The sequence below is a fragment of the Coprococcus sp. OM04-5BH genome (genome assembly GCF_003482105.1).
Lineage (GTDB): Bacteria > Bacillota > Clostridia > Lachnospirales > Lachnospiraceae > Coprococcus.
Map to the genome: position 1 here is coordinate 57,672 of NZ_QULM01000005.1, position 57,671 is coordinate 115,342.

General features: G+C 42.1%; 49 protein-coding genes, 7 tRNA genes and 1 other RNA gene (2 of these 57 cut by a window edge). 13 read left to right on the forward strand and 44 right to left on the reverse strand.

The genetic code is table 11. The features are described 5' to 3' along the window. From DXB54_RS09585 to DXB54_RS09620, 8 genes are all read right to left on the reverse strand, one after another. Window positions 1–378: the start of a magnesium transporter CorA family protein gene (locus tag DXB54_RS09585; RefSeq protein ID WP_021937466.1), read on the reverse strand. 570 nt of this gene lie to the left of the window's left edge; only the first 378 of its 948 coding nucleotides appear in the window; the start codon lies at window positions 376–378; the stop codon falls past the left edge of the window. 175 nt (window positions 379–553) lie between these two features. Beyond that, window positions 554–1,810 carry a type II toxin-antitoxin system HipA family toxin gene (locus DXB54_RS09590; RefSeq protein WP_118695058.1) on the reverse strand — a complete coding sequence of 419 codons (1,257 nt, stop codon included), beginning with the start codon at window positions 1,808–1,810 and terminating at the stop codon, window positions 554–556. Then, complete coding sequence (locus DXB54_RS09595; protein ID WP_118695059.1) at window positions 1,810–2,130, reverse strand: helix-turn-helix domain-containing protein; 321 nt, start codon at window positions 2,128–2,130, stop codon at window positions 1,810–1,812. Before DXB54_RS09595 ends, DXB54_RS09590 begins: the two co-directional genes overlap by 1 nt. A 327-nt stretch (window positions 2,131–2,457) precedes the next feature. Beyond that, window positions 2,458–3,999 (reverse strand): sodium:solute symporter family protein, encoded by a 1,542-nt coding sequence (locus DXB54_RS09600; protein WP_118695060.1) that lies wholly within the window; start codon window positions 3,997–3,999, stop codon window positions 2,458–2,460. A gap of 423 nt (window positions 4,000–4,422) precedes the next feature. After that, complete coding sequence (locus tag DXB54_RS09605) at window positions 4,423–4,593, reverse strand: hypothetical protein (RefSeq protein WP_021937464.1); 171 nt, start codon at window positions 4,591–4,593, stop codon at window positions 4,423–4,425. Between the two features lie 116 nt (window positions 4,594–4,709). Further along, the gene (locus tag DXB54_RS09610; RefSeq protein ID WP_021937463.1) at window positions 4,710–5,672 is read right to left on the reverse strand and encodes a calcium/sodium antiporter; all 963 of its coding nucleotides are present in this window, start codon (window positions 5,670–5,672) and stop codon (window positions 4,710–4,712) included. Between the two features lie 146 nt (window positions 5,673–5,818). Then, entirely contained in the window at window positions 5,819–6,340 is a 522-nt protein-coding gene (locus DXB54_RS09615; RefSeq protein WP_199708753.1) for a shikimate kinase, read from the reverse strand. 175 nt (window positions 6,341–6,515) lie between these two features. Beyond that, entirely contained in the window at window positions 6,516–7,463 is a 948-nt protein-coding gene (locus tag DXB54_RS09620) for an AEC family transporter (RefSeq protein WP_118695061.1), read from the reverse strand. Window positions 7,464–7,944: 481 nt separating this feature from the next. On the opposite strand from DXB54_RS09620, the gene DXB54_RS09625 reads away from it, so the two are divergent. From DXB54_RS09625 to DXB54_RS09655, 7 genes are all read left to right on the forward strand, one after another. Further along, window positions 7,945–8,019: transfer RNA gene (locus DXB54_RS09625), tRNA-Pro, on the forward strand. 28 nt (window positions 8,020–8,047) lie between these two features. Further along, window positions 8,048–8,118 (forward strand) — tRNA-Gly (locus tag DXB54_RS09630). A 46-nt stretch (window positions 8,119–8,164) separates the two neighbouring features. Beyond that, window positions 8,165–8,238, forward strand: a tRNA-Arg gene (locus DXB54_RS09635). 51 nt (window positions 8,239–8,289) lie between these two features. Continuing rightward, window positions 8,290–8,363: transfer RNA gene (locus DXB54_RS09640), tRNA-His, on the forward strand. A 32-nt stretch (window positions 8,364–8,395) separates the two neighbouring features. After that, window positions 8,396–8,467 (forward strand) — tRNA-Gln (locus DXB54_RS09645). Between the two features lie 15 nt (window positions 8,468–8,482). Then, window positions 8,483–8,555, forward strand: a tRNA-Lys gene (locus DXB54_RS09650). A 127-nt stretch (window positions 8,556–8,682) separates the two neighbouring features. Continuing rightward, a tRNA-Leu gene (locus DXB54_RS09655) sits at window positions 8,683–8,764 on the forward strand. A gap of 566 nt (window positions 8,765–9,330) precedes the next feature. Here DXB54_RS09655 and DXB54_RS09660 read toward each other — a convergent pair. The 11 genes from DXB54_RS09660 to DXB54_RS09705 all read right to left on the reverse strand — a co-directional run bounded on the left by DXB54_RS09660 (window position 9,331) and on the right by DXB54_RS09705 (window position 22,369). Then, the gene (locus tag DXB54_RS09660) at window positions 9,331–9,909 is read right to left on the reverse strand and encodes a hypothetical protein (RefSeq protein WP_118695062.1); all 579 of its coding nucleotides are present in this window, start codon (window positions 9,907–9,909) and stop codon (window positions 9,331–9,333) included. A gap of 728 nt (window positions 9,910–10,637) precedes the next feature. Next, window positions 10,638–10,913: a hypothetical protein gene (locus tag DXB54_RS12000; protein ID WP_021938789.1), complete on the reverse strand. Its 276-nt coding sequence runs from the start codon at window positions 10,911–10,913 to the stop codon at window positions 10,638–10,640. 148 nt (window positions 10,914–11,061) lie between these two features. Next, entirely contained in the window at window positions 11,062–13,407 is a 2,346-nt protein-coding gene (locus DXB54_RS09665) for an ATP-dependent helicase (protein ID WP_118695063.1), read from the reverse strand. Between the two features lie 305 nt (window positions 13,408–13,712). Continuing rightward, a complete protein-coding gene (locus DXB54_RS09670; RefSeq protein WP_021938787.1) occupies window positions 13,713–14,699 on the reverse strand; it encodes an SPFH domain-containing protein in 987 nt (328 codons plus the stop codon). Window positions 14,700–14,818: 119 nt separating this feature from the next. Continuing rightward, entirely contained in the window at window positions 14,819–15,499 is a 681-nt protein-coding gene (locus DXB54_RS09675) for a PspA/IM30 family protein (RefSeq protein ID WP_021938786.1), read from the reverse strand. A 230-nt stretch (window positions 15,500–15,729) separates the two neighbouring features. Then, complete coding sequence (locus DXB54_RS09680; protein ID WP_243104790.1) at window positions 15,730–17,016, reverse strand: hypothetical protein; 1,287 nt, start codon at window positions 17,014–17,016, stop codon at window positions 15,730–15,732. A gap of 97 nt (window positions 17,017–17,113) precedes the next feature. Further along, a complete protein-coding gene (locus DXB54_RS09685) occupies window positions 17,114–17,518 on the reverse strand; it encodes a PaaI family thioesterase (RefSeq protein WP_021938784.1) in 405 nt (134 codons plus the stop codon). A 4-nt stretch (window positions 17,519–17,522) separates the two neighbouring features. Next, a complete protein-coding gene (locus tag DXB54_RS09690) occupies window positions 17,523–18,206 on the reverse strand; it encodes a gamma-glutamyl-gamma-aminobutyrate hydrolase family protein (RefSeq protein WP_021938783.1) in 684 nt (227 codons plus the stop codon). Between the two features lie 48 nt (window positions 18,207–18,254). After that, a complete protein-coding gene (locus DXB54_RS09695) occupies window positions 18,255–20,612 on the reverse strand; it encodes a PEP-utilizing enzyme (RefSeq protein ID WP_118695064.1) in 2,358 nt (785 codons plus the stop codon). Between the two features lie 210 nt (window positions 20,613–20,822). Further along, window positions 20,823–21,365, reverse strand: coding sequence for a nitroreductase family protein (locus tag DXB54_RS09700; protein WP_118695065.1), 543 nt, complete (start codon window positions 21,363–21,365; stop codon window positions 20,823–20,825). A 290-nt stretch (window positions 21,366–21,655) separates the two neighbouring features. After that, a complete protein-coding gene (locus DXB54_RS09705) occupies window positions 21,656–22,369 on the reverse strand; it encodes a hypothetical protein (protein WP_021938780.1) in 714 nt (237 codons plus the stop codon). Window positions 22,370–22,564: 195 nt separating this feature from the next. On the opposite strand from DXB54_RS09705, the gene rnpB reads away from it, so the two are divergent. Then, an RNA gene (gene rnpB, locus DXB54_RS09710) (RNase P RNA component class A) lies at window positions 22,565–22,911 on the forward strand. A gap of 118 nt (window positions 22,912–23,029) precedes the next feature. Here rnpB and DXB54_RS09715 read toward each other — a convergent pair. The 10 genes from DXB54_RS09715 to DXB54_RS09760 form a co-directional block, all read right to left on the reverse strand. Then, window positions 23,030–24,019 (reverse strand): uridine kinase family protein, encoded by a 990-nt coding sequence (locus tag DXB54_RS09715; RefSeq protein WP_118695066.1) that lies wholly within the window; start codon window positions 24,017–24,019, stop codon window positions 23,030–23,032. A gap of 72 nt (window positions 24,020–24,091) precedes the next feature. Continuing rightward, the gene (locus tag DXB54_RS09720) at window positions 24,092–24,826 is read right to left on the reverse strand and encodes a class I SAM-dependent methyltransferase (protein WP_118695067.1); all 735 of its coding nucleotides are present in this window, start codon (window positions 24,824–24,826) and stop codon (window positions 24,092–24,094) included. Window positions 24,827–24,853: 27 nt separating this feature from the next. Next, on the reverse strand, window positions 24,854–25,984 hold the full coding sequence (gene rpoD, locus DXB54_RS09725; protein ID WP_021938777.1) for an RNA polymerase sigma factor RpoD: 1,131 nt from the start codon (window positions 25,982–25,984) through the stop codon (window positions 24,854–24,856). A 71-nt stretch (window positions 25,985–26,055) separates the two neighbouring features. Further along, window positions 26,056–27,864, reverse strand: coding sequence for a DNA primase (dnaG, locus tag DXB54_RS09730; RefSeq protein ID WP_118695068.1), 1,809 nt, complete (start codon window positions 27,862–27,864; stop codon window positions 26,056–26,058). Further along, complete coding sequence (locus DXB54_RS09735; RefSeq protein ID WP_118695069.1) at window positions 27,864–28,874, reverse strand: deoxyguanosinetriphosphate triphosphohydrolase; 1,011 nt, start codon at window positions 28,872–28,874, stop codon at window positions 27,864–27,866. Before DXB54_RS09735 ends, dnaG begins: the two co-directional genes overlap by 1 nt. A 633-nt stretch (window positions 28,875–29,507) precedes the next feature. Next, complete coding sequence (locus DXB54_RS09740; RefSeq protein WP_118695070.1) at window positions 29,508–30,596, reverse strand: peptidylprolyl isomerase; 1,089 nt, start codon at window positions 30,594–30,596, stop codon at window positions 29,508–29,510. 465 nt (window positions 30,597–31,061) lie between these two features. After that, window positions 31,062–31,943, reverse strand: coding sequence for a carbohydrate ABC transporter permease (locus tag DXB54_RS09745; RefSeq protein WP_021938773.1), 882 nt, complete (start codon window positions 31,941–31,943; stop codon window positions 31,062–31,064). Window positions 31,944–31,955: 12 nt separating this feature from the next. Continuing rightward, window positions 31,956–32,927, reverse strand: coding sequence for a carbohydrate ABC transporter permease (locus DXB54_RS09750; protein WP_021938772.1), 972 nt, complete (start codon window positions 32,925–32,927; stop codon window positions 31,956–31,958). A 212-nt stretch (window positions 32,928–33,139) separates the two neighbouring features. Then, a complete protein-coding gene (locus tag DXB54_RS09755) occupies window positions 33,140–34,540 on the reverse strand; it encodes a hypothetical protein (RefSeq protein ID WP_147361029.1) in 1,401 nt (466 codons plus the stop codon). A 447-nt stretch (window positions 34,541–34,987) separates the two neighbouring features. Beyond that, a complete protein-coding gene (locus tag DXB54_RS09760) occupies window positions 34,988–36,052 on the reverse strand; it encodes an alpha/beta fold hydrolase (protein ID WP_118695072.1) in 1,065 nt (354 codons plus the stop codon). A 173-nt stretch (window positions 36,053–36,225) separates the two neighbouring features. On the opposite strand from DXB54_RS09760, the gene DXB54_RS09765 reads away from it, so the two are divergent. Then, the gene (locus DXB54_RS09765; protein WP_118695073.1) at window positions 36,226–37,230 is read left to right on the forward strand and encodes a hypothetical protein; all 1,005 of its coding nucleotides are present in this window, start codon (window positions 36,226–36,228) and stop codon (window positions 37,228–37,230) included. Window positions 37,231–37,337: 107 nt separating this feature from the next. On the opposite strand, the gene trpS is transcribed toward DXB54_RS09765, so the two are convergent. Together trpS and DXB54_RS09775 are read right to left on the reverse strand one after the other, a co-directional pair. Further along, on the reverse strand, window positions 37,338–38,348 hold the full coding sequence (trpS, locus tag DXB54_RS09770; protein WP_118695074.1) for a tryptophan--tRNA ligase: 1,011 nt from the start codon (window positions 38,346–38,348) through the stop codon (window positions 37,338–37,340). A gap of 22 nt (window positions 38,349–38,370) precedes the next feature. Continuing rightward, window positions 38,371–39,996 carry an ABC-F family ATP-binding cassette domain-containing protein gene (locus DXB54_RS09775; protein ID WP_021938767.1) on the reverse strand — a complete coding sequence of 542 codons (1,626 nt, stop codon included), beginning with the start codon at window positions 39,994–39,996 and terminating at the stop codon, window positions 38,371–38,373. Window positions 39,997–40,161: 165 nt separating this feature from the next. On the opposite strand from DXB54_RS09775, the gene DXB54_RS09780 reads away from it, so the two are divergent. The 3 genes from DXB54_RS09780 (at window position 40,162) to DXB54_RS09790 (ending at window position 43,040) form a co-directional block, all read left to right on the forward strand. After that, window positions 40,162–40,341, forward strand: a complete 180-nt coding sequence (locus DXB54_RS09780; RefSeq protein ID WP_021938766.1) for a hypothetical protein — start codon at window positions 40,162–40,164, stop codon at window positions 40,339–40,341. 406 nt (window positions 40,342–40,747) lie between these two features. After that, window positions 40,748–42,034, forward strand: a complete 1,287-nt coding sequence (locus DXB54_RS09785; RefSeq protein ID WP_118695075.1) for an HlyC/CorC family transporter — start codon at window positions 40,748–40,750, stop codon at window positions 42,032–42,034. A gap of 160 nt (window positions 42,035–42,194) precedes the next feature. Further along, complete coding sequence (locus DXB54_RS09790) at window positions 42,195–43,040, forward strand: DUF1836 domain-containing protein (protein WP_118695076.1); 846 nt, start codon at window positions 42,195–42,197, stop codon at window positions 43,038–43,040. Window positions 43,041–43,198: 158 nt separating this feature from the next. On the opposite strand, the gene DXB54_RS09795 is transcribed toward DXB54_RS09790, so the two are convergent. The 11 genes from DXB54_RS09795 to DXB54_RS09845 form a co-directional block, all read right to left on the reverse strand. Further along, window positions 43,199–44,572: a DUF3810 family protein gene (locus tag DXB54_RS09795; protein ID WP_118695077.1), complete on the reverse strand. Its 1,374-nt coding sequence runs from the start codon at window positions 44,570–44,572 to the stop codon at window positions 43,199–43,201. An 86-nt stretch (window positions 44,573–44,658) separates the two neighbouring features. Further along, window positions 44,659–44,964: a YerC/YecD family TrpR-related protein gene (locus tag DXB54_RS09800; protein ID WP_021938762.1), complete on the reverse strand. Its 306-nt coding sequence runs from the start codon at window positions 44,962–44,964 to the stop codon at window positions 44,659–44,661. 351 nt (window positions 44,965–45,315) lie between these two features. Continuing rightward, window positions 45,316–46,872 (reverse strand): alpha-amylase, encoded by a 1,557-nt coding sequence (locus DXB54_RS09805; protein WP_118695078.1) that lies wholly within the window; start codon window positions 46,870–46,872, stop codon window positions 45,316–45,318. Window positions 46,873–46,990: 118 nt separating this feature from the next. Continuing rightward, window positions 46,991–48,208 (reverse strand): LL-diaminopimelate aminotransferase, encoded by a 1,218-nt coding sequence (locus DXB54_RS09810; protein WP_118695079.1) that lies wholly within the window; start codon window positions 48,206–48,208, stop codon window positions 46,991–46,993. Between the two features lie 85 nt (window positions 48,209–48,293). Continuing rightward, complete coding sequence (locus tag DXB54_RS09815) at window positions 48,294–48,842, reverse strand: ANTAR domain-containing response regulator (RefSeq protein WP_021938759.1); 549 nt, start codon at window positions 48,840–48,842, stop codon at window positions 48,294–48,296. 54 nt (window positions 48,843–48,896) lie between these two features. Then, complete coding sequence (locus DXB54_RS09820; protein ID WP_021938758.1) at window positions 48,897–50,228, reverse strand: glutamine synthetase family protein; 1,332 nt, start codon at window positions 50,226–50,228, stop codon at window positions 48,897–48,899. Window positions 50,229–50,511: 283 nt separating this feature from the next. Further along, window positions 50,512–50,775: a 30S ribosomal protein S18 gene (gene rpsR / locus DXB54_RS09825; RefSeq protein WP_021938757.1), complete on the reverse strand. Its 264-nt coding sequence runs from the start codon at window positions 50,773–50,775 to the stop codon at window positions 50,512–50,514. Window positions 50,776–50,826: 51 nt separating this feature from the next. Next, complete coding sequence (locus DXB54_RS09830) at window positions 50,827–51,273, reverse strand: single-stranded DNA-binding protein (RefSeq protein WP_118695080.1); 447 nt, start codon at window positions 51,271–51,273, stop codon at window positions 50,827–50,829. Window positions 51,274–51,288: 15 nt separating this feature from the next. Continuing rightward, window positions 51,289–51,579, reverse strand: a complete 291-nt coding sequence (rpsF, locus tag DXB54_RS09835) for a 30S ribosomal protein S6 (protein WP_021938755.1) — start codon at window positions 51,577–51,579, stop codon at window positions 51,289–51,291. A gap of 146 nt (window positions 51,580–51,725) precedes the next feature. Beyond that, window positions 51,726–51,908, reverse strand: a complete 183-nt coding sequence (locus tag DXB54_RS09840; protein WP_118695081.1) for a DUF951 domain-containing protein — start codon at window positions 51,906–51,908, stop codon at window positions 51,726–51,728. Window positions 51,909–51,926: 18 nt separating this feature from the next. Continuing rightward, complete coding sequence (locus DXB54_RS09845) at window positions 51,927–53,420, reverse strand: AAA family ATPase (RefSeq protein ID WP_118695082.1); 1,494 nt, start codon at window positions 53,418–53,420, stop codon at window positions 51,927–51,929. 467 nt (window positions 53,421–53,887) lie between these two features. Between DXB54_RS09845 and DXB54_RS09850 the strand changes: the two genes are divergently transcribed. Beyond that, window positions 53,888–55,165, forward strand: a complete 1,278-nt coding sequence (locus DXB54_RS09850) for an ATP-binding protein (protein WP_021938752.1) — start codon at window positions 53,888–53,890, stop codon at window positions 55,163–55,165. Between the two features lie 100 nt (window positions 55,166–55,265). Here DXB54_RS09850 and DXB54_RS09855 read toward each other — a convergent pair whose 3' ends face one another. Continuing rightward, window positions 55,266–56,816, reverse strand: coding sequence for an ATP-binding cassette domain-containing protein (locus DXB54_RS09855; RefSeq protein WP_158578230.1), 1,551 nt, complete (start codon window positions 56,814–56,816; stop codon window positions 55,266–55,268). A gap of 124 nt (window positions 56,817–56,940) precedes the next feature. Further along, window positions 56,941–57,671, reverse strand: partial view of an MqnA/MqnD/SBP family protein gene (locus DXB54_RS09860; protein ID WP_118695084.1) — the 3' portion only. Its footprint extends 373 nt past the window's final position; only the last 731 of its 1,104 coding nucleotides appear in the window; the start codon falls outside the window, past its right edge — the gene reads right to left on this strand; it ends in the stop codon at window positions 56,941–56,943.

The window sequence follows — 57,671 nt, forward strand, 5'->3', positions numbered from 1 at the left end:
CCGCTTCTTTGTACTGATATCTCTGACTTTTCTCTCTACAAATGCTTCCAGAACCGGAGTTTCTTCTGCACACACAGTGACTATGTACTGATCTAACAATATGATACCAAGAGGGATTGTGGTGTACGCCTCTCGGTCATTTCTTATTTCTATAGATGGGATATCCACAAGTATGAGGGTGTAATTCTTCTCTACCTCCACACGGGAACTCTCCTCATCATCGAGGGCGGCTCTTACATCTGCCAGATCAATGTCGAATTTCTCTGCGATAAAGCGGCTCTCTTCCACTGTGGGTTTAGTAAGCTGGATCCATGCGTCCGGTTCATAGCTGTCTATTTCCGATATTATCTTCTGCTCTGTCTTATAAAGCTTGATCATGAACTCAACCTCCGATCCTGTGGTTTTCTTCTTATATGAGGGTGTTCCCTGCAAGGACACTTACCCACGAGTAATACTACCATAATAATGGGTGTGTTTCAAGAATTTATATTTTTACATGGTCATTACATAGACACTTCCTTTGTCCCGTTGCGTGTCATATACTAAGTTTTGCTTAATAACACGCATCAAATGCAGGGCGCATATATTCTATCTGTCCATGCGAAAGACCATATTCCTTTGCCAGCTTCTCCCAATTGTCCCTGACAGCTATCCGCATTTCCTCCGCCACATTTTCCGCAATATCTCGCCTAATGCCAAAACGATTTGCAGTATTAATCGCCAGTTCCATTGAAATGCTGTTATCTTGGTCATCCACTAAAAGGGATAACTCATTTCCATATGGAACAGGGTTTACATCATACAGAGGCGACAGTCTCCACCCATTGCCTTCAAACAGGAACGCATGGTTACGAAGATGATCATCGGTATTAGTTACTGCCATATTGAATACAACTCGTTTCCATAATTCCATCAGATCAGTTTTTGGATTTGATCCAAATGCCTTAATAAATGAAACAATATCCAGATAACTTGTCCCATCCTCAGCAGAAGCGCCATCTGTCTTTCCAAGTAATGTCATTGCGGAAGCAAAATGTATTCTTCTATCGCCATCTCTGTCAAAGCGTCTGACGAGAAAGGTACTTCCAAGTTTTGAAAATTTTTCCAGCTTGGATTCCGGAACATCCAGCCCACACAGCTTTGCCAGATCATGGACAACTTTTTCCCATGCTCCAGTATCACTTTCATCATTCTTTGATGGAAATTTAGCTATCCACAAGCCACCCTCAGTATCCATCACCGTCGCCTTTGGTCTTGCTCCACCCAAAGAAGATCCCGGCTTTATTAATTGATTAAGCCATTGGTCTGTAATTGCATTTTCATCATTTTCAAAATTTCTGGAAGCCTCTTCCAATGTTCTGAGTTTTGCCCATGGAGGTGTTGCAGTTTCCCTGTCGTTAGAAAGAAATTCTCCATTGGGATCAAGTTTGAAACGAATGCCTCCCATTCTGGTTTCGTCATATACCCCAAGCAGATAATCACTGTCATGCAATTTTTTTGGCTTTCTTTCCTCTCTTCTAGCCAGAATACGTTCTCTTTTGTTCATAAGAACGCGTCCCCATCTGTCTGGAGATGCATCTGCAAACATACCAAAAATATTTTTTTCTGCAGGAAACTGTCGACCTACGAACGGTTGCAATTGTGGATCAAGACTGGTTCTCATTTTATTCTTTGTCAACCAACCAGCATCATATTCAAAGGAATATGTTTCTCCCCCTTTTATAACTCCAACATACAATCTTCCGATCAAACATGGTTCATCTTCAGAAAAGCTATCATATACATATATGATTTTTTCATCTACCGCCATTATTTTTTCCTCCTTGCAGCACGCTTCTTTGTCAGTAGATTGAGATCCTGCATCTGCCTGCCCATTTCATCATCCTTCGCCACAAGAAGTATATCCTTGTCCATCCCCCCTAATGCATGCAAAACTGCAGCATAAATCCCAATAGCAACAGCCGGGCTTCCCGACTCAACTTTCCATAGAGAGGATCTGCTGATTCCTGCACGTTCAGCCACTAATTCAACAGGCAAATCACGTCTTAATCTAGCCAATTTAATCTGTTCTCCCATTGTTTTCAATATATCTTCTGTTTCAGGCAATATATTATACACTGCTTTTTTCATTTTTTGCATTCCTCTTTCATTTTAATGTTTATTATTATAAACCTTATATCAATTATGGTCAATAATAGAAAACATTATTCAATAGTTTTTGATAAAATACAGGTCAAAAAAAACATAAAAATAAGGGACTTATAGTCTGCAGCAGTCATCGCCAATGCGTGCCGCTAAGCCTATACAGCCCCTTATTTTTTATTGCTTATTTCTTTATTGTGTATTCCTTATTTTCATTTTTTAAATACGCTATTTTTAATATACGCTTTTTAACATATTCTTTTTAAATATTCTTTTTAATATACCTTTTTCCGGTCAGCCCCTTAACCAGATCACTTAATCAAGTACCTTCTTATGAGCGACTGTTACTGTCTCATCATAGCATGAGAATGCTTCTTCTACCATTTTCTGGTCTGGCTTTGGTGTTACAAGGCTCACGATCGGAACAATGATAAGTCCGCCAACCATTGCAAGCGCACCACAATTTACAGGTGACTGTATCTGTGCCGGAAATGAGAATACATGCCATGTGTTACTGATAAAGTTCAATGTCATTATTCCTGCGCCCCATATAAAGCTTGCCCAGCACGCACCAACTGTGGTCTTCTTCCAGTAGAGACCGTATAAGAATGGTGCAAGGAATGCACCTGCAAGTGCTCCCCATGATACGCCCATAAGCTGAGCGATGAAGGTTATCTTACTTGAGTACTGCACTATGGCGATCACTGCGGATATTGCTATGAATACCACCAGCATAATCCTCATGGTAAGTACCTGCTTCTTTTCTGACATCTTAGGAACTATAGTTCCCTTGATAAAGTCAATAGTAAGTGTTGAACTTGAGGTAAGTACCAGTGAGGAAAGTGTTGACATTGAAGCTGAAAGAACCAGTATTACTACAAGTCCTATAAGTATAGGTGGCAGGCACTCAAGAAGGTGTGGGATGATAGCGTCAAATCCCTCTGCTGCCACATCTGTGTCAGTAAGTCTTCCGAAACCGCCTAAGAAATAACATCCTCCGGCTACTATAACTGCAAATATTGTTGATACGACCGTACCTGTCCTGATGGATTTCTCATCCTTGATAGCGTAGAACTTCTGCACCATCTGTGGAAGTCCCCATGTTCCCAGAGATGTAAGGATTACTACACACACAAGATTAAAGATGTCCGGCCCTAAAAAGGAGGCAAACACGCCCGGTGTTGATGACACTGCAGGATCACTTACATTTGCAAGCTTATCAAGGGCACCTGTAAGTCCTCCGTAATTCTTAAGGACTGCTGCAATAACCACAACGATACCAAACAGCATTATGATGCCCTGTATGAAGTCGTTGATGGCTGTTGCCATGTATCCACCGACAATTACATATATACCTGTAAGTGCTGCCATGGCAATAACGCATACCTTATAGTCAATTTCAAATGCCATTCCGAACAATCTTGAAAGACCATTGTACAGTGAAGCTGTATATGGAATAAGGAACACAAATATAATAAGGGATGATACAAGCTTAAGTGATTTGCTGTTGTATCTTCTCTCAAAGAACTCAGGCATTGTACGTGAGTCCAGCTTCTGGGTAATAAGACGGGTTCTTCTTCCGAGAACTGCCCAGGCAATAAGAGAACCAAGAACCGCGTTTCCTATACCTATCCATGTGGACGCGATACCGTACTTCCACCCGAACTGTCCCGCATAACCTACAAATATTACTGCGGAGAAATAAGAAGTTCCATATGCAAATGCAGTAAGCCACGGCCCTACAGACCTTCCTCCCAGTACAAATCCATTAACATCTGTTGCCTGTTTTCTTGAATAAAATCCTACGCCTATCATTATGGCGAAGAACACAACAAGCATAATAACCTTGAGAATCATAATACCCTCCCATTTTCGTTTTGTATATTTTCCGGGAAGTCATTGTCCATTTAAAGCTATATAACTTCAACGCTTTTATGCGTTAAACCGGCAAGCTCTATTATATTTAAGAATGAACCTTCCGTCAACCTTTTTTTCGTATAATTGTATTTTCCTTGTTGCCCGGTAATAAAATATTTTATTGTCCGATCAGCAGTCTTCAAATACAAGTATGAATGCAAGCAAGCATGTTGCACCTGACTAGTTGCCATAACAAAAAGTCCACAGAATAATGGCTCCCGGATAATGGGACTGACCTTATTCTGTGGACTATCTTATTAAACATATTTTTCTATCACATAAATCTATTGAATATATTCTGCTGTTTACTATATGAATTTATCAAATGTATTGCACTTTTTATTCTATAAATTTATTTTACTTCTACATCATGCTATACTCCAGCATTTCGTAATGAAGCCTGCTTCCTTCTCTGACCGCCTCCGGAAGAAGTGCTCTCGCAACACACTTAAGCTCTGCGTCCTCCTTGTCGATCCTTTTGAGATAAGCATAGTCTCCAGCCAGGCTCTCAACTATATAATCTATTGGTTCCATACCATCTGCCTCCATGTTTCTTTATCATCAGACCATTTACAGCCTGTCTGTTTGACGTTTTCCCTCTGGCAAAAGGCTGCCACTGCATACCAGTTTAAAAACCGGAAATTTGGGTTCTACGCCGCATAGTTTTTAACCATGATATACGCAAAATATACGGCATATACTATAAGCATGAATATTCCTTCTTTTCTGCTGAGCCTCTTATCCTTCACACAGCACGCAAACAATATCACCGCAGCGAGAACTGCCACCATGCTGTCCATAAGGAACTCTTTATTAAATGCTACCGGCGAAATCAGCATTGTGGTTCCGGCAACAAATAATATATTCAGGATGTTGCTTCCCACTATGTTTCCTATTGCGATATCTGCCTGTCCCTTCTTTGCTGCCACACAGGATGTAACCAGCTCGGGAAGTGATGTTCCGAATGCAACAATAGTAAGACTTATAAGCCTGTCGGACATGCCAAACTGTCCCGCTATAAAGCTTGCAGATCTTACGGTCAGCTCACTGCCTGCAACGATCAGAGCCGCGCCAAGCAATATAAACAGAATAAGTCTCCAAGTCTTATCCTTCTCAGTAAGCACGATGGAATCATCATCCGAACCACCTTTCTTAGCCGTCACAATAAGATATGTTATAAACGCAATAAGCATTATATACATTATCACTCCGTCAAACCTGCTTAATCTGCCATCAAAATATCCAAGGAAGAACATTGCCAGCGTAACCACCACAACTATAGGTATGTCTATCCTTAGAGTATTCTTCTTTATAGGTAGTGGTGCAAAAAGCACTGCCATACCAAGGATAAGGAGGATATTTAAGATATTACTTCCTACTATATTTCCCACGGTCATATCCGCAACTCCGGCAAATGCTGCCTTGATACTTACGGCTGCCTCCGGAGCACTGGTTCCAAGAGCAACTATCGTAAGTCCGACCACCATCTGGGGGATATTACATTTTACCGCAATCTTTGACGCTCCATCTACGAACACGTCTGCGCCTTTAACCAGCAATACAAAGCCTGCCACCAGTAATACAATATAACCTATAATTTTAAATACTTCCATGCTTTCAACTCCCTGCCTATATGCTTATTTTACAATTATGTTTTATATCTGCGTCCCACGGCAATGCCGCACCAAAAACTGTACATGTTGTTACGATGCTGCACTCCAGATACAAATCTTGCCTGAACCTCCGATTGCTTTTATGCCTATATAGTTGTTCCGATTTTATGCAGTTCCGAACAAATGGCATCCATCAGCTCCTCAACGCTCATGTTATCTGAGTCTACTATTATGTGTGCGTATTTCTCATAAAGCGGAGTACGCTCATTATACAGATCCTTTAAGGTCTGACCATCCTTAAGCACCACACCTCTTCTTTTTAGATTGCCAAGTCGCTTCTCCAGCTCCTGATATTCAAGCCTGATGTAGACGACGATATCATTTTTCCTGTACTTCTCCATCGCCTCGGTGCAGTACACCGCACTTCCGCCGGTGGCAATAACTGCATTTTCCGTCTCAATGGACTTATTTACATCATTTTCAATCTTAAGGAAGCCATCGTCCCCGTACCTGGCGATTATATCTCTAAGCAGCATCCCCTGACTCTCCTGAATGAGAAGATCCGCATCAATAAATCTGGCACCCACAACCTTTGCAAGCACAACTCCTATGGTACTCTTGCCGCAGCCCGGCATACCTATAAGCACAACATTCTTCCTTCTGATCATTTCAACCTCCTGTTCAGGTATTAATCGGCAAATATTATCAACACCGTCCCATTAACACCTATGATACTTTACTTGTTATTTACAAAACAACTTATCTAAAAATAATTTAAGTAGGTTTAACGTAAGTTTTTAATTACGATAAACTTTTTAACGTATTTTCTATGCACGTTAAGAATCATCCAATATACCCAAGACTTTTAAGCACAAATACCCACAATGTAAGTGTCACCGATGAAAGAAGGGTAGTGAGCACAATTACATTTGAGGACAGCACCTCGTCATTTTCCATGTTCTTTGCCATTATATAGCAGCTAATCGTAGTCGGTGCACCTACCATTATGAGTATGGCAATGATCTCCGAAGAGTTGAAGCCAAACATAATGGCAAGGGGCAGGAAAATTGCCGGCAGTATCACCAGCTTGATCACCGACGCCACTACTGCCGGCTTTATCTTGGCAAGTGCCTCGTTTGTATTAAAGCCCGCACCGATAGCGATCAAGGCGACAGGTGTTGCGGTCTGGGCTATATAATTTATAGTTTTCATAGGAATGGTCGGGATGTTCACAGATAAAAGTGAAAATGGCACTCCCACAACAATTCCTATTATGATGGGATTCTTCAATATATTAAAGAACGCCTTCTTTATACCCTCTTTTCCTTTTTTGCTGTCTCTTCCGCACACGGTAAGTATGACAACCGAATAAATATTAAACAAAGGCACTGCTGACACGATCATGAGTGGTGCCATTCCTGAATTGCCACATATATTTTCAACGAAAGCAATTCCAAGGACTGCTGCACTTCCTCTGGCAGACGCCTGGGCAAATGCTCCCACCATATTCTTATCTTTACAATATATCCTTGCAAATATGTAACATATGGTGAACATTATGAATGTGGCAATGAAACAAAACGCCACGAACTGGATGTTCATATCTTTTAATATGGAGGTTGTGGCAATATCTCTGAACAGCAGCACCGGAAGGGATACCTTGAACACATATTTATTTGCCACCTCGGCAAATTCATCTGTAATAAGTCCGATGTGCTTCAGAAACCATCCTAACAAGATAACCAAAAATATTGGAAATGTTGCATTGATACTAAAAATAAAATTACTCATGATTCCTGTCCTCTATCTTTTGTGTCTATGATTGTCCTATATATTTTTATCACAATTATCATACTGCGTCAAAAAAACTTGTACCTGAATTGATACTATTCTTTCTAAAAAAGTCAAAGAAAAAACTGAATTGATACTATCCCTTATAAAAATGTCAAAGAAAAAGTCTGACCGGTTCTTGTTAATTAATTCATTAATTTATTAACTGCCCCCCTTTTATTATTATGTATTATGTATTTATTAACGAATCATAAAATTATTTTTCAGAAAAAAGCGCCTTTAATGTGTTCTTAGTTTTCGAATCTTTAAAATGTAATTGCCGATGATAGAATGTCCGGCTTCCGTTAATGAGTTCTTTAAAAGCCTGTAAATCCGGGCTTTTTTAGGGTTCCGAAAAAAAATTGAAAAAAAATGAAATTTGTTGTTGACAAAGCAGGGGCATTTTCGTATAATAGGTCTTGCGTCAGAGATAAAGACCTTTCGGGGTGTGGCTCAGCTTGGCTAGAGCGCTTGATTTGGGATCAAGAGGTCGCAGGTTCGAATCCTGTCACCCCGACGCAGATTTAAACACTGTTAAGCAATATGCGGGTGTAGTTCAATGGTAGAACACTAGCCTTCCAAGCTAGATACGTGGGTTCGATTCCCATCACCCGCTCTTTATTTTCGCTAAATGGCATTTGTCTTTGGTGAAGATATTAAATGTGTCCGTAGCTCAGCTGGATAGAGCAACGGCCTTCTAAGCCGTGGGTCGGGGGTTCGAATCCCTTCGGGCACATTTATTTTTTTTAATTTGATTTTTTCAAGTTAATACAGCCTAAAAAACATGGTGGGTATGGCGCAGTTGGCTAGCGCGCCAGATTGTGGCTCTGGAGGCCGAGGGTTCGAGTCCCTCTATCCACCTTTTTCTTTATCGCAGGCTTTCGCGATACTATTGGGTTATCGCCAAGCGGTAAGGCACAGGACTTTGACTCCTGCATTCGCTGGTTCGAATCCAGCTAGCCCAGTCAAAATCATAATTCGGGCCATTAGCTCAGGCGGTAGAGCACTTGACTTTTAATCAAGTTGTCCGGGGTTCGAGTCCCCGATGGCTCACTCTTCTATCTTGATTAAATGTTTTATATAGATTATGTATGGAAGTTTTCTTTGACTATCCCATTCGTGGGATATTTTTTTTACAATTTTATCAGAATATTTTACATGAATATTCTTTATTTATCAAGCGGATATGGCGGAATTGGCAGACGCGCTAGATTTAGGTTCTAGTGTCAACAGACGTGCAGGTTCAACTCCTGTTATCCGCACTAGGAAAAATAAAAGCTGGGAACATTGTTCCCGGCTTTTATTTTTGACCGAGGCGAACAGAGTTCTTGAACCTGGGTTCAGGTCTCGGCTCTGCCTCGGTCGGTGCTTAACAGGTGCCACCGGCACCTAGCACCCTGTTATCCGCTTTCAAGCCTTTAATTATCACAGGGCGAACAGAGTTCTTGAACCTGGGTTCAGGTCTCGGCTCTGCCTCGGTCGGTGCTTAACAGGTGCCACCGGCACCTAGCACCCTGTTATCCGCTTTCAAGCCTTTAATTATCACAGGGCGAACAGAGTCCTTGAACCTGGATTCAGGTCTCGGCTCCGCCTCGGTCGGTGCTTAACAGGTGCCACCGGCACCTAGCACCCTGTTATCCGCTTTCAAGCCTCTAATTATCACAGGGCGAACAGAGTCCTTGAACCTGGATTCAGGTCTCGGCTCCGCCTCGGTCGGTGCTTAACAGGTGCCACCGGCACCTAGCACCCTGTTATCCGCTTTCAAGCCTCTAATTATCACAGGGCGAACAGAGTTCTTGAACCTGGGTTCAGGTCTCGGCTCCCGCACCTAAATCAATCCATAGCCCGTCTCAAAGATTTCGGACTTCAGATCAGGAGCATTTTCATCAAGAAATTGGTTGGTCAGACAACATAATAAGTAAAACGCAGATAAAGCTTTTAAAGTATTCTTTAAATTAGCTTTTTCATAATTGTATTTATTACTTCCTTCCATCATATCATTTCTACAGTGTTTCACGAGATTATAATCATGCCACCAACTATCAGAACTGGTATCATCAAACTTTAAAAAAGGAATATTCTTCCAACTGTCATATTCTGCTTTTGTAATCACATACATTTCTCCTAATTTTTCAAACTCAATTTTTACCGCTGCTATCTTCTTCAAAATAGTTGGCCCTTTTGTATCGATGTCACAATCCTCATGTTTCTCTGCGATCATTTCTCTTAACTGTTCTGCCAGGGTATCAATCTCACTGCACAAATTCAAAAAAAGTTTGACATATTGTGCAGAAAATGTAGCAGAATTTTTACCATCAATGGTAACATAAGCATCTGTATCCAATACTTCTTTTTCAAGAAGCTGATACTGACGCCAATACAATTTGTAAAACTCATCTTTATTCATATACTTCTCCTTATACATTAAACATTAACATATTAAAATTTGCCTATGCATTTCTCGTATTCCGCCCTTCCAAATCACCTCCCCCTGTGTCAATGACTTGTTTTTCCTTTTCTCTTTTTAGGTCATGTTTTTATGTCTGTCTGTATGACCTATTTTCCGCCCTCCTTCTTTTAGGTCACATTTTACTGTTGAATTTTGTGACCTGTTTTTCGACTACATTATTTTAGGTCAACTTCTCTCAGTAATTTTCTTGACCTATTTCACACCTTCTTTCTTTTAGGTCAACTTCTCTCAGTAATTTTCTTGACCTATTTCACACCTTCTTTCTTTTAGGTCAACTTCTCTCAGTAATTTCCATGACCTATTTCACACCTTCTTTCTTTTAGGTCAACTTCTCTCAGTAATTTCCTTGACTTGTTTCACACCTTCTTTCTTTTAGGTCAATTTCGCCTACAAATTTCCATGACCTATTTTTCACCTCCTTTATTTCAAGTCAATTTCGCCTATCAACTTCCGTGGTCTGCCTTTATATCAGCAATAAAACACGCTTTGCGAGTTTTATCCGCTGATTAGCAGTCGTCAAATGCAATCATGCAAGCATGTTACACTTAACTCGTTGCCATAACAAAAAAAGCTGCAGTATGACCTAGCAATATGACTCAAATATTGCTACATCATTCTACAGCTTAGTTGGCTCAATATTCTTTTTTGTTTGTTTCTAAGAAAGATTACTCTTCTGTTGCCGGCTCTGCAGGAGCTTCCTCAGCCTTCTCTTCTTTCTCATCTTCCTCGTCATCATCATCGAAGAAATCGTCATCAAAATCGTCATCGAAATCATCGTCATAATCATCAAGGAAATCTGGTGTAAGATATGAATAAACTGCATATGCGATACCTGCTACTGCAGCAACTGCTCCAATAATGGCAAGTATTACGAATATAACACCTTTTGCCTTTTCTTCTGTCTGCTCACCCTGAACTAAAATTACATCTTTGTTCTTCATGTTTAATAACCACCCTTTCTTATTTTGTGTCAGCAGGTGCAGGACACCTCACCGACCACTTTTCAAAAATTATAACATACATGGAAATACATTTCCATACTATGAAATTATTTTTTACATCTTTTTAATTTTATCTCCTATGGCTCTTCTATATCTTCTTCAGCTTGGCAAATGAAGCGAACATCTTTCTGACTCCACATCTGTCAAAATCTACGGTAACTTCATAATCCTTACCGCCTTTAACAAGACTAGTTACAGTTCCGGGTCCGAACTTAATGCTCTTTACCCTGTCGCCCTCAGCGTAATCTATGGCTGTATCCGACTGCACAACAAATTCCTTGCCAAAGCTTGGTTTTCCTGCACTGTATGGATTGTTGCTGCCATATTTCTTGCCGTATCCAGAAGAACCGGCACCGCCGCGACTGGAACCATAACCTCCGGCACTGGCACCACCGTAACTACCACTTCCACCATATCCATGGTCAAAATCCCCGTCGGCGCCGAAGCTGCTGTAGGAATTTTTAAATGGATTTGCCGCCGGGCGGGCATCACGCCATACACTCTCCGAGTGTTCAAAGAGCATAGGTGGAATCTCCCTTATGAACCGGGATACTTCATTATAACTATGGGAGCCGTGCATCATCCTGCATTTCGCCGCACTTAAGTACAGCTTCTTCATGGCTCTTGTTATGCCTACATAACAAAGTCTCCGCTCCTCCTCAAGATTGTCCGGATCATCTGAGTCAATGGCAATCCCACTTGGGAATATACGCTCTTCCATACCTATTATAAATACATATGGGAACTCCAGACCCTTGGCACTGTGGAGAGTCATAAGCTTCACCGTGCTTTCGTCCTCGCTCATGCTATCGATATCCGCAACCAACGCCACCTCCTCAAGAAATGCCGAAAGGCTTCCTGCGTCATCCTTACCCTCATGCTCTTCTGAGAACTGGATGACCTTATTTCTTAAATCATCAAGGTTCTCCAGTCTTCCCATAGACTCTTCGGTATGCTCAGCTATAAGCTCCTCTTCATATCCAGTATCTTCCATTATGCGGTCAAATATACTCTCTAACGGTTCTTTTTCCAACATAAGCTCATGAAATCCATCCATAAGCTCTACAAATGTACCTATCTTAGCTGCCGCCCTCTTGAGACTTTCTATTTCCTTTGCCTGACGGAGAGCCTCCATAAGACTACATTCGTGTTCTGCTGCCCATGCTGACGCTTTCTCCACTGTTGTGTCCCCAATGCCCCGCCTTGGCACATTTATAATTCTCTTTACCGCAATATCGTCATCCGGATTATTGACTGCCTTCATATAAGAAAGGATGTCTCTTATCTCCTTTCTGTCATAAAAATTCTGACCGCCGTAAACCTTGTGAGGGATATTGGCCATGACAAGCTTCTCACCCATGATACGGGACTGGGCATTTGTCCTGTAGAGAATAGCAATGTCCTTGTAATCCACTCCCGAAGAATAGAGCCTGTGTATCTGATATGCCACCTTCTCAGCTTCCTCGTACTCATTCTCAGCCACATTAAATTCCAACTTGTCTCCTTCAGGCTTGTCAGTCCAGAGAGCCTTGTCCTTTCTGCCCTCGTTGTGCTTTATAACTGCATTTGCCGCGTTAAGGATATTGCCCACGGAACGGTAATTCTGCTCAAGCTTTACCACCTTAGCGTCAGGGTACTCATTCTCAAAATTCAGGATGTTGGTAATATTCGCACCTCTGAATTTGTATATGGACTGATCATCATCACCCACTACACAAAGGTTCTTGTACCTGGCAGCCAGAAGCTTCACCAACAGAAACTGAGTGTGATTGGTATCCTGATACTCATCCACCATTATGTACTTGAAACGTTCCTGGTAATTAAAGAGCACATCGGGATTATGTTCAAACAATTCGATGGTCTTAAATATCAGGTCATCAAAATCCATAGCATTATATCTCTTAAGCCTTGACTGATATTCCCTGTATACGTCTGCCACCTTACGCATGACAAATTCCGTTGCGTGTTCGCTCTCGAACTCGTCAGGACTCAGGTATTTTTCCTTTGCATCGGATATCTTGGCCATAAACATTTTCTCCGGATATCTCTTTGGATCTATCTGGAACTGCTTCATAATATCCTTTATGACACGCTTCTCATCGTCTGTATCATAAATTGCGAATTCATTGGTATAGCCTATCCTGTCGGCATATCTCCTGAGTATCCTTACGCACATGGAATGGAAGGTACTAACCCATACCTGCTCTGCTCCGTATCCAACTATGTCATTTACTCGTTCCCGCATTTCTCTTGCTGCTTTATTGGTAAATGTTATTGCTAATATATTATATGGTCTTACTCCCTCTTCTGAAATAAGTCTTGCGACTCTGTGAGTCAGAACTCTCGTCTTACCTGAACCTGCACCTGCCAGGATCAGAAGTGGTCCGTCTACATGCCTGCAGGCAATATCCTGCATGTCATTTAATCCTGCCATTATCTTTCTCCTAAAAGTTATTAAAATTGCCTGTTTGGTAACGGCATTTCGTCAGCACCATTTTAAATGTGTCTTCAACACTTGGTGCTTCCTCTGTCAAAGGTTGCTGCAGTATAACGATGTCATAGTCTTCATTACATAGCAGCATAAAGCCGTTGTGGATATGATACCACAACGGCTTTATTTTGTAAAACATATGTTCTGTATATATAAAATTTTTTGTTCAACATATTTATATCTGCAATGACACATCGTTAAATAGCAATCCGTGAAATGGCATATCTACAACAATGCAGTCCACATATTTATATAAGCTTGTTTCCACAATTAGAACAGAACTTTGCTCCATTGGTTGCTGCTCCGCAATTAGGACAGAACTTCGGTGCTGTTCCATTGCCTGCGACCGCATTACCCCCGGCATTGTTCATGTTATTCACACCATTTACCATCTGGTTAGCCATCATCATGCCCATCTGCATACCCATCATTGAGCCAGCCATGTTATTCGCCATATTGCCCATTGAAGTATTGCCACCGCCAGGTGCTGTCATGGCATCAACCATCTTAACCTGCTGAAATCTTCCCATATCACCAAGCATTGTGTACTCTGCTGCCTGATCGGCACGCTTTGTGATATTCTCAGGATATGTAAATTCGCTGATCTGGAAATCTGTCATTGCAAGACCTATGGAACGAAGCTCCATATCAAGGTCTTCATTTATTCCCTTTGCGATCTCTGTAGCCTGTGCCATAAGGTTGAACACATCGCCGCCAACCTTGCTGATCCACTTCATAAGAAGTCCGTCAAGTATTCCCTTTATACGTCCTCTTACATCCTCTACAAGATACTGCTTCTTAACTCCGGCAACCTTCTCAATAAGAACATTGTAATCATCGATCTTGAATGAGTACTTACCGTTTGATCTTACAGGAAGTCCTCCCGGAAGTCCCTGTGCCTGAAGTCTTATCGGCGAACTGGTTCCCCAGTTGCAGGTGAACTCTTTGGTATTTACAAATAATACCTCGGCTCTCATTCCTGAATTAAAGCCAAACTTAAATCCCTTAAGCGTGGACAGGAACGGTATGATCTGTGACTCTATTGTATAGCTGCCTGATTCTGTGAATATACCTTCAACAGCTCCGTTGTACAGGAATATTGCGTCCTGACCGGGCTTTATTATAAGCTTTGAATCCTTCTTTATTTCCTTGTTAGACCATTTCCAGAAAAGGACGTCATCTCTGTACTCTTCCCATTCTACTACATTGGCAAACTGATTTGAAAATAAACCCATTTGTAATCCTCCTAAATTGAACATCAGCCCATAATAAATCGCCTACGGCGAGGGCTGACGCTACATGTCAAGTTTTCATAGAAAACTTGACACAATCATTGTAACTGGGGCCTATAGCCTTATGACAATCCCATCTTAGCCTTAAGGGCTGCAAGTTCATCTGAAACTGCTGCTGTCGGAGCCTCATCATACTTGCTTGCAAGATCATCTATTGAATCTCCGCCCATTGAGTTGAGCTCGCTCATGGCATTTGCCTTATCAAGCATTGAGTTAGCCTTTGCTTCCATTCTGTCGAAGGCAGCCAGTGATGCTGATGAATCACCGACGCTTCCTATCATCTTGTTCATCTTCTCCTGAGTCTTGGCAACCTGTACCTTAGCCTTGATAGCGTCTCTTCTATTGTTAAGATCCTGAACATCCTTTGTGAGCTTGTCGTGAAGCTGCTTCATCTTAGCTGAATTAGCTGCTGCAGCGTCATATGCCTGCTGTAACGGAACCTGCTTCTGGATGAGCTGGTTCTTCTTCTCAAGGAACTTCATGGCATCTGCTTCATTTCCTGCAAGAAGTGCCTTCTCAGCATAATTCTGCATCTTGGCGATCTCTGCGTCGCACTCATCTAACTGTCTCTTACATCTCTGCTCCTCAGCCATTACTGTAGCTGTCTCTGACTTAACATTTCTTAAGTCCTCCTGGATATCTCTGAGATACTGATCGATCATCTTCTCAGGATCCTCTGCCTTATCAAGTAATGCGTTGATATTAGATGCCATAATGTCCTTAAATCTCTTTAAAATTCCCATATTATACCTCCTACTGGATATCAGTCTTATTTATTTTTGCTCTCTGCAAATAACTGATATGTCACCCTTACAATATATAGTTGATAATTTTCCGTATCTTTTTTTCGACACATCCACATTATACTATAACCCGTGGTTTCAGGCAACGCAATTCTTGCGATTTGCCCTTATAGTGCACATATTTCCCCTTTAAAATGTCATAAAGTGTTTTCCGGCAGACCTTAAGTTACCTATCCTACAACTCCGTCATCAAATGGACCGTCAAAATCACCGCCCACATCGCCGCCGCTGATCCTTACCTCCGGCTTCTGTCTCTTCCTTGCCTTTAAAGGCATGTTCTCAACAGCCTCGTCAGTGATCTCTTCCTGTAATTTCACAGGTGTCCTATCCATACTTATGGCAGCTCTGCCCTTTTTATTCTTTTCTTTTAAGATTTCATTTGCAACCTGAAATGCGGAGTCAACCACCGTATTGTCTTCCTGCTTATCCTCTTCACTTGCCGGTATTCTTACAGGCTCCCTTGAAGCCTTGACCCTTATAGGATTTTCTGCTCTCTCGTCAAAGTCGAACTCCCACTGGACCATCTCTGACTCGTCAACAGGCTCTCTCTTCTCCGCTTCCTTGATCTTGTTCTTCTCGTAGTAAAGCTCATTTGCAAGGAGCTGGCTGATATCAAGGATATCCGCATATCTCTCCTGCTTCTTCATATCCATAAGGCCTTCCATAAGCTCATTCTTGTCCTTCTCGATAACCTCTGACTTCTGTCTCAGAGAATCAAGGACCCTGTCAGTCTCTGTGCTTATCATATTGTATGCATTACGGACCGTCTCATTGATCTCCATAAGCATTTCATTTGTGTAGATTATTGCTGATGCATAGATCTCATTTGCAGTACGGAGAGCCATCTTGTCCTGCTTAGGAAGATTTCTCACCTCTCTCTGGAGTGCGATAGGATTTGGCTTACTCATCCTTATTCTTGACGCAGACTGCTCTGCATCAACGATGATCTCCTCCGCATCCTTCTTAGCATCCTTTATGATCTTGCCCCTCTTGTCCGTGACCTCATGATAGTGCTTTAACTCTATATCTATAGTCTTTCTGAGATCCTCAATTATCTCTAATACATCTGACTTATTTACTGTCACCTTTTCATTTGAAAATGAAGCTGTCTGACCTTCATTTACCATGTTCTCAAGTCTGTCTAAGAGACGTTTGGCTTTGCCGTCCTCCATGCCTTGATTCTTAACAATCTGTCTGGCTTTTCTTGGAGTTGTGGTTCTCACTACTCCTGTAGCATTGCCCTTCTTTCCGGCTCCTGCCTTTGCATTAACCGGCCTGGCATTTGTATTTCCTATATTATTTAAAGGTCTCACGCCTGTATTATTCGCAGGTCTGACATTTGCATTTCCTGTATTGTTCACAGGTCTGACATTTGCATTTCCTGTATTGTTCACAGGTCTTCTTGCCCCTGCGCTTCCACTGTTTATTCCCGTATTGTTTGATCTGTTTTTTTCCATTTTAGTACTACTCCTTGATCTGTTGTTGCTTATAGATCCTCTCTATGGGTGCCGCCCTGCATCTGCCCCGGCACTCCCCTTATAATGGGGACAATATCTACTCTATGGCACTCAGCCTAAAATAGCTGAGGGTAACCTTGGTGAGATTGTCGCCTCTGTCATTCTTTATCATCACATCGTAAACCGATATGGTGCCACCGTTCTTAACCTCGGCGGCATATGCCCATATGTATTCCGTGTTCACCGCCGGGCTAAGATATTCAACTGACGCACTTACGGTTGTTACATATCTTCCCCTGGTCATAGCTGCTGCACCGGCAATGGTATCTGCCAATGCAAACAGACAGCCGCCATGGACTCCTCCGTAAGGATTGAGAGTCCTGGTCTCTGTCCTTAATCTTCCTACGGCATGACCGTCAGCCACTTCCATATATTCTATACCAAGTGCCTCGATCATTCCATCATTTCTTAACGATCTTCTTATTTCTTCAAATGTCTTCATTATCTTAATCTATGTCAGGCTTCTTATCATCCCTTGGAAGTCCAAGGAAATCCTGTATCAGATGTCTTGAAAAAAGCCTGCCTTCTTCCGTTTCAAAATACCTTTCCGGGTGCCACTGGAATGCCAGTATGCTCATAGTCGGAGATACAAATGCTTCCACCGAACCATTTTCCTCATCCACCACTATAGGATAAAACATGGTGGACAAATTTTCAAGATAAACGCAATCACTATGGAAATTATTGATCTTGAGTCGTATGTCTGAATTGACGATACGCACATAGTGATCCACACCTCTGGGTCTTGGAACCTTAAAAGGTGCCGAATATGAAATTTTTCCTCCAAACAGGGCATTTATGTGCTGCATACCACGGCATACACCGATTATAGGGATTTCATTTTTCACACAGTACATTATAAGCTTCTCCTCCACCGCATCCCTGTGGGGCTGAAGCTTGGCATTATGAGGCTCCACATAGTGTCTCGGATGGAGTGTTCCTCCCCCCGTAACAATAAGCACATCAAACTGCTCATCAAATATTGCCTCAATATCCTTTGTAAAATTAGATACGGGGTGCAGCCTGATTCCAAGGCTCTCATAAAATTCTGTATAGGCAGCCTCAAGAACATCTGTGGTCTTACCATACATGTTCTGGCCTTCCCTCTGAGTTATAAGTCCATGAAGCATGATCAAGTCCTCCGTCATTTTGAACATTTACCCATTTAACTGCAGGTATCAGTCCACCATCTCTATCTTTCCTTTTCTGCAATCAAGGATTATCCTGTCCTGACTGCATACTCTGTTGTATATCACATCACCGCAGCCTATTGCCGCAGGTATGTTAAACTCCGCACATCTTATTGCCATATGGGATGCCACGCCGCCGTACTTGGTTATAAAGCCCTTTATCCCCTTGGCAAATATCCAGTCAAAGCCCGGATCAGCCTTTTGGATCACCACTATCTTACCGGCAACATCCTGGGTATTATCATCCTCAAGACATACCACCTCTCCGGTAACCACATCGGATGTAATGAAGTTTGGTCTTGCCTGGACGATATGAACCACATCCAGCTCCGTCTTATCTGCTATAACGTCAGGAAGTACCAGCTCGGAATAGGTTCTGTACTCACTTCTGTTCTTATCTATATCAGCCTTGAAGGAAGCAGCAATGTCTTCCTCCGGGATATTTGCACATTTCACAATATCATTGAAGGTAAGGTAAGACATTTCCTCTCTGGTAAGACCCAGATATTCTCCCAGATCTGCCAGAATATCAAGGGCAAGACTTAAAGACTTGGTAAATTCGAACTTAAAATACTCCCTCTCCTCCATGGATTCCTTAAGGAACTCCACAAATTCTGTGGCATCCACATAAAAGCCCAGCTTATCAAGAGCGTCTATTATGGTAAGCACATTAAGGGGATTGTGCTTGAGGGTCTCAAGACGCTGCCTCTGCTTCCTGGCATTTGCACTTCCCTTGTTCATATCAAACTCACGCTTCTCGTAGGTATCACATGTTATATCATATGTTCCGGAACGCAAATGTCCATACCTTTCATCAAATTCTACTCTGGTTATACGTCCGTCCACCAGATCCTGAAAGTCTGCGTCGTACTCTGCTGCCACAGTATATATAGACATCATGAAATCATCTATTTCACCTGAGGTGAAATAGCCCGCCGACACAAATGACCTGCACAGCGCCTTTGATATAAATGCCAGTCTTGCCTGTCTTGCGAATTTAGGAGTGCCATATTGCTTGATGCTCTCAATAAGTTCAACGAAATAGCCTATGGAGGTATGGCAGGTTCTCTCACTCATGATCCAGTTATTCCTGGTGTTCTCCCTGTGGACCCTGAGACCGTTTAATGCCCTGAGATCCTTCATCCTGTTTAATTTAAAATTACAAATAGCGTTATTTGTCAAGTTAAACAGAGCATCTCTGATATCATCTATCTCCTCCTCGGTGAACCCCTCATCCCTTAAGACTGCCAGCTTCTCCTCGGTAGTGAAATCATAATTTGAAAATACAATCTCGAACTCTATCTTGTCATGAGCCGTTCTGTCTTCAAGAAGCTTTTTGTTATAATACTTCATGAGCTTTCTTACAAGTCTGTTCTCCAGATCATCCGGCGTCAGACAAAGAAAGGATTGTTTCAGGGAAATATACGGCTTGTTGCCGATCTTGTACATCAGCTCACCGTCAACCTCACGATATCCTATATAATTAAGTCCCTGATTAAAGGCATGTTTTGTGATTATCTCCCTATACAGAGAATAGTCAAGGGGATGTGGATTTGTTCCGATCATCTCCGCCGGATTCCAGAATGCCATATCTGAAAGCATAGTTCCTGCCGGCTCTCCCAGCTCATTGCACACGCTTTCATAACTTTTCACAGCTCCGGTAATTGCCTGCTTCCACTCATCATCCGAAAGCTTCCCCGGCTCACCATTAATAGCTGCCGCAAACGGTCTTGTCTGGAATATTATGACCTCACCCTTTGAATCAACAGCCCATTCTATATCAAGTGGATAATCCGGAAGTATATCTTCTATCTCCCTTGCAGCAGTAAGCAGGCTGTCAAAAGGAGCCTTAAGCCTTGTGCTTTCGCATTCATGCCATACATATAATATCCTGCCTCCGAGTCCCGCTGTAACCGTGTCCGTGGACTTGTCATCATAGTTTATGACATAGTAGGGTCTGTTCCCCTTTATGTCCCTTGTGAACAGCACACCGCTAATAACTGCGTCTTTTACCTGGTTCTGTATCAGCACTTCTTCATCATTCACATCACTGTCATAGGAGGCAAACACCCTCTCTATGGCAGACTTCACACTGTCCAGATCTGAGGAATCCACATTAAGAACACTATCAAAGTGTCCCGCATTGGAGTTTTTTTCTCCATCCTCCATGCTGGAAGAGCTTCGCACCACAACAAGGCCACCGGCGAACTCCTTACATACTTCACCGGCAGCCTTGTCCATGTCTTTGTAATATTCATTTCCCGAAAGTGTCATAATGTGTTCAATTCTTGACAATGTCACCTTATCGCTCAGAAATCTAAGCATATCTGCCTTAGTGTAAAACATTTTTTGTACCCCCATATCGCACAACCCTTTCGAGTGCCGACATATTTTCCTTTCAATATTAATCCCTCCCGGGACTTACTACGATGAAAAACATTACAAAACAACGCTTTTACCATAACCTAAGCTATCATGTTACAAACTGCTATGATCGAACTTCCATGATCAAGTCTCCATGATCAAACTTTTATACAACACAACTATCACGTTCTATTATTTAAAGCTTAAAATGTCATCAACTGACTTTCTTGCCGGCATATCCGGTGCAAATGCAGGATATCCCATAGGAACAAGTGCAGCAACTGTCTGTCCCTCAGGTATTCCGACGATATCTGCTACCTTCTTGTCATCAAATATACCAAGTATTACTGTTCCAACCCCCTTGTCATGAGCTGCAAGGCAGAATGTCTGGGTTGCGATACCTGCGTCGAACATCTCCCAGTTCTCTTCCTTTGAGGTTGAGAAGCTTCCGTCCTTTTCATATCCACAGATACCGTTCTTCTGAAGTATAAGCATTAACTGACCACATCTTGAAAGAGTCTTCTGGTTAAATGCGAAATCCATAACTCCTTCTGCTGCGATCTTATCTATGATTGCCCTGTCTTCAACCAGCATATACCGTATAGTCTGGGTGTTCTTCCATGATGGTGCATAGCTCGCAAGCTCCACAATCTCCTTAACAACCTCCTGTGGAACCTTCTCATCAGTAAACTTTCTTACGCTTCTTCTTTCTTTGATACACTGTACTGTCTCCATAACCTGTCCTCCTCTTTAGTATTGCCCCCTCACATTCGTTCGGCGGCATTTCGTCGGCACATTCCAGTATGCATTTTCAATGCATAGGTGCCTCCTCTTGTATTTAAAAAATTTAATCTTTATTAAAATATCGGCACATTTTAGTATGCATTTTCAATGCATGAGTGCCTCCTCTTGTATTGCCCTGTAATAAAGTGCAACATCCTTTAATATTTTAACATAAAAAAAGTGCTGTCTCAACATTCACACGCTGATTAAACAACACTTTTTTTGCCTGTTTTATTTACTTTTTAAATGAGCCCCTTTATATAAAGAATACTGCTTGTAAGGGAGCTGCCATGCTTCTTGATATACTCCCTGTACTCCTTGTAATTTATATAATATTTCTTGCCCCAGGAAGATACCACGAGGTACTCAACCCTGCCAATAGTCTCCACGCCGGTAACAACAACGTAATGGCTCTTAACATTGTTCTTGACGGACTGCACCATCTTACCATCCTTGTTGAGGTAGAACTTTACGCCCTCCTTACCCCATACATTTGGACTATTCGGCCCTATGGACAAGATAACCGGCTTGTTTTTTCTGATGAGATGTCTGATCTCCTTCATCATCTCAGTGCTTGACAGAAATACCTTCCAGGTTGCCTTAAGTCCTATATCATGAAGCATAAAATACACATTCATGACATTCTGGATACCTAAGCCTGTGATTCCTGTAGGCATGGTAAAATGCACATACCTCTTATAGAAAAGCTCCACATATGCCAGGTAATCATTCTTGTTATAACATCCCTTAGGCTTGCTTATCTTTCTTATGGCATCAGTCATCATGTTAGGATTTTGTTCCGCCAGATATATACTAAGATCTGCCATAGCCACGATACCGCAGCCGTAATTGGACAAATGTTTTCTTTCAAGCCAGGTCTGGTTGCCGCCATAGCTTACAATATTCATGTTTTTTATCTTTATATAGTCTTTGTTTAAAAGATGATTGTCTTCCATGCTATCACTGCCTCCATTCCGTACATTCACAGGATATTGCATATACCACATGCGCCTGCCTTTATGTGCCCATTATAACACGGTGGCGGCAGCATATCAATCATTTTTTAAACTATGTAATGTGGTTTTTAATACTACATTTATTTTTTATTTTTGACTTTACTTTCATTCTTTATTTTGGTATAAGTATTGATGTGAGTTGGACAAGTGATCGCGGCTGCATAAACGAAAGGATGCAGGTGAGGAAAGTCCGGGCTTCACAGGGCAGAGTGCCGGATAACGTCCGGTGGAGGCAACTCCCAGGCCAGTGCAACAGAAATAAACCGCTTCCCCTTGGGAAGTAAGGGTGGAAAGGCGAGGTAAGAGCTCACCGCTGTTCTGGTAACAGAGCAGGCTCTGTAAACCCCACTCGAAGCAAGACCGAATTGAAACCATACAGCGGCCCGCTGTGTTTCGGGTAGGTCGCTTGAACTTCGTGGTAACGCGAAGGCTAGATAGATGATCACTCACGACATAACCCGGCTTATAGTCCAACTCATATTATTTCAAATAATTCTAAAAAATCACTTATCTAAACTAATTTATCAAAGTCTTAAACGCGATTCCATTCTTATATCAAGATTTTTATGCCGGATTTTACAGTCCGAAATATCAAGCTTTTTATACTCTGAAGCATCCGCCGCCGACGAATTCTCTCACTATAGAATTGCATGGTACCATGTCTAAAGGGGCTTCCTCAAAGAGATCCATGAGCTTTATAAGTCTGCCTGCAACCTCTGCATATTTTTCATTGTATTTAAGTTCGTATATAAGCGGCATTGCAAATGGCTTAAGTACCGAGTATTCATACAGCAGTCCTGAATTAAACATTACATTTGCCTGATTTTCATAAGGGAAGATATGCTTCTCTTCGCCCTCTCTTACCTTTTTCCACATGGAGATGGTACTGGCAGCGTCATTTCCCCTGAGTCTGTTATCCCTCACGATCCTTCGTATGAGACGTCCGTCCATGGTTGAGACTTTATTATCCTCGTCAATATATAACTGGTTAAGTGGGCTTATATAGATTTTGAACATATCACTCTGGTCAAGCTTAAAGGTCATCTGAGGATTTAAAGCGTGTATTCCTTCCATTATGACTACATCATTTTCAGTTATGGAAAGAAAATCTCCGTTGTATTCCCTCACTCCAAGCTTAAAGTTAAAGTTAGGTATCTCCACAGTTTCTCCCCTTAAGAGAGCCAGCATATCGTTGTTAAGCTTCTCAAGATCCACTGCCTCTATGCACTCAAAATCATAGTTTCCATTTTCGTCCTTAGGATTATCCTCCCTGTTCACAAAGAAATTATCTGCCGCTATAGGATGAGGCGTCTGCCCCATAGCACGAAGCTGTATGCCCAGTCTCTGAGAAAATGTAGTCTTACCCGCAGAGCTCGGTCCTGCTATCAGCACCAGCTTTCTGTTCTCAGATACAATACGTTTGGCTATTTCGTATATGGAATTTTGCTGCATAGCTTCACATATGAGTATAAGTTCAGTAAAATGGCCGCTCTTCACTACGGCATTTAATTTTTCCACAGAATCAATATTTACTTTTTTTGCCCATTCCCTGGCTGTTTCCTTAAGGGAACCTACATTATTCTCACACATCAGAACCGTCACCTCATATTGGTTTTAAAAATATCATCTTACCTATGAGCACGCCACAGGTTACACACCTATTCAATCCACCATTTCATAACCTGAACCATTTAAGCTCATTTCAATCTCTTGAATTTCACGAATTTCTTCGGAAACCTGCCTGCCTCTTTCAATGCTCTTATCCGTATTCTTCAAAGCCAGTGCATCCAGAATATTTTTCTTCTGCTTCTTCAGATATTTCATGTAATTCCAAAAGATATGATCCTTTCCGTGAATAAGGAGTTTTCCATATGTATAGTATATCTCCTCTTCATAACTCTCCGGACAGTCACAGGTAAGGTCAACATCTATTATGTTGTAGTATTTGCCATCCTCAAAAATCATCTTCTCCCTGACTATATGTCCGCCTATGTCATGAATGTAATGTCTCACCCTTGGCACATCAGACTGGGGCTGCAGCACAACCTGTTTTAGACTATTCACCACAGTCTGTCCCTGTTCCAATATTTTGATCATCAACATTCCACCCATCCCTGCTATGATGGCAGTATCTGCTTCTCCCGGTGTTATCCCCAAGAGACCATCAGCCATCCTTACCTGTATCCTGTCATCAAGGCCATAGGCTTTTACATTTCTGGCGGCTATCTCCACGGGACCCTTTCTTACATCAGACGCTATCACTGATGTCGCGGTATTATTTTTTATCAAATAAATAGAAACGAAGGCATGGTCACAGCCTATGTCGCACACCCTGCTTCCTGTGTTCACCATGTCCGCAACTGCCTTCATTCTATCAGAAACAATTATATTTTCCATATTTTAAAATCTACTATATGTCCTATCTTAGTAAATGTAGTCTCTGAGCTTTCTGCTTCTGCTTGGATGTCTGAGCTTTCTCAGAGCCTTTGCCTCGATCTGTCTGATACGCTCACGGGTTACCTTAAACTCCTTACCTACCTCTTCAAGAGTTCTGGCACGGCCATCCTCAAGACCGAATCTAAGGGTAAGCACCTTCTTCTCTCTCTCTGTAAGAGTATCAAGAACCTCAACAAGCTGCTCCTTTAAAAGCTGGAATGCTGCAGCCTCTGCAGGTACAGGTACGTTATCATCCTGGATGAAGTCACCAAGATGGCTGTCCTCCTCCTCACCGATAGGTGTTTCAAGAGATACAGGTTCCTGGGATATCTTAAGGATCTCTCTTACTCTCTCAACAGGTATATCCATCTCCTTGGCAATCTCCTCAGGCTGTGGCTCTCTGCCCAGCTCCTGAAGAAGCTGTCTCTGGACTCTGATGAGCTTGTTGATGGTCTCTACCATATGAACAGGGATACGGATAGTTCTTGCCTGGTCTGCAATAGCTCTTGTTATTGCCTGACGGATCCACCATGTTGCGTATGTGGAGAACTTATATCCCTTTCTGTAATCAAACTTCTCAACCGCCTTTATAAGACCAAGATTTCCCTCCTGGATAAGGTCAAGAAATAACATGCCACGACCTACATATCTCTTGGCAATACTTACAACAAGACGAAGGTTAGCCTCGGCAAGCTTCTGCTTTGCACGCTCATCACCCTCTTCCATTTTCTTGGCAAGCTCGATCTCTTCCTCAGCACTTAAAAGAGGCACCTTACCGATCTCCTTAAGGTACATTCTTACAGGATCTTCAATGCTGATGCCGTCAGGTACTGATATATCAATCTTCTCAACGTCTTCCTCAATATCATCGTTTATAAGTATCTCATCGTCACCATCATCATCTGTAATTGTAAGTATATCCACGTTATTTCCCTCAAGGAAAGCAAATATCTGTTCCATCCTCTCAAGATTAAGCTCTATTTCCTTTGCGTCATTGAAGTAATTGATGATCTCCGTGTCCTCAATCACCATCTTTTTCTTCTTCGCCATCTCCAGAAGTCCCTGAAGCTTCGCCTGAAATTTCTCTTCAATAGCATCCTTGTTTTCTTTTGATTCCATTTTTATTACTCCTCCTGTTTATACGACATCAGCCCATTTACAGAACCTCAGTCCACTTGTTAAGCCAATAATCAGATGTTGATCTTAAGCTTTGATATTTTATTTTGTTCAAGTATAAGCTCCTGCAGCCTCTTCATATCATTTGCAGCTATAGCCGCCTCCCTGTCTGCTTCTATACTTGATAATTTTACTTTCTTCACCACATCCGTCAGAGCCCTTGAAGCTTCCTCCTCAGTCATGTCTATCCTGATGTCAGTCTGCATCATCTCTGCCACAAGACGTTGTTCTTCTATCTCTGAAAACGTATCCACTATGACCGCCGGCTTGACACTTCCGGTCTCCCTGTACTGCTTGTACAGGTGTGCTGCCACATTTCTGTATATTCCCTCTTCGAAACAATGCTCATCAATAATGCCGTTTAACCTGTCGAACAGCTCCGGCTTATTGACAAGCCAGGAAAGCAGCAGCTTGGAGGTAAGCCCTTCCTTCCGCCGCTTCTTCATCTCTGTAACAGCTCTGTCCTCATCACTGCCTCTATTTGAAACGATCTCCGCACCGCCTCCGGCGTCAACCCCGGAAACAGTAATTCCCTTCAGACCATATTCTGTCACCACAGACGCCAGCGCCTCCCGATCGATCATGTATTTCCTCGCAACCGCGTCCACATAATTGTCCCGCTCCAGCTTCTGTTCAATGGCAGCAAGTCTCTTCGCCACCTCATTCTGGAATTTGGTCTTCTGCTCCGGATCGTTCATGTCATAGCGCTCCGACAATATTCTCACTTCAAACATTATGCCACTTTCAGAGTTATTTATTCTTTCCTGGAAGCCCTCGGTACCAAGAGCCTGGATAAGCTCGTCCGGATCCTTGTATGGCTTCATATTTATAACTCTTACAGGCACATCAAATTGTCTCAGTATGGCAAGATTTCTAAGGGTCGCCGTAACGCCTGCCCCATCACTGTCGTACGCCAGATATATCTCCTTTGCATACCGCTTCAATATGTTGGCATGTCCCGGTGTAAACGCAGTACCAAGGGATGCCACCGCATTATCAAATCCTGCCTGGTGCATGGATATTACATCCATATATCCCTCGCAGCATATTATATATCCCTTTCTGCTACGTTTTGCTATATTCATAGCAAACAAAGTATGGCTCTTATCAAACACCTGGGTATCCTTGGTGTTGATGTACTTAGGCTTTCCATCGCCCAGTACTCTTCCTCCAAAGCCGATAACCTTGCCATTTATATCAAGTATGGGGATCATGGCTCTGTTCCAGAACTTGTCCGTACCGCCATTCTTCTCATCTATCTCAACAAGTCCGGAATCCTTAAGTTCTCCGTCGGTGTAGCCCTTTTTCTTAAGATACCTGTACAGGTCATCCCTGTAGATATCCGCATAGCCCAGTCCAAACTTCCGGATGGTCTCATCTGTAAGTCCTCTTTTCCGAAAGTAATCATAAGCTTTCTTACCGTGTTCACTATTCTTCATTATATAATGAAAGTACGCTGCTGCATTCTTGTTCATTTCCTTAAGAAGAACATTGTAATGCTCACGTTTTCTGTCCTCTTCGCTTCCCTCCATCTTAGGAACCTGCATACCCACTCTCTCGGCAAGAAGCTGTATGGCCTCCGAAAAGCCTAAGTTCTCATATTCCATGACAAATGTGAACACATTGCCGCCTACTCCACATCCAAAGCAGTGATACAACTGCTTGTCCCTGGACACTCCAAAAGATGGTGTCTTCTCATGATGGAACGGACAGCACGCCTTATACTGGCTTCCCTGCTTTTTAAGACTTACATAGCTTCCTATAACATCAACTATATCATTTCTTGACCGGACCTCCTCGATGAAGTCCTGTGAATAAAACATTACGCCCCTCCCTTCCAGGATTTTGGAACATATATATCTCTAAACTGCTGTGTCGCGTAATTATCTGTCATTCCTGCAATATAATCACACACCACAGTCCTCTGATCTTCTCCTGTCAGTATCAGCTCAACACATTCATTGGTAAGCCTGCTGACATCCTCCATATAGTAATTATACAGAAGCTCCAACATCATGTCGGCTTTCTTCTCCTCGCACTTGGCTATTGGATTTGTATATAGATACTTAAACATATATTGCCTTAAATTTCCAAGTGCTTCACTGATTTCAGGTGAAAGTGATACGATTTCCTTACCACAGCTGTTGTTTATGGCATCATGTATAAGGCAGTTAAGTCTGTCTCTGGTGGTATGTCCCAGAATATCCGTAACATTCTCGGGAAGATCCGACTCCTTCAATATATTCCCTCTTATGGCATCATCAATATCGTGGTTAACATAGGCAATCTTATCTGATATGCGGACAACCTGCCCCTCTAAGGTCTTAGGCATAAGGGAAGTTTTATGATTAAGTATGCCGTCCCTTACCTCCACGGACAGATTCAGTCCCTTTCCCTTATTCTCAAGCTTCTCAACAATCCTTACGCTCTGTTCATTATGGTTAAATGGTCTGCCGCTACATCTGGTTAGTGTTCTCTCACCGGCATGTCCAAATGGTGTATGTCCCAGATCATGCCCCAATGCTATAGCCTCTGTCAAATCCTCATTCAGTTTAAGAGTTCTTGCTATTGTTCTGGCAATCTGTGCCACCTCAAGGGTGTGGGTAAGTCTTGTCCTGTAATGATCATCATCCGGTGTAAGGAAAACCTGAGTCTTATGCTTCAATCTCCTGAAGGACTTACAATGAAGTATCCGGTCCCTGTCTCTCTGATATATGGTTCTTATGTCACAAGGCTCCTCATACACGTCACGTCCCTGCGACTGATCGCTGAATGCTGCATACTCTGACAGCATTTCATGTTCTCTCATTTCCTGTTCTTCACGAAATGTCATAATAACCTTTTTTCTCCTTGTTGACCCAATTTACACAGCCATATACGCTCATTGACACTGCTCACACGGACATATATACTATTGGCTCAGCCCATAAAATTATGTCGTGCTGCTCTTTTTATGTTTCATTTGGCACAATGCCGCATATTTTTTGCCTACATTTTTATTATTCTCTGTTTTTTTTCATAATCCTTTTTATTTTTTAAAATATTTTACGAAATTATTTGGGGTTTAATTTCGCTACCTTCCTCGTTACCGTAAATAAGTAGAGCAGCAACCATTTTTATTTGCCTCCGGCAAGGGTTGCTGCAACGTAACGATGTCACAGACATCATTACAATAAGTGGAGCAGCAACCATTTTTATTTGCCTGCGGCAAGGGTTGCTGCAACGTAACGATGTCGCAGACATCATTACAATAAGTGGAGCAGCAACCATTTTTATTTGCCTGCGGCAAGGGTTGCTGCAACGTAACGATGTCGCAGACATCATTACAATAAGTGGAGCAGCAACCATGCCACGGACATCATTACAATAACAAAAACTGCGGCAACACACACCGAAGAGGCTTACGTCCACGATGTATGTTATCCGCAGAAAAATTCATTCAATATTTTATTATTACAAATCCGTTTTAGTCTGTTGTTATAGCTCCGCAATTCTCAAGGTTCTTTACCAGTCCCTTGAAATCGAAATCGGCCCATACGGTTCCCTGAAGGTCATTTACTTCATCAACAGGTATAGTGGCAAGCCACTGACTCTGCAATTTGTCAAACTGATCAGACTCTGTACTCTGTGCCGAATATGATATGAAGTTTGTCTTGAGCTCTTCATCATTGTCATTCACCATGACAATAACGGCATATCCAAGAGTATCCTCTATAGGGCCTGTACACTCACCCGTCTTAAGATTGTTCATTATCTTATTAATCTCATCATCACCATAACCGTCTGTATAGCCTGTATCGTCTCTTGAATAGTCTGTAACACCATACTTATCCGCAACGGTCTCATAGGATGCTCCAGCCTGAATCTCCTTCATGGCTGCCTCAGCATTGCTCTTCACCTCAGCCTTCTTGTCATCTGATACATATACATAGTTGCCATCTGAATCTTTCTTAGGTGAGTCGCCATCTATCTCTACAGTAGGGAACAGCATATAGTAATAATCTGTGAACACGGTGTCCTTATACTGCTTCTCAAGATCAGCCTGGATCTTTGAACCCATTTCATTCTTTATATCATTCTGGAACTTTGAAGCCATAGCCTGCTCCTCAAAAACCCGCTGTATGGTTTCATCTGTGATACCATAGGCATCCAATACCTCCTGGCTTATCTTACCCTTGAATGACTCTATATTTTTATTTATATAATCATTATCGCCATCATCCAACTCAACATTGTTGTTCTTGGCCACATTATAGATTATTTTGTTCTGTCTTAACAATGAAAGAGCATATCCTTTATTGGTCTCTACACTACTGTCATCTTTAAGTGCTGATGATGTAACACCATATGTAAGAGCCTCCTGCATTGCATATAATGCCATCTCATCCATAGTAATGTCATAATCGCCAATGACCAGTGCCTTTGTTTTCTGTGCCTCATCTGCACTGTAATACTTGGTGATCTTCTTGTCACCGGAACCGCATCCCACAAGACCTATTGTCATAGAAGCAACTGCTGCAACTGCAAGAAGCCTCTTTAATCCTCTTTTTATCATCTCTTTATTCCTTCCTGATACATATAATACCAAATCCAAGCTCCGCAAATTATAATATCCGCTAAAAGATATCCACCCAAAGCCTACATTCAGCTTCTTAATTCTAGTTTAATATGGTCTAATCGTCAAGGAATTTCACAGTTTTTTCACTATATAGCCGCAGTCAGGTGTACACCTACGGCAAGGGGTTGCTGCAACGTAACGATGTCACAGACATCGTTACAATAAATAGAGCAGCAACATTCTAATTTGCCTACGGCAGGGGGTTGCTGCAACGTAACGATGTCACAGACATCGTTACATTAAATAGAGCAGCAACATTCTAGTTTGCCTACGGCAAGGGTTGCTGCAACGTAACGATGTCACAGACATCGTTACAATAAATAAAACAGCGGAGAGTAAACTCTCCGCCGTCTTATTTATTATATCCATACAAATCTACATTTATATGTATCTAATATGCAATTACTCCTTTACACCACCAAGTGCAACACCGGCGATGATATACTTTGAAAGTATAAAGTATACGATCAGAAGTGGTAATACTGTAAGAGTAAGTCCTACGTATACATAACCGTAATTTACTCTGATAGCATCTGACTTAAGTCCCTGTACAAACATAGGAAGTGTATACTTCTTAATCTTTGTAATCATCATTGTAGGTGTATACAGGTTGTTCCATGAAGCTATGAATGCGAATATAGCCTGTGTAGCCATAGCCGGCTTCATAAGTGGTAATGCAATTCTGTTGAATGTTGAGAACTCACTTGAGCCATCGATTCTGGCAGCCTCAATGATCTCAACTGAAAGTGCACCCTGCATGTACTGCTTCATGAAGTAAACTGTTGAAGGTGCTGCTGCAGCAGGAATAATAAGTGTTAAGTATGATCCGTAAAGACCAATCTGCTTCATGAATGCCATGAAACCAATGATTGAAACCTGTGCAGGAATCATCATGATAGCCATGATGAATGACCAGGCAACATTCTTTGCCTTGAAATTGTAAACTGTAATACCATAAGCAGTTAATGTTGCGCAGTACACCTGAAGAATTGTGGCAGGAACAGTTACAATTAAACTGTTACCCATAGCCTTCCAAAGACCTACACCACCTTTTGTCTCACTTATCATACCCGTAAAGTTCTTAATGAACTCTGTTCCCGGTATAAATGCAAGACCCTGCTGAATTCTCGCAGATGGCAATGTTGCATTAACAATCATTACATAGAATGGGAAGACACTCAGGAAACAAAGGAACACGCAGATAATCGTTCTGAAAATCTTCTTAGCTCTGATCTTAGCTGAATAACTCTCGTCTATGCCTATTGTATTTGTTGCTCTAGACATCTCATACACCTCCTACGCTTTCTTCACTGCATGCTTCTGCTTATCAGGTCTGTCCTTAGTAGCGATAAAGAATATCATACTAATTATCATAGTACAGATAAACAGAATTACTGAAATAGCACCTGCATAACCATAGTCAGGGTTCTGTGAGAATGCTACCTCTCGAATCATCATAGTTACTGTATGGGATACACGTCCCGGCTGACCAACACCATTGTTTACGTTGAACAGCGCTGGAATATCGTACATCTGAAGACCACCGATTGCTGATGTAACCAATGAGAACTGAAGAATTGGCTTAAGCAATGGCAGTGTGATCTTGAAGAACTCCTGTCTGCTGTTAGCTCCGTCAACCATAGCTGCCTCATAAAGTGATGGGCTGATACCAAGAATACCTGCGATAAGAACTATCATAGTATTTCCATACCACATCCAGAACTGCATGAAGCCTATAAGACCGATTGTTCCGGCCTTGCTGTTAAGGAAACTGTAATCACCCAGCCCCGGCAGCTTTCGTACCAGCAGTGTTACAGGTCCCTGATTACCGAACAAACTGTTGAACAGTACGGCGATAGATGAAGCTGTAATGATATTAGGAAGGAACATCATAACCTTGAATGCGCCCTGACCCTTAAGCTTTACAACTGTATCTGTAAACCATGCTGATAAAAGTAATGCTAATAAAATCTGTGGAATAAAGTTAATTATCCAGATAATCAATGTATTCTTAATTGTGTTCATAGGAATTGTATTGAACCAAACGTCCTTACCAGCCAAGAAATCTCTGGTCTTCAACACCTTAAGATAGTTGTCGAATCCACAGAAACCATCGTTTACAAGCTTTGAACCGGTCATCTTGTACTCAACAAAGCTTAAGTAAAATGTGTAAATCAGTGGATACAACTGGAAAATCAAGAATACCAAAAAGAATGGAGCGATGAACATATAGCCATACTTTCCATATTCAACTGTCTTCTTTTTCATGTTTTCACTTCCCCAATTTTCTTAAAATATGTTTTTCACGTATCCTCCGTCAGACATTTTACAAAAACCACCAAATCCTACCCCGATTCAATACTTTTTGTAAAATGCCTAACAGCGATATATCTCAGACTTTTTAAAATTATGCACCGGCCTAGGCCGGTGCATAACCTTAATTTCAGCTTGTGAAGCTGTACTTTATGATATTATATTGATTACTCAACAGTAACATCTGTAAGTGTAGCTGCAACGTCAGCCTTGAGAGCTGCGATTGCTTCATCAACGCTACCATACTCACCTGTGTTGTATGATGTAGAAACTGTTGATAAGCTGGTGTTGATCTGTGAATCATACTTTGTTGACTTGCTCATGTCGATAGTCTTAGCACCCTCATTGAATGTTGTAAGAAGGTTCTGACCATCAAGCTTGTCATTAGCACCTACGCCATCAGCGATAGCCTTTTCAACTGCTGCCTGGTTGTTAGGGCATCCCTCATCACCATTAGCTGCCATGTCATACATAACATCTGTATCACATGTTAATGTGTAGATTAAGAGACCTGCAAGTGATGGGTTTGGACAATCCTTACCATAGAAGAGGTATGAACCACCCCAGTAGTAACCACATGGGCCAGGGCATGCCTGATACTTAACGTCTTCTGTTACGAATACTGTATCACCCATGAACCAAGTTGTACCGAAGAAACAGAATGTTGTGCCGTTTGACATGTTAGCTGTCCACTCTGTTGACCACTGTGATGAATTCTGGCTGTATCCGCCATCATAGATCTTCTTTGAAAGCTCGAGCATTGTCTTAGCTGAATCTGAAACTACAAGCTTGCCATCAACTACCCATGCTGAATCCTTGTTAGCAAGAAGTGGGTACTTAAGCTCGTCTGGTCCTGAAACCATGTACTTGCCTGCTGCCTTAATCTTTTCAGCTACTGCGAAGAAACCATCCCAGTCTGAAACCATTTCCTGAACCTTCTCAGGATCTGATGTTCCGAGAACTTCCTCAGCCATAGCCTTGTTGTAAAGAAGAACACCAGGTGTTGCCTGCCATGTACAAGCCATAAGGTTACCATCAACTGTAGCGAAATCTACTGTGTACTGGTAAGCGTTAGCGTACATATCAGCTGTAATACCAGCCTCTGATACAGGAGCTGTGAAATCCTTGTCAGCGTAGCTGAGCATTACTGACTCATCTGAAGCGAATACTGAAGGATACTCTGTTCCGTCATCAACTGCGTTCTGGATCTTAGCTGGGTACTCTGACTCTGTACCTGATACGTTAAGGTTTACATACTTAACAAGGTCTGAGTACTCTGGGTACTTTGTTCTGAAGTATGTATCAATTCTGTTACCTAACTCATCATTCCATGAGTAAACGTAGATAGCCTTGTCATTGATACCTGATACATCAAAGCCTGTAGCCTCTGAGCCACCTGCTTCTGATGTGTCCTCTGAAGCTGCCTCTGTTGTTGCCTCTGAAGCTGCCTCTGTTGTTGCCTCTGTTGTTGCTGCTGTTGTTGCCTCTTCCTTGCTTCCACATGCTGTAAGTGATAATCCCATAGCAAGTGCTAATGAAAGAGCCAATGCCTTTTTGATTTTTCTCACAAAAAAACCCTCCTTTAAAATATGTGTGCATCCGGTCATCACCGGACTGCCTATAGTCATAGATTATTTTCTCAGTTGTACATCGAAATGTTCAATCTGCTATGACCCACTTATGATATTATTGACAAATACTCCTTGTCAACACAAGATGATTATAGGACATATTATCTAATTTGGCAAGTGTTTATTTATATCTTTTTATCTTTTTTGTACATTTTTGCGTTAATGGGAAGAAAAATATCACCAATAGACCATATTTTTATTTATACTATTTTTCCAGTTTCACTATATTGACACACAATTAATAATATCCCGCTTTATGATACAGGTTTCACAAAACGGGATACTCTCAGACATTCTTACAATTCAATTTCACTTTTTATTCTTATTTTACATTTACGAATTATATTTCTGTTTTTTATGTTTATTTAATATTTCTGCATTTTCTTATTTTATATTTTCCTCTATAAAGCCGGATATCTTCTCTGACACTCCTTTCGGATCATAGGTATAGAGTCTTGCTGGTCCGGACATCTCTTCGCAGGTTATATTGCTGTACTGTGAGTAGAACTCCTTAGCGCCACTGCAATATGCAGCTACATAATCGAACTCTTCGTCCCCGTCCTCCGCCTTGACCTCTTCATAGGTGGTTTTGGCTGTCTCGTCATCATTTATATACGGCTCAAGCAATGGATTGGCCATGAGCATATACATAGGGATATCCTCAGGCATCCCCAGTTCCTTAACCGCTGCCGCATTATCAACGGTGTAATAATTCTCGAAGTACATATCTCTTGTATAGCCACGCTCTGCTATAATGGCATCCCTGGTCTTCATCTGTATATCGGAATATACATCGCCTATATTGTCCGGGAATGAACTCTTGGCAAGTCTCATTCCACCGATCTTGGTGAACTGTATCATGAGATAATCAAAAAATCCCGTATACTCATCTGTGGTGATACTGTCAAACTGCTCTGCATAGTTCATATCCATACCGATTATCGCCTGTACCTCATCTTTATATGTATCTGCCCAGTACACAGCATCAAGTCCGCCGGTGCCCGATGCAACAAGTACATAAGGTCCCTCTATGCCCTTTTCCTGAAGCACCTTTCTGTAGTCATCAACCATGGCATCTATATGCTTATCTGAATCGGCACTCGGAGAAAATCCATATCCACTCTTATCCACATAAACAAGGTGATACCCGCTAAGCTCATCAAATAATGGCTGGAGTGCTATGGAGTCATCACACACCAGTCCGTCATGTATGAATACCAATGTTGTATCTGCCTCTGTGTCGCCCCCTTCAAGGACATGTATATTCTTGCCGTCTATGTTCACCATCTCACCGGGAGCGTGCATGTAGACTGCCTCCTTCTTGCATTTGCTTCTGTGATTGATGTAAAGTCCCACAAATACGATCACATTTATAACCAGGATAGCCAGCATAAATATGATGAATATCTTGAAGAACTTGTGGAGAAAGTTTTTTACTTTTTTGCTCATTATTTTTATCCCTTCTGTATTTCTTATGTTTTCTATAATAATATAGATATTTTTTTTAGTAAATGCTTTTGTGACATTTCAGACTTTTTTCATACTTTATTTCTTTTTATATTATTTTTCATATGTTAATATAGGAAACAAAGCAAATGTACTATGAGTAAAGGAGGCTTCAGATGAGCACAGAAGATAAAGAGAAGGACAATCTCAAGAATACAGGCAAGGACCATAGCCAAAGCACCAACAAAGATATATCCGTGGATAATAACAAAAGCACCAATAAAGAGAGCGATAATACCGACAGTAAAAAAAAGGTCAAAGATATAAATGAGTATGAGCCGGTCCGAAAGGGCTCCACAAGACGTGTTGCAGAGGGCTTCAAGGATCCCAACCAGGTTGAGGCAGATGCAGGCAGAGTGACAGAGGATAATCTCGAGCTCCATGGGCTGTCAGGACGCCAGCGCAGAAAAGAGCTGCGCAAACGATTCTATGCCGAAATGGCTGATATGGATACTAAGTCCAAGGTTAAATTCTTCTTCCGGTACAACAAATGGAAGATCATCATCCCTATACTGGTTATCGCCATTGTGATATCCACTGCGGGAACCATAATAAACAACAAGAAGCCGGTCGCCATATCCTACGCCATCATTAATTCGCCGAACTATTACGACATAAACACCGACGTGATTGAAAAGGACTATATGGAATATTATGGTATGTCTACGAAGAAATATCAGATAATATCCACAGCTGGTATAAATTATGACCTTGATACCTACGAGGAGGATTCACAGCAGTACTCCAATTCTGCCGCCTACACCTCATTTCCTACCAACTGCAGAACTAACTACTATGACATAATCATTACTGACAAAAAGGGTCTTGAGTATTGTGCCAAGACATCACTGATATATCCTGTTGACGATATATTCACCGCAGACCTGTCAAATGCCATCAGCAAAGGCTGCAGCGATCTTCTCACGTCAGCCAAGGATTATGAAGACAACGACGAAGTATTTGCCATTGATATAAGCGGTACTGCTTTCGCCAAGTCACTAAATCTTGACTTTGACCAGGCATATATATGCTTCCCGGGTTCTGATACCAGCAATATTGAAAATGTGCGAAAGATGTTAAACTTCATCTTTGATCTCGGACTTTCATTTGAAGAACAGTAAAAGCAAAAGAAAAAAGCGGCGGGCAGAGAAAATTTAACCTTCTCTGCCCGCTGTTTTTGCCTGTTTTCACTGTCAGTCTATATATTTTTTCCTGCAGCCTGTCTTCCCTATCTTGGGAGCTCGATAAATCCAACCTTCTTGTATACCTTGCGAAGTGTCTTATTGGCATAGTAGGATGCCTTTGCTGCATTTTCTTTCATCATGCTGTCAAGGTACGTCTTATCTGCAATAAGTCTTGCATACTCGTCCTGTACAGGTTTAAGGGTCGAAGCAACAGCCTCTCCCACTGCCATCTTGAAGTCTCCGTAGCCCTTGCCGTCAAACTCGGCAACTGTCTGCTCAGGAGTATTTCCTGTTACTGCATCATAGATATCAATAAGATTCTTGATGCCCGGCTTATCTTCTGAATATGCTATAAATCCGTCTGAATCTGTAATGGCTCTCTTGAACTTTCTCATGATCGTATCTGTATCATCAAGAAGAAGAATGCTTCCGTTTGGATTCTCATCTGACTTGGACATCTTCTTTGTAGGATCCTGAAGACTCATTATCTTGGCTCCGCTCTTGCCCATGTAAGCTTCCGGTATTGTAAATACGTCACCATAGATACCGTTAAATCTTCCGGCAATATCTCTTGCAATCTCCAGGTGCTGGAGCTGATCCTTACCTACAGGAACCATATCTGCCTGATAGAGAAGGATATCTGCTGCCATAAGTACAGGATATGTAAATAATCCTGTGTTTATGTTATCCGCATGCTTTGCTGACTTGTCCTTGAACTGGGTCATTCTGCTCATCTCTCCCATGTAGGTATAGCAGTTAAGTATCCATGCAAGCTGTGCGTGGGCAGGTACATGGGACTGGAAGAACAGGCAGTTCTTCTCAGGGTCAAGTCCTGCTGCTATATAAAGGGCGTAGAGCGTCCTTCCGTTCTTTCTTAGTGTTGCCGGATCCTGTCTTACAGTGATAGAGTGAAGATCCATAACTGCATAAAAACACTGAACCGACTCATCATCATTTAAGTCCACCCAGTTCTTAAGGGCTCCAAGGTAATTTCCAAGTGTTATAATTCCTGTTGACTGCATTCCTGAAAGCAGTACTTTCTTTCCGTCTATCATTTGCTTTACGCCTCCTAATGTATTAATCTTCAACATCCATATTCATGACCTGACGTTTTCTTGCCAGTTCATCATTTGCAAGGTACTCATCGTAGGTTGTCTGCTTATCGATAAGTCCTGTATTTGTAAGCTCTATGATTCTGTTTGCTGTGGTCTGTACAAACTGGTGATCCTGGGATGAGAACAGCACAACGCCCGGGAACTTGATAAGTCCGTTATTAAGGGCTGTGATGGACTCCATGTCCAGGTGGTTCGTAGGCTCATCAAGGATGAGACAATTGCTTCCCATGATCATGAGCTTTGAAAGAAGACATCTTACCTTCTCTCCTCCTGAGAGAACCTTAACCTTCTTGACTCCGTCTTCACCGGCGAATAACATTCTTCCAAGGAAGCCTCGTACATATGTGGCATCCTTCTCCTCTGAATACTGTGTGAGCCAGTCAACGATGATAAGATCATTGTCAAATTCCTTTGTGTTGTCCTTAGGAAAATAACCCTGGGATGTGGTAACGCCCCACTTGTAGCTTCCGCTGTCAGGTTCTTCCTCTCCCGCAAGGATCTTAAATAACATTGTTGTTGCCTTTGTGTTAGGTCCTACAAAGGCAATCTTGTCATCATGTCCCACTGTAAATGATATATCGTCAAGAAGCTTCTCTCCGTCCACCGTCTTTGAAATATGGGATACGGTAAGAACTTCATTTCCAATCTCTCTCTTAGGTCTGAAATCAATGTATGGGTACTTTCTGCTTGATGGCTTGATCTCGTCAAGCTCGATCTTCTCAAGTGCTCTCTTTCTTGAAGTAGCCTGCTTGGACTTTGAAGCATTTGCCGAGAATCTCTGAATGAACTCCTGGAGCTCTTTGATCTTCTCTTCCTTCTTCTTGTTGGCTTCCTTCATCTGCTTGATCATCAGCTGGCTTGATTCATACCAGAAATCGTAGTTACCTGCATAGAGCTGGATCTTTGAATAATCTATATCAGCAATGTGTGTACATACTTTATTTAAGAAGTATCTGTCATGGGATACTACTATTACAGTGTTCTGGAAGTTGATGAGGAACTCCTCAAGCCATGCGATGGCGTCCATATCCAAGTGGTTTGTAGGCTCATCAAGAAGAAGTACGTCCGGATTGCCGAAGAGTGCCTGGGCAAGAAGTGTCTTGACCTTAAGGCCGCCGTCCAGATCCTTCATAAGCATATAGTGGTATTCTGTGTCAACTCCGAGACCATTAAGAAGTGTCTCTGCGTCCGACTCAGCTTCCCAACCATTTAACTCTGCGAATTCCGACTCAAGCTCTGCCGCCCTGATACCATCCTCATCTGTGAAGTCTTCCTTCATGTAGATGGCATCCTTTTCCTTCATAATGTCATACAGTCTCTTATTTCCCATGATGACTGTATCCAATACTGAGTATTCATCATATTTGAAGTGATCCTGCTGGAGCACCGAAAGTCTCTCACCCTCGTTCATGGTCACATCGCCCTTTGACGGCTCTATCTCACCCGAAAGGATCTTTAAGAATGTAGACTTTCCTGCGCCATTTGCACCGATAAGACCATAACAGTTACCTTCGGTGAACTTTATATTTACATCTTCAAATAATGCTTTTTTTCCAAATCTTAATGTTACGTTATTTGCACTTATCATATAAATATATACCTTTCCCATTTTCTAAACTAAAAGTATAACAATCCACCGAGTTCATGTCAATGAATTAATGGGATGTGAATACAATTTTAAAAAATGTCCACACTAATGACTGTAACTACAAATATGGAACAGGACTGATGTCCAAACCGGGAGGAAATCAAAATGAGAAGTTCAAATGAAACTTACAGGGAAGTTGCCGAAAGGTGCAGTTCTTACGATGTTAAAGATTGTCCTGACTGCTACAGCAACTCAGCAAATGAGGTAAGCTGCCTTAACTGCTCACATTTCTGCAACGAGCACTGTACACTTGATCTCTACGACAGGATTGCAAAAAATCTTTAACACCTGTATGGAGCATGGGAGACCTGGCATAATCCTTATGACTAAGCCGTAAGGTTTCTAACCGGGAGCACCTTTTTTCGGTACCGGCACATCTGGCACCGGAGAAGGTGCTCCTTTTTGTTATGGCTGCCTCTACCCAAGGATTCCAATTTTACGTTCTTATCTTTCATTTTCAAAAATGTCAAACACAAATCTTTTTTTATTTTGAAGTACACAGGCAATTTTTTATTTAAAGTGTGCGAACTAAAATCTTTTTACTTTGGCGATTTTCATGGGGCACAATGCCTTACAGCTATTGACAACAACTACAGCTTTAAGTAAAATTCCAATTATATTATCATATTGAGAAAAATATCATGTGATAAGGATCAATTTACTATTTTTATTTTAAAGGAGAAATCAATACATGGACCCCAATGGTATAATGCAACTGATTATACTCGTCATTCTTATCCTTCTGTCAGCTTTCTTTTCATCGGCAGAAACAGCACTTACTACAGTAAACAAATACGCCCTGCGTTCTATGGCAGACTCCGGCAACAAACGTGCCGCAAGAGTCCTTAAAGTTACTGAAAACAGTGCGAAGCTGATCAGCACCATCTTGATAGGAAACAACATCGTAAACATTTCAGCATCATCCCTTGCAACAACCCTTACAACAAGAGTATTCGGAAGTGCCGCCGTAGGTATTTCAACAGGTATACTGACTCTGCTTATTCTTATATTTGGCGAGATCACACCGAAGACCGTAGCCCAGTTATACAGCGTCAAGATATCTCTTTTGTATGTTGACATCATCAAGTTCCTGATGTTCGTGCTTACGCCTGTAATATGGATCGTAAATAAGCTTGCGGACGCAATATTCTTTATCCTGCGAATTGACAAGAACAATACCGGTGCCAAGATCACCGAGGATGAGCTTCGTACCGTAGTAAATGTCAGTGAGGAGGAAGGTGTAATCGAGGATGAGGAGAAGGAAATGATCACAAATGTGGTTGATTTCGGCGACTCCAGAGTCAGGGATGTTATGATTCCCCGTGTTGACATGACTGTTGTGGATGTGGATGCAGATTACGACAGTGTGCTGAATATCTACATGAAAGTGCCTTACACCCGAATACCTGTGTACGAGGGGTCAAAGGATCACATAATCGGTCTCCTTCACATAAAGGATCTGTTCTTCTACAGAGCCACCCACAAGGATGATGATTTTAAGATCAGAAGTATCATGAGAGAGCCTCTGTATGTGTTTGAATTCCAGAAGACAAACGACCTCCTTAGCACCATGAAGTCTACTTCCAATTCGGCAGCCATCGCCTTAAATGAGTATGGACTGTGTGCCGGCCTTGTCACCACCGAGGATCTTGTGGAGGAGATCATCGGCGACATAAAGGACGAGTACGATTCTGCCGAGCACAATAATATAGTAAAGCTTGACGATACCCATTACAGTGTAAATGGTTCTATAAATCTTGATGACCTTAACGACGCTCTGGGACTTGATATCCGGTCTGAGGACTATGACTCCCTGGGCGGATATATAATCGAACTTCTGGATCATCTGCCGAAGCAGGGAGACACCGTCACAGACGGCGTTATCTTCTGCAAGGTTACCCAGATGGTGAAGAACCGTGTACTCAGGGTTCTTGTGGAGATACTGCCAAAGGCCGAGGAAAATGAAGAAACTAAATAATTTTCATTTTCAGGACAACAAATATAAATTGTTTATGAAATCTGGGGATATATCCAAAAATCTCTTGTGGCAGAGAAATAAATCCTATATAATTATAAGGATGTAGTGTTGTGTGATTTTCATGATTTGGAGATCATTTTTAAGGAAACGGAAGATATAAATGGAAAATAATATAAGCAGTATTCGAGATCTGATCGAAATGACAAGTTCCCTGAACTTCATCGATCCGGCAGATGTGCCATCCATTGAATTATACATGGATCAGGTCACTACCTTCTTAGAGGAAAAACTAAATAACAACAAGAGAAACGAAGAAGAAAAGACCATGACCAAGACCATGATCAACAACTATACGAAGAATGACCTTCTTCCGCCTCCTAACAAGAAAAGATATACCAAGGAGCACCTTATTCTTCTCATTTATATTTATTATCTGAAGAACCTGCTCAGCATAAATGATATACAGACGTTGTTAAAGCCTATGATCGAGGATTATTTCGGAAGTAATGATCCGTCAAAGAGCATAGATCAGATATATGCCAAGATCTTCAATCACCAGAAGGATCACTACAAGGACATCCAGAAGAGTATCATGAACACCTTCAACAGAGCTTCTGAAATGTATGATCCACAGAATGAGGGTTATCTCCACGACATGAGCCTTATTGCTCTCCTGTCGGCGGATGTATACGTTAAGAAAAAGTATATCGAGCATTTGATCGATAATATGCGTACCATCCAGGAAAAGGAAGCAAAGGCAAAGGAGAAAGAAGTTAAAGCCAAGGAAAAAGAGGCTGCCATGAAAGCAAAGGATGCTGCAATTAAAGCTAAAGCTTCAAACGAAGCAAGAGCTAAAGCAGCCCAGAAAGCCAAGAGCCAGCCAAACGCCAAGGGCAAAGCCGGGGCTACCGCGAAGACCGGAACTAACGCAAAATCCGGTGCCGATCAGAAGGCAGCTCAAAAGGTGAAGCCAAATCAAACAGGAAATCGAAGCCAAATTAAATAAGCTTGAAAAAAGCAGAAATGAAATCATATGTGTGATAACATTTCTGCTTTTTATTTTTGCGAAACATCTTATCCTCGACTCTTTATCAACTTCCAAGCTGTAGCCAAATTTAAAATCTTCTGTCCATATAACAGCATAATCTTTTACTTTTAAACGTTTTATGGAAAATAATATTTTAAGAGCATAAGAACTACCCCGTCATAATTTTTCTCTTCAAGGAGATCAGCCTGAGTATCCCATCCAACATCCGCTACGCTTTCAGCAGCCTGGGATACATTTTCTTCTAAGGCTTTATTTACATTTGCCTCGTAGTTCTTCTGATATTCCTCTATATTATGTTGATCATCAAGTTTCACCCGGTCACTGAGCTCAGGCTGCTTATTAAGGAATTCCAATGTTCCTTCCGGATCCTTGTTGTACATTTCATTTGCAGCAGTGTAACATTCATCAGTCACATAGCTAAGTATGTACCTGTAGGAGCTATATGCCAGCAGCCCGGAGTCACTGTTCGTGCCTGCAAGAAAGCCTATGAAGTTCGCGTCCCTCTCGGTATAAAAGCCCTTGTGGTGTGCCATTTCGTGGGCAACCAGCGGTCCATAATCCATGTAGGTTGTATATTTGTTGATGGTGACCTCCATGGTGTATGGGTATGTGTAACCGCCTATCCCCATAAAGTCCAGGATGTCAGAGCAGTAAGCAAGCTTAACCTTCGGATAATATCCATCAAGTATCGGATAAATGTCCGAAAGCCCCTCCATGGCTTTCACCACTTCCTCATATATATCCTCATCCTGCTTTATATAACCATTTTCATCCCTGTCCACCTGCTCCGCCAGAGAATTTATGTTATTTATCAATATAGCTCTGAGGGAGAATAGATCCTCAGTGGTGTACTCTCTTTCGTCTGATGTATCTACACCATTGTCACCACTCACATTTTCATTAGCTTTGGCGTTCTCTCCCGCAGTTGCTTCCGGGGATATATTATCATTTGCTCCGGCATCATTTTCTGTAGTTGCTTCCACGTTCATATCAGCCACTACCTGTGCACCGCTTCCGCGAAAAGGGACGAACCAATTAAGGGTGTATATCAAGGCAGTTACTACGAGCGTTGCCAAGATCACCTTCATATACACTGCTACACAGTGCCTGAACTTCTTATAAAAAAGCCCTATACCTTTCTTGTTATATACTGCCGCAAGCCTTCTCATTAACAAAACAATTAGAAGAGCCAGTAATGCTACGATCATGATCACAGCCATGATCATCACCAGATACATCATTATCTCTCCCAAATTAAACGGAAGTATACCTGTAACCCGGCTTATTGCATTCGCTATATGGTGATAAATATGTTTTGTATAAAAATCGCAGAAACTTCGGCTGAACGCCACTAGATTTATGATCAAAGTGATGGTTATGATCATCAGAATTGTTTTCGTGTACAAACTCAAGGATTTTAATTTGCTTTTTATCAAATATGATCTTCCCTTCGCTTTTGTGGGTTTTGATGTCAGGGCACGCCGGAACATACCCGGCTGTCATGCCCTGCTTAAATCAGTTATTATTATTTCTTTTATCAGAACTTCTTTTCTTATCTCTTCTTATGTTATATTCTTTATTCTTCCGGCTTTTTGAAGCTCTTCATTCTTCCGAACACCAGCTCATAACCGTCTTTTCCATAATTTAAGGATCTGTTTACTCTGCTTATGGTAGCTGTAGAAGCACCGGTTTTTTCTGCCACCTCAAGATATGTATTATTTTCTTTTAACATCTTGGCAACAGCAAATCTCTGGGCGATTGAAAGCAATTCATTTATTGTACATACATCCTCAAAAAATGAAAAACATTCATCCTCGTTTTCAAGTGTTAATATTGCTTCAAATAAGTCTTTTACTGCTTCTGTATGCACTGTCTTTCCCATTTCTTACCACTCCCATTATATTTTATTAAGCTTTCGTTTTTTACTGTTATACTTCTGTTATGCTTTACTCTTGCATAGTGTTAAAGCACTTTTTTATAATACCCCATCAATTGATTTTTTGCAATACGGAAGTGTCTAAAAAGAGTGATGGGCAGCTAACATATTATCGATATCAAAATCTCAAAAAGAGTAAATATAAAAAGTCCGGACAACGTATCTCTAATTTCAGATACGTCGCCGGACTCTTTTTTATTTTTGTCTGTTACTTTTATTTATTTCGTTTATCACATTTTCAGCCTAATGTTACAGAGTTGCCATTCCATAGCTTGCCGCTACAGACTCGTATGCTCTCTACAGCTTGCAGCCTTTCTTGATCCAGACAGCTACACCCTGACGGTTTACATAGAACTCGCCGCAGCCTTCGTCGTCGATCTTGATGTCGTACTTGGCATTTCCCATTACATCTGCGAAATGGCAGCCTGCATACTGTCTGCCTACATACATTCTTTTGGTTCCGCCTACGCCGTCACTCATAATGACTGCAAGTCCTGAATCTGGATGTTCTGCGTCGCCCTCTCTTGTGAATCCAACCACATCCGGATGATCAAAGTAGTCGTGCTGCACGCCATATGCATACTTCTTACGAAGCTTCAGGAGCTTGTTAAGGATAGTCTTCTTGGACTTCACCTTCACCGCAGCAATTCCCTGATAATCTCCCATAAAGAGACATGGATAGCCCTGCTCACGAAGAAGGATTATTGCATAAGCAAGCGGTTTGAACCACTCTCTTACATCCGACTCCAGTATTCCTCCCGGCTGTGACTCGTGATTATCTACAAATGTAACTGCCTTGGTAGGATTGCTCATCATAAGTGATCCGTCAAGAAGTCTGCTGAGATCGTAGTCTCCCTCATCATAAGAGCAATCATGGAAATTAAAATGTAACGGAACATCAAACATTGCCGCCTTGCCTTCTGTAGAGTCAATGTAGCCGTTAAGATAATCCTTGTTCCAATGCCAGAAATCTCCCACAACGAATATATTCTTAGGCTCATCAGCACTGCCATTATCTGTGGAGCTTCCATCCACAGCGCCGTCACTTCCATCAGCCGCTTTAACACCCTGTTCTGCCTCTATATCTACCTTGCTCTTTTCTGCGTGAGCTGCTGCCAGTGAGAAGTCCTTTATAAACCAGCCAGGCACATATTCTGCCTCCTGGAAACGGAAACCGTCCACTCCTGTCATGGTCTCATACCATGCAGCCCAGTTCATGAGCTCGTCATATACTTCCTGGTTATACAGGTCAAGCTCCGAGCCTATTATGTAGTCATACTTTGAGAATTCCTTAGCCGCCTTCTCAGGATCCATTCCGGCAAGCTCGATCACACGCTGTCTGAACTCATCCTGCTTCCAGTCAATCTTCTCGAAATGCTGCCAGTTCCATTTGAACTTAGAGTATTTGCTCTTTCTTCCCGGAAATGTGAACTTCGAAAGTGCTCCCACTGTTCTCTTGTTGCCTATCATCTGTGGTCCCGGTCTGCCATTGAAATCATTTGCAGATACTGCTTCTATCTTATCTGCTCCAAGCTTCTGGCGGACTGCCACATCCGCATAAACATCTATTCCTGCTGCCTTCATTGCCTTAATGGCTGCAAGATATTCTTCCTTTGTTCCGTACTTTGTTGCAACTGACCCCTTCTGATTGAATTCACCCAGATCATACAGGTCATATGTTGCATAACCCACGTCATCCTTGCCTCTTGCTGCCTTGGTGGCAGGCGGGAACCACACAGCGGTAGCTCCCATCTTCTTAAGGACAGGGGCATCCTTAACTGCCTGTGTCCATAATGTCTGGTCTGCAGGTGTGTTTGCATTAAAATACTGAACTAAAAGACCATTATCCCCCATAAAAATACCTCCACAATTCTAACATCAGCCCATTTGAAATATATCTTCGCACCTTGAATGCTTGCTATGGCAAAGGGCCGCCCTCTTCTTCTCCACGTGTCAACTGACACTGCCTGTATTAAAGCTTCTTTATTCTCTCGATTGCCTCGACTGTGCTCTCATAGGTTCCGAATGCTGTAAGTCTGAAGTAGCCCTCTCCGCTTGGTCCAAAGCCTGAACCCGGTGTGCCTACAACATTTGCCTTATCAAGAAGATAGTCGAAGAACTCCCAGCTTGTCATGCCCTCCGGAGTCTTAAGCCAGATATACGGAGCATTCACACCGCCTGATACTGTATAGCCTGCTGCCTTAAGGCCCTCTGAAATAACCTTGGCGTTATTCATATAATATGCTATCTGTTCTCTGGTCTGAGCCTTTCCTGCTTCTGAATATACTGCTTCTCCTGCTCTCTGAACGATATAAGGAGCTCCATTGAACTTAGTTCCGTGTCTTCTTGCCCAAAGTGCATTGAGGCTTGTGCCCTCTGCGTCCTTAAGCTCCTTAGGAACTATAACGTATCCGAGACGTGTACCTGTAAAGCCCGCATTCTTTGAGAAGCTCTTAAGCTCTATGGCGCAGGTCTTGGCACCGTCACACTCATATATACTATGTGGAACATCATCCTCACTTATGTAGGCTTCATATGCTGCATCATAAACGATGACTGCCCCAACCTTATTTGCATAATCAACAAATTCCTGAAGTTTTTCCTTCTTCACGGTTGCACCTGTAGGATTATTAGGGAAACAGAGATAAATGATATCCGGTGTCTCCTTTGGAAGCTCAGGTGCGAATTTATTCGCTGCGCTGCATGGCATGTAGATTACATCACTCCACAGGCCTGTGGTGCTGTCGTATGTACCTGTTCTACCTGCCATTACGTTAGAGTCAACATATACCGGATATACAGGATCGCACACTGCGATCTTGCTGTCCGCTGCGAATATCTCCTGGATATTGGCTGAGTCACTCTTGGCTCCGTCACTTACAAATACTTCATCTGTGGCAATATCTACGCCTCTTGCCTTGTAGTCATTCTCCACTATTGCGCTCCTTAAGAAATCATATCCAAGGTCCGGAGCATATCCCCTGAATGTCTCTGCTACCGCCATCTCATCAACTGCCTTGTGAAGGGCTTCAATGATAGCCGGTGCCAGCGGCTGTGTTACATCACCAATGCTAAGTCTGATTATATTACAATCCGGATGTGCTGCTACATACTCTCTCTGCTTTCTGGCAACAGTAGAAAAGAGATAGCTGCCAGGTAATTTTAAATAATTGTCATTTGCCTTAAACATTTTTTATTTTTCCTCCTAGTAATGGTCCGACCTCACACATGCCAATGTGTGACATCAGCCTATTTAGTCAGCAACGAAAAACTACTCAAATGTTACTGTCATTCAAAATCATATACGACATCTCAACGATGTTTATACCACTGTCCATACTTTTCTTCTGTATGTAACGGTGCGCACCCTGCTCATCGAAATTGTGTTCACTCATCAATCTAAGCTTTGCAGCCTTTATGATCTTTTTTTCTTCTTCGGTACGTTCCTTTGGTCTTGCCTTACGTTTCTTTCTCTCCCACAATATGTTATCGATGGTGAGATTAACTGTGCTTACAAAGTCCTGGGTCTTTAAAGGCATGGTGAGACACACCACTTCATTATTGCGGCACTGCTCGTAATTCTCCTTGGAGGCAAGCACGATCATGTCAAACCAGGCGGGTATACAGGCGTTCAGATCCGAGAACAACATGTCCGGATATCTGAACCCGCATACTATAAGACCGTCATCACAGGCGTCGGCAGCCTGAGCTGCCTGTGCACCTGTTGTACATACCTTAGTTACATTAATACCATTGCGTATGAGAAGGTTTTTAATACTTTTTGCTTCTTCGATTTTCCCGAATAGAACTATTACATTAACCACCTTATCAACCTCACTGTTTAATTAAACTGCAATTATACGGGGTGATACTGTTGATCAGACTTTATACAGATAGTTATCAATCTCCCAGGCAGTAACCTGCTTGGTGTACTCATCCCATTCATTCATCTTAGCTGTTGTATATCTGTCAAATACATGATCTCCAAGAGCTTCTCTCATGAAGTCACTCTCCTGCATTGCAAGAACCGCCTCTCTTAAGTTGGCAGGAAGGCTGTGGATATGTCTCGCCTTCTTCTCCTCATGGGTAAGCTCAAAGATATTTGTATCTACACTTGGTGGAACCTGAAGCTTCCTCTTTATTCCGTCAAGTCCGGCTCTTAAGCATACTGCCATTGCAAGATATGGGTTGGCCGTTGGATCAGGACAACGAAGCTCAACTCTTGTTCCTGCGCCTCTTGCGCTAGGTATTCTGATAAGCGGACTTCTGTTCTTTGCTGACCATGCGATGTAGATAGGTGCTTCATAGCCGGGAACAAGTCTCTTGTATGAATTCACAAGCGGATTTGTTATGGCTGTCATCTCCTTCATATGCTCCATAATACCTGCGATGAAGTAGTATGCTGTCTCACTTAATCCCAATGGATCACTCTCATCTGCGAATACATTCTTGCCGTCCTTTGAAAGTGACATGTTCATATGCATACCTGAACCACATACACCAAACTTTGGCTTTGGCATGAATGTTGCACATAATCCGTGTCTCTTGGCAATAGTCTTAACTACCAGCTTAAAGGTCTCGATGTTATCTGCTGTAGGTAACGCCTTGCCATACTTGAAATCTATCTCATGCTGTGCAGGTGCACACTCATGATGTGAAGCCTCGATCTCGAAGCCCATCTGCTCAAGGGTAAGAACCATATCTCTTCTTGCATTCTCACCGAAGTCAAGAGGTCCCAGGTCGAAGTAGCCTGCTCTCTCATATGAATTTGTTGTTGGCAGACCATTTTCATCAGTCTGGAAAAGGAAAAATTCACACTCAGGTCCTACGTTCATCTCGTAGCCCATATCTGCAGCTTCCTTAAGTGCTCTCTTAAGTACATATCTAGGATCGCCTGCAAATGGCTTGTTATCCGGTGTATAAACGTCGCAAATAAGTCTTGCAACCTTGCCCTGCTGTGGTCTCCATGGGAATGTCTCGTATGTATCGTAATCAGGATACAGATACATATCTGACTCTTCAATTCTTGCAAATCCTTCGATAGATGAACCGTCGAACATTATCTTGTTATCAAGTGCCTTTTCGATCTGACTTGCTGTTATAGCAACATTTTTAAGATCTCCGAAGATATCTGTGAACTGAAGTCTGATGAACTCTACATCATCTTCCTTAACCATACGCAAAATATCTTCCTTTGTGTATTTTCCCATTGTCTAATACTCCTTTTCTACGCTTTTATATGTGACGGTCGATGGTGAAATGTCAGGATCATGGATTCCTGCACCTTAAATCGACACACTAGCACACACTAACAATAATATCACACACATATTTAAGGGTCAACAAAAGTATTGACTCAGCTTCCATAAATCTTATGAATTAACCGAATTGGACAGAAGCATTAAAAAACCCACATGTCATAAAACATGTGGGTCTCTTCAAGCTTAACGCTTGTATCACACTATATAAATAATCCCAGATATGATCTGCTGATTAATCTACTACGTATGGTAATACAGCAATCTGTCTTGCTCTCTTAACTGCTACTGTTAAAGCTCTCTGGTGCTTAGCGCATGTACCGGTAATTCTTCTAGGAAGGATCTTACCTCTCTCTGAGATATATCTCTTTAACTTGTTAGCATCTTTGTAATCTATAGTAGCTGACTTGTCTGCACAGAAAACGCAAACTTTCTTTCTTCTACGGATATTTCTTCTCTTTAATGGAGCGTCCGCTCTATCTGTCTTGTTATAAGCCATTGTATTTACCTCCTGTATTATTCATACCAGCCCCGGGGACCGGTATCATGTTTACTTGAATGGTAAATCGTCCTCGATTCCTTCAGGAATACTCATAAATCCGTCATTAACCGGACCTGCACTTGCAGGCTCTGGTCTGCCCATTGGCTGATAGCCGCCGTCATTACCTGACGCATTCTTGCTCTCGGCAAATTCCTGATCTTCTACTACAACGTCTGTTGTGTAGACCTTATTACCATCCTTGTTTGTATAGCTGCCTGTCTGGATCCTACCTGTTGCAACAATCTTTGTACCCTGCTTAAGGTACTTCTCAGCAAATTCTGCTGAACGGCCGAATGCTACGCAACTGATAAAATCTGCGCTCTGATCATTGTTTCTGTTGAATCTTCTATCTACAGCAAGTGTATATCTTGCGATAGCCATCTGGTTATCACCCTGCTGAGAATATCTGATCTCAGGGTCTCTTGTTAAACGACCCATCAAAATTACTTTATTCATATGGAAATCCTCCTATTACTCTGCGTCAAGTCTAACACAAAGATATCTAAGAACGTCTTCCATAATACGAACATTTGCCTCGATCTGTGCAGGAGCATCTGCAGCAGCATCAAACTGAATGAAGTAATAATAAGCTTCGCCCATCTTCTGAATTTCGTAAGCAAGCTTCTTAAGTCCGCACTCTTCAACATTTGTAATTGAACCGCCAAACTTCTCAACGTAAGCCTTAACCTTATCAACTACTGCTGTTCTAGCTTCCTCTTCAATTTTTGCATTAACAACTAAAGTTAATTCGTACTTATTCATCTTATCTTGCACCTCCTTATGGTCTCTGGCCCACAATACTGTTTGTGAGCAAGGAAATATGATTAACACATCACAAGTCCACATCTTATCATAGTAAAATCAACAATTCAAGCTATTTTTGTGTTTTTTTATAAAAGATATGGAATTTATGCCTTCTCTACAAAGCCCTTAAAGCTTTTCTCCACTGTAGTCCGGGGGATCATCACCTGATGATTGCACCATGTACACCTGAGGCGGAAGTCCATTCCCACTCTCAGAATCTCCCATGAATTGTTACCACAGGGATGGGGCTTCTTCATTTTTATAATCTGTCCCACTTCAAAGTTCATGTCTGGCCCTTTCTCTCATCATCCCAGCAGTTCATCCACCATCTCTGCTGTAAATGTTACCGACTTCACATGGTTGACCTCTATCTGATACAGAGCATTTGCAACTATATGCTCCGCTGACTGCTCAAGATTTCTGATACCTGAGGTACCTGAATACTTGCTGACTGCCAGCCGAACCGCCTCATCTGTGATGATACACTCATCCTCCCGGAGTCCGATCCGCCTGAGAACCTTCTTTAATACATACCTATTAAATATTACCTTCTTCTCCTCGTCGGTGTAATCCGGTATATCGATAACTGCAAATCTTGAAAGAATAGGTGCGCTGATCTTAGACTTATCATTTGCAGTGGCTATAGGATACACGCCAAATGTCGGAATCATACACTCCATGTAGTTATCTGTAAATCCAAGATTGTCAAGAAGGGTCAGTAGCACGTCTGCCGGATTGCCGTTTCCCTTGCCTGAGTTAGCCTTGTCAAGCTCGTTTATGATAAATACCAGGTTGGACTCTCCTGCCTGGGAAAATGCCTCCATTATAATACCCGGCTTGGCATTGGAGTAAATTCTTGAGCTTCCTGTAAGCTGCTCCGGATCATTTATGGAGCTCATGTCAAGGGTTGTCCATGGCAGTTTAAGAATCCTTGCAACTGCATAAGCAATCTGGGATTTTCCTGTTCCCGCCGGTCCCGCCAGCAGTATTCCGTATGCCGGAAGGGTGTGGGTCCTGTTTATCTGGATGATGGTTTCTATGATCCTCTGCTTGACCTTCTCCATGCCGTATAATTCTTCGTCAAGTATCCTTCTGGCTTCATCCGGGTCGATTGCCTCAAAATAATTATGTCTCCATTTGATATTCATCATTATGGAAAGGGCACGCTGGGCATGGCGTCTCTCCTCCGGTGACACCTCTCCGGACTTGGCAACAGCCAGGTTTCTTCTTGCCCAGAGTCTGATGTTGTCAGGCAGTGTCCTGCCGGCACAGTTCATGAAATCCACAATGCTCTGGAGGCTTGTAAGCTTCATGTCATCGCCATCTTCTTCTGAATCATCATCCTCATCCAGTTCTCCCTCCACAGGTGCATTACTGGAGAGAAGTCTTTCTATCATAAACTGAAGGAAGCCATCCTCTGCAGAAAGCTTTGATCTACCATTTCCAAATGCCATCTCACGGATCTTATAGACTCTGTAACCACCCTCGCGATTTTCTCCTGACAGACGGACATTTATATGATTTTCACCTAACCATTTAAGAAGCGCTGTAAATCTTGAATCGATCTTCAGGATATCTACACAGGCCACCTCTTTGTCTTCTTTTATCTCAAATGTAGTTCTCTTAATGGGATTTGTGAACATACCTGACAGATGGTGCTTAAGTGCCCCTGCCTTGTTGTCAAGTATCATTATAGGCTTGTCTGCGGTAGCCTCCGGCTCATCCGACGCAAATGTCTCATATGTACAGATCGCCTTGTTCTCCTCGCCCGGTGTGTTGTTAAAATCAAATACTGCCATTCCTATATCCTCTCTAATATGTATAACGCATCATACTGCCCTTATCTGTGCCAGGCAGTATCAGAGCAGCATTTTTTGATGCTGCTCCGTGTCTTATTTTATTTATTATATCTTTATATGGGAAAGGGTGCAATAATTAGTTTAGTACCTCGCCTTTAAAATACTGTTTCTTTCTTTAGCATTCTTCTTTATGCCAGCCATGGTGGCATTAATGCCGTTTATATCCCCTGATGCAATATCGTCTTCCAAAACATTTTCTTGTAAAAACTCACATACCGATTGACTAACGGTGGCGGGGGGGCAAAATCCTTATGGTTCCATTTGCCAAATCTTTACGGTTGCATTTGTCAAATCTTTACGGTTGTATTTGTCAAATCTTTACGGTTGTATTTGTCAAATCTTTACGGTTGCATTTGCCAAATCTTTACGATTGGTATATAATTTGTACATGAGGTGATAATAAAAATATGATTAAAAAAGAGTATAAACCAAGAGTAATTGATAATACCATAGAAGAATATTTAAAGAGCTTCGGTGCCGTATGTATAGAAGGTCCAAAGTGGTGTGGAAAAACCTGGACTTCCTCGTTCCATAGCAACAGCGAAATCTATATAGGTGACCCAACAGGAAATTTTCAGAACAGGGTTCTTGCACAAATGTCTCCCGATCTAGTCTTAAATGGTGAAACTCCAAGATTAATTGATGAATGGCAGGAGGTACCACCACTGTGGGACGCTGTAAGATACAGAGTCGATCAATCAGGAGAAAAAGGACAATTCATTCTCACCGGATCATCTACACCAAATCACAAGGGAATACTTCACAGTGGTGCCGGACGAATTGCCAGAATAAAAATGCATCCAATGTCATTATATGAATCAGGTGATTCAACTGGCGTCGTGTCGTTGAAAGAATTATGTAATAACACATTAATTCCAGCTATGACCGGCGAGGTCAATCTGACGACTTTAATACAATATATAATGAGGGGAGGCTGGCCAGGCAACATAGACACTCCTATAGCCCAGGCAACTCTGCTCCCCCTCCAGTATATTGATGCCATAATAGAAGACGATGTGTTCAGAATAGATGGTGTCAAGCGAAATAAAGATAAAATGAAACTATTACTTCGTTCACTGGCAAGAAACGAAACAACCACTGCTACAAATCTTTCCCTAGCAAAAGACGTCAGGGAAAATGACGACTCAGAAATCGACAAAGGAACTATAGCAGACTATCTGGATATATTTAAAAGACTGTTTATAATAGACAATCAGAAGCCTTTCTCTACCAATATAAGGTCATCTGTACGGGTAAAGCAGTCCGAAAAAAGACATTTCTGTGATCCATCCCTTGCATGTGCATTATTAAATGCGTCACCGGAAATGTTAATAAATGACCTGCAGACACTGGGCTTTTTGTTCGAGGCTCTTTGTGAAAGAGATCTAAAGATATACGCAGAATCTTTTGGTGCATCCCTATATCATTATCAGGACTATGACAACAAAGAAATTGATGCGGTCATAGAACTAAAAAATGGTGAATGGTGTGCTTTTGAGATTAAATTAGGTGCAAATCAAATTGATGATGCAGCAAAGAACTTATTAGAAATAGACAAGAAAATAAGAAATGATCCCAAGGGAAAGCCCCCTAAAATATTATGTGTAATCTGTGGTCTTTCAAATGCCGCATACAAACGCCCTGATGGTGTGTACGTCGTTCCGATTACGGCACTTAAAAACTAATAAAAAAGTCTCCGGAGCCTGCAGTTTTCCATAGGTACTGCTGCCTGCTCAGGAGACTTTTTTATAGTCTGTCCAGGACACACATATCAGTGTTTATTTGTTAATGTGTCTGCAGTGTCTGAATCCGTGCATTCAGCCTGTCTGCATCCTTCTCGTCATGTGTGACCGCGATCAGTGTTCTGCCATTCAGATTTGCATTTATATAGGCTGCCGTCTGATTTTTTAATTCATCATCAAGACTGGCAAATGGTTCATCAAGGATCAGCACCTGCCCTGGTGACATCACTGCCCTGACGATAGCCGTACGTCGTTTCATACCACCCGACAGCTCTTTTACATCTGTGAACAAACTTTCTTCCATGCCAACCTGCTCAAGATTTTTCCGTATATCTTCCAGCCCTGACCTGCTGTGTCTTTTCAACCCCAGTGCTATATTATAGGCTGCCGAGTACCCGTTACACAGCCGATCTTCCTGGAAGACCATGGATATGTCCACATGTTCATGACCTGATTCTTTATATATTGCTTTCTTCTTTAAACAATCATTATCATTGCACCTCTTCGCTTCAAAAGAAATGCTGCCACTGTCAGGCACAAGCCTGCCTGTGATCAGATTAAGCAGCGTTGTCTTACCTGTTCCAGATGGTGCCATAATGCACACCCTGTCCCCGGCAGCAATATGCATACTCAATTTATTTATAAGCTCTGCAGAGCTGCCTGCTTTTTTATTGCAAGACCTGTATTCCTTATTATTTTTATTAACCGGTCTGCTTTCTTTGTCATTTTTCCTGACAGGCTTTCTTTCTTTTGGGTTTTCATAGGAGAAGCAGACATTGTCAAGATCTATAGAAGCACCATTCCTACAATACTTATCTGCCTCTCTGGCCAGCTGCTTTCCTATGGCTTTCATCTGCAGGCCATCAAACATGCACCGTATCAGCGTCATGATCACCTGCTCCACCACCACGCTTAAGACTATGATAACCAATGTCCATGCAAATAGCTCCGGCGTCTCAAGATACACCTTGGCGTTATAGAGCATTTTTCCCACAGAGCCTACGGGAGTACCGATAACCTCCGCCGCAATCCCCGCCTTAAATGCCATGCCCGTAGCCAGGGTAAATGCCGCTATAATATATGTCTTAAGCTCCGGAAGATACACATACAACAGGCGGCGTAATCCATTTATCCCGAATACCCTCGCCATGTCCTTCATTTTCAGGTCAAGATTTTTTATGCCTGCAAGAATATTTGTATATATGACCGGTGTGACCACCAAAAATACTATGAATACCGACAGTCTTCTGCTGGACAGCCACACCAGACAAAGGATAACAACGGAAGCCACCGGTGTTGCCTTCATGGCTGAGAAATACGGCCAGAAAAGCACCTCCATGAAATGCCATCTGCCTGCTAAAAGTGCACAGGCTGTTCCCACTGCCGCGCCTATGAGTAATCCAAACAGGATACGTCCCATGGAATATGCTATAGCACTGTAGAACTCCTGACTCTTCACCAGAACCCCCAGGGTCTTCGCCACATCAACAGGCGTTGCCAGCAGCAGCTTCTGGTCAAGCTTCATCGCCAGCAACTGCCAAAGAAGGATAGCAACAATTATTGCTGCTATCCTCTCTGTACAAACCTTCCACATAGATGTCTCTTTATTGAATTTTGATTTTTTTACATTTTCTTTATTCATTCTGTATCAACCAATCATAGTGTAAATTTGCAATCTGGGAAGCCCCATGTGGGACAACTGTCAGTCAAAAAATGTCCTATCTTGAATAGTAGAAATCGTCTCCCGGCATAGCTCCGCCTATGCTCTTAGGCTCTGCCTCGTTCAATATGCCAAGGTAGCTTGAGAGAATCGACTTCATTTCTTCGCCCTCGATAAATGTAATGTTGCACTTTGGAATTGCCTGCTTGGCAATAGGTGCCTTAACAATATCAAGCTGCTCTATAAGTGCTGCTGCCTCATCAACATTTGTATTTACATAGTCAACTGACTCTGCGTAGGCGTTCATAAATGCTGAAACTGCCTCCGGATGTTCATTTACAAATTCTGTTCTGGCAATAACCACACCTGTGACCATACCGCCGTCCGGTGTAAGATTCTTCCATTCTTCATTCAAGTCGACAGGCACGTTCAAGTTGTCAACCTTTGTTGCCGCAACAGTGACAAATGGCTGTGGCAGCATTGCTATAACCTCATCATCTGTAGAGGTCATAACTGAGAGCACCTCTGTTGCCTCTGACTTCCACTCTATAGTAACATCATTGTCAGGATCTATACCGTTATTCTTCAGTATAAATCTGAGAGAATATTCCGGTGTTGCTCCCTGTCCGGTTGCGTAGATTGTCTTACCCTTAAGGTCTGCCACAGACTGAACTGAATCGCCGGTATCAACAATGGAGATAACTCCAAGGGTATTGATGGCAAGTACTGTTACCTGTCCCTCTGTCTTGTTGTAGAGAACGCTGGCAAGATTTGCTGGGATCGCTGCCA

Coding starts and splice junctions, on each gene's coding strand:
- DXB54_RS09785 (WP_118695075.1), top strand. CDS start 40,748: ATGGACCCCAATGGTATAATGCAACTGATTATACTCGTCATTCTTATC.
- DXB54_RS09790 (WP_118695076.1), top strand. CDS start 42,195: ATGGAAAATAATATAAGCAGTATTCGAGATCTGATCGAAATGACAAGT.
- rpsF (WP_021938755.1), bottom strand. CDS start 51,579: ATGAATAAGTACGAATTAACTTTAGTTGTTAATGCAAAAATTGAAGAG.
- DXB54_RS09675 (WP_021938786.1), bottom strand. CDS start 15,499: ATGGGAATTTTAAAGAGATTTAAGGACATTATGGCATCTAATATCAAC.
- DXB54_RS09820 (WP_021938758.1), bottom strand. CDS start 50,228: ATGGGAAAATACACAAAGGAAGATATTTTGCGTATGGTTAAGGAAGAT.
- DXB54_RS09735 (WP_118695069.1), bottom strand. CDS start 28,874: ATGACATTTCGTGAAGAACAGGAAATGAGAGAACATGAAATGCTGTCA.
- DXB54_RS09595 (WP_118695059.1), bottom strand. CDS start 2,130: ATGAAAAAAGCAGTGTATAATATATTGCCTGAAACAGAAGATATATTG.
- DXB54_RS09810 (WP_118695079.1), bottom strand. CDS start 48,208: ATGTTTAAGGCAAATGACAATTATTTAAAATTACCTGGCAGCTATCTC.
- DXB54_RS09620 (WP_118695061.1), bottom strand. CDS start 7,463: ATGAGTAATTTTATTTTTAGTATCAATGCAACATTTCCAATATTTTTG.
- DXB54_RS09695 (WP_118695064.1), bottom strand. CDS start 20,612: ATGTTTTACACTAAGGCAGATATGCTTAGATTTCTGAGCGATAAGGTG.
- trpS (WP_118695074.1), bottom strand. CDS start 38,348: ATGATAGACGGAAAGAAAGTACTGCTTTCAGGAATGCAGTCAACAGGA.
- DXB54_RS09780 (WP_021938766.1), top strand. CDS start 40,162: ATGAGAAGTTCAAATGAAACTTACAGGGAAGTTGCCGAAAGGTGCAGT.
- DXB54_RS12000 (WP_021938789.1), bottom strand. CDS start 10,913: ATGAAGAACAAAGATGTAATTTTAGTTCAGGGTGAGCAGACAGAAGAA.
- DXB54_RS09795 (WP_118695077.1), bottom strand. CDS start 44,572: ATGTTCCGGCGTGCCCTGACATCAAAACCCACAAAAGCGAAGGGAAGA.
- DXB54_RS09685 (WP_021938784.1), bottom strand. CDS start 17,518: ATGAAGACATTTGAAGAAATAAGAAGATCGTTAAGAAATGATGGAATG.
- DXB54_RS09605 (WP_021937464.1), bottom strand. CDS start 4,593: ATGGAACCAATAGATTATATAGTTGAGAGCCTGGCTGGAGACTATGCT.
- DXB54_RS09615 (WP_199708753.1), bottom strand. CDS start 6,340: ATGATCAGAAGGAAGAATGTTGTGCTTATAGGTATGCCGGGCTGCGGC.
- rpoD (WP_021938777.1), bottom strand. CDS start 25,984: ATGGAATCAAAAGAAAACAAGGATGCTATTGAAGAGAAATTTCAGGCG.
- DXB54_RS09740 (WP_118695070.1), bottom strand. CDS start 30,596: ATGATAAAAAGAGGATTAAAGAGGCTTCTTGCAGTTGCAGCAGTTGCT.
- DXB54_RS09660 (WP_118695062.1), bottom strand. CDS start 9,909: ATGAATAAAGATGAGTTTTACAAATTGTATTGGCGTCAGTATCAGCTT.
- DXB54_RS09845 (WP_118695082.1), bottom strand. CDS start 53,420: ATGGCAGTATTTGATTTTAACAACACACCGGGCGAGGAGAACAAGGCG.
- DXB54_RS09670 (WP_021938787.1), bottom strand. CDS start 14,699: ATGGGTTTATTTTCAAATCAGTTTGCCAATGTAGTAGAATGGGAAGAG.
- DXB54_RS09665 (WP_118695063.1), bottom strand. CDS start 13,407: ATGGCAGGATTAAATGACATGCAGGATATTGCCTGCAGGCATGTAGAC.
- DXB54_RS09800 (WP_021938762.1), bottom strand. CDS start 44,964: ATGGGAAAGACAGTGCATACAGAAGCAGTAAAAGACTTATTTGAAGCA.
- rpsR (WP_021938757.1), bottom strand. CDS start 50,775: ATGGCTTATAACAAGACAGATAGAGCGGACGCTCCATTAAAGAGAAGA.
- DXB54_RS09830 (WP_118695080.1), bottom strand. CDS start 51,273: ATGAATAAAGTAATTTTGATGGGTCGTTTAACAAGAGACCCTGAGATC.
- DXB54_RS09720 (WP_118695067.1), bottom strand. CDS start 24,826: ATGGAAAATATAATTGTTTCTGATAGAATGAAGGCAGTTGCGGACATG.
- DXB54_RS09690 (WP_021938783.1), bottom strand. CDS start 18,206: ATGCTTCATGGACTTATAACTCAGAGGGAAGGCCAGAACATGTATGGT.
- DXB54_RS09750 (WP_021938772.1), bottom strand. CDS start 32,927: ATGAAAAAGAAGACAGTTGAATATGGAAAGTATGGCTATATGTTCATC.
- DXB54_RS09840 (WP_118695081.1), bottom strand. CDS start 51,908: ATGAACTTTGAAGTGGGACAGATTATAAAAATGAAGAAGCCCCATCCC.
- DXB54_RS09805 (WP_118695078.1), bottom strand. CDS start 46,872: ATGGGGGATAATGGTCTTTTAGTTCAGTATTTTAATGCAAACACACCT.
- DXB54_RS09700 (WP_118695065.1), bottom strand. CDS start 21,365: ATGGAGACAGTACAGTGTATCAAAGAAAGAAGAAGCGTAAGAAAGTTT.
- DXB54_RS09610 (WP_021937463.1), bottom strand. CDS start 5,672: ATGGAAGTATTTAAAATTATAGGTTATATTGTATTACTGGTGGCAGGC.
- DXB54_RS09705 (WP_021938780.1), bottom strand. CDS start 22,369: ATGGAAGACAATCATCTTTTAAACAAAGACTATATAAAGATAAAAAAC.
- DXB54_RS09855 (WP_158578230.1), bottom strand. CDS start 56,816: ATGTGGAAGGTTTGTACAGAGAGGATAGCAGCAATAATTGTTGCTATC.
- DXB54_RS09760 (WP_118695072.1), bottom strand. CDS start 36,052: ATGAGCAAAAAAGTAAAAAACTTTCTCCACAAGTTCTTCAAGATATTC.
- DXB54_RS09715 (WP_118695066.1), bottom strand. CDS start 24,019: ATGTGTGAGAATAATGTAGGTTCCCTTAAGGAAACAGCCAGGGAATGG.
- DXB54_RS09765 (WP_118695073.1), top strand. CDS start 36,226: ATGAGCACAGAAGATAAAGAGAAGGACAATCTCAAGAATACAGGCAAG.
- dnaG (WP_118695068.1), bottom strand. CDS start 27,864: ATGTTTTATTCACAGGACTTCATCGAGGAGGTCCGGTCAAGAAATGAT.
- DXB54_RS09600 (WP_118695060.1), bottom strand. CDS start 3,999: ATGATTCTCAAGGTTATTATGCTTGTTGTGTTCTTCGCCATAATGATA.
- DXB54_RS09850 (WP_021938752.1), top strand. CDS start 53,888: ATGATTAAAAAAGAGTATAAACCAAGAGTAATTGATAATACCATAGAA.
- DXB54_RS09590 (WP_118695058.1), bottom strand. CDS start 1,810: ATGGCGGTAGATGAAAAAATCATATATGTATATGATAGCTTTTCTGAA.
- DXB54_RS09745 (WP_021938773.1), bottom strand. CDS start 31,943: ATGTCTAGAGCAACAAATACAATAGGCATAGACGAGAGTTATTCAGCT.
- DXB54_RS09775 (WP_021938767.1), bottom strand. CDS start 39,996: ATGATAAGTGCAAATAACGTAACATTAAGATTTGGAAAAAAAGCATTA.
- DXB54_RS09680 (WP_243104790.1), bottom strand. CDS start 17,016: ATGGAAAAAAACAGATCAAACAATACGGGAATAAACAGTGGAAGCGCA.